This window comes from Dorea sp. OM07-5 (genome assembly GCF_003481355.1).
GTDB classification, from domain to species: Bacteria; Bacillota; Clostridia; order Lachnospirales; family Lachnospiraceae; genus Dorea_D; species Dorea_D hominis.
In genome coordinates this window covers 227,397-285,067 of record NZ_QUKZ01000003.1, presented here as the reverse complement: position 1 = coordinate 285,067, position 57,671 = coordinate 227,397, and the positions used below count along the sequence as shown (strand labels likewise).

Genomic DNA, 57,671 nt, shown 5'->3' with positions numbered 1-57,671 from the left:
AGTGTATTTCTTTTTTCTATTTTTGTCAATTATCACAAATTTACTATTATTTTTTTCATTTTTTATGCACTTTGCACTATCATTGTCCATCTAATTTTGTGATATACTTCCTTTAAGAACGAATTTGAATGAGGTGCGATTATGAGTCCAATGACAACATCTGATGTAAAAAAGAATAACAAGCAGGCACTTCTCCGCCATATTTATGAAAACGAATCCAGTCAGCAACAGGTTTTATGTGAATTGCTGCATCTGAGCCGTCCGACCGTGATCAATCTGATCCGTGAGTGTTCCGAAGAAGGGCTGATCGAGAAGAGCGGCTATTACAAATCCACCGGCGGACGAAAAGCGAATGCGATCATATTTATCCCGGATTCTAAGATCTCCATCGGTGTCGAGTTACTGCAGGACTCTTATGAAATTACGGCAATTGACCTGTACGGGAATACGATCTGCACGGCATGGTATGAAATTGGTTTTGTCAACGAAGATTCTTATTTCCGGAATATCTGTAACAGCATTACACATTTTATTAACGGAAATAAAATTGACCATAAAAAAATCCTTGGAGTCGGCATTGTACTCCAGGGACTGATTTCTGCAGACGGAACGACTGTCACTTACGGTAAGATTTTAAATTGTACAGGACTTCATATTTCTGTATTTACAGATCATCTTCCGTACCCGTGCAAATTTTTCCACGATGCGGAAGCTGCCGCGCAGTTTGAACTGTGGTCTCATCCTTCTTTGAAGGACTTCATTTACCTGAATATCCGCAGTCATCTAAGCGGTGCACTGATTGTAAACCGTAGCTCTCTTAAAGGCACAGATCTGAAGAGCGGTGTCTTTGAACATATGACTCTGATTCCGAATGGCCGCCCATGTTACTGCGGCCGACGTGGCTGCATGGAAACTTACTGTTCTACACAGCCACTTATTGACGTGACCGGGCATCTGCATACATTTTTTGAAGAGTTAAGAAAAGGCAACCGTACTTGTCAGGAATGTTGGAATACCTATCTCCTGAATCTTGCGGCTGCCATTAATAACCTGCGTATGTTTATTGATTATCCGGTACTGATCGGCGGTACGCTCTCTCCGTATCTTACGGAAGAAGATATCGATACTCTGCACCGTTATGCATCTGAAAAATCTGCCTTTCCTACGGAACAGCGTTTTATCCGTCAGGGGCAGAATCAAAAAGCGCTCCGATGCGAGGGCGCCGCGATCAGTTATGTCAAAGAATATCTGCATGAAATTATGAATCTGTAGTCTCCCTCACAAGTTCTTCCAGATAACTGTCCGTAGCTCTGCCGTATCATAATAATAGCCCGGTGTTACATCTACCGGAAGCCATCCCACACCGTCAAAATAAACTTCCGCCCATGCATGCATATCTTCTCCCGACAACAGCTCATGTCCGTCATCGCTCTGCGCAATCTGATTATCCGACAGATAATATCCTTCCACATACCGCGCCGGGATCCCATGTGTCCGGAATGATTCCACTGCTGCGGAAGCATACAGCATTGCATTTACGGAATGTGACTCATTAAGGAACGAATCCAGCGGATTAAAATTTTTCTCCTTAAGCCAATCTCACGGACTTCACTGTTAGTCTGAAAATTCATCTGTATAATTTCATTATAAAATGCCGGAGTCTTTCTCTTCTCATTCTGAAAGAGAAAGACTCCGGCATTTTATTTCCTATTATTCCATTTTATGCTTTTCCTGTTTTCTTATTAGAAACTACATCGAAAATTACAGCAGCAAGAAGTACAACTCCTTTTACTACATACTGCCACTGATCCGGCAGTCCGTAAATTGACATTCCCTGATTGATAACACCCAGCAGAACGGCACCGACCATAACTCCTCCGACAGTTCCTGAGCCACCATATGCAGAAGCTCCTCCGATGAAGCAAGATGCGATGGCATCCATCTCATATGTATTTCCCATGTTTCCATCTACAGAACCGATTCTGGCAGCTACCAGCAGACCAGACAGACCAGCCAATGCACTCATCAGGAAGTAAGCCCAGAAATACACTCTTCTAGGATCAATTCCTGAAAGCTTTGTCGCCTTCTCATTTCCACCAACTGCATAGAAATAACGTCCAAATACAGTAGATGAAGTAACAAAAGCGAAGATAATGACAACTGCAAGAATCCAGAGTAACATAACCGGAATTCCTTTGAACTGTGAAAGTTTCCATCCATATATAACAATTAATGCATCAATAATGATCAATTTGATTAGCATGGAAATAAATGGTTTCGTTTCATAGCCATGTTTTTTCTTTCCATAATAACTAAAGAGCATACAAGCAGCAATAACTACTGCAACAATTACTGCAACGATCAGAGAGGAAGTACATGCTCTTGGTTTTTCACCTGGCATTCTTAAGTATGAAGAGAAAATATCCAGGAATTTTTCATTTGTAATACCACATGTTTTGGAATCCAGTACCGCACGTGCCAGACCTCTGTATAAGAACATACCTGCCAGTGTACAGATAAACGGAGGAACATGGATATATCCAATTAAAATACCCTGAAACAGTCCGATAACCAGTGCAGCAGCCATTGCCATTATGATCGCAACAACCGGTGATTTACCGGACTGCAATGCTGTTGCTGCCAGCGCAGCGGAGAGACATAAGGTTGCTCCTACTGACAGATCTACGTTACCACCTGTTAAAATACATAAAAGCATTCCACATGCCATTACCATTACATATGCGTTCTGCAAAAGCAAGTTGGAGATATTCTGTGCAAGAATCAGTCTACCCCCTGTCAATACTGTAAAAAATATAAATACAATAACCAATGCAATAACCATGGTATATTGTTTTAATGTTGACTTCAGTTTCATGCCGTTACCTCCTTAGTTTTCCTTTTCATCATTTGAGGAAAGAATCTTATCCATGATTCGCTCCTGCGTTGCTTCACTGGCTTCTAACTCTCCCACCAGTCTTCCTTCGTTCATAATATAAATTCGATCACACATTCCAAGAAGTTCCGGCAGTTCTGAAGAAATCATAACAACTGCTTTGCCTTCTTTTACCATTTCATTCATAATGCAGTAAATCTCATATTTTGCTCCTACGTCAATACCTCGTCCCGGCTCATCCAGGAATAAAACATCCGGTTCTGCGAACATCCATTTTGACAGGAGTACTTTCTGCTGATTTCCTCCTGACAGGTTACCGGCTTTCTGGAAAATCCCCGGTGTCTTTGTACGCATCCTTTTTACATACTCTTCGGCAACTTTATTCTCTTTATCTACATCGATCACACCAAAGCGATTAGATATTTTTTCCATTCTTGCCATTGTTGTATTCCGTGCAATTGTGTCACTTAGAATCAATCCGTTTGTTTTCCGGTCTTCCGTTGCATATGCCAGTCCATGTAAAATTGCATCTTTTTCATTTTTCAAATGAACTTCTTCACCTCGGATAAACTCCTGTCCGGAAATATGGCTTCCATAATTTTTTCCAAATAAAGACATTGCAAGTTCTGTTCTTCCGGCGCCCTGAAGCCCGGAGAATCCTACAATCTCTCCTCTGTTTACATGAAAGTTCACATGATCTACCATACATTTTTCTGTATAAACCGGATGATAAACAGTCCAGTCTTTCGCCTCAAAAAGTACTTCATCACTAATGTTATGCTCACGCTGTGGATAACGGTTGGACAATTCTCTTCCGACCATTCCCTTGATGATTCGTTCTTCATCTATGTTGTGATCTTTATTATCCATAGTTTCGATTGTTGATCCATCACGGACTACCGTAATCTTATCAGCAACATAAGCAACTTCGTTCAATTTGTGGGTAATGATGATCGCCGTCATTCCCTCTTCTTTAAATTTTAAAAGCATGTCCAGAAGCATCTTGGAATCTTTTTCGTTTAAAGATGCTGTAGGCTCATCCAGAATCAGAAGTTTTACATCTTTGGAAAGTGCTTTTGCGATCTCAACCAGTTGCTGTTTTCCGGTTCCGATGTCTTTGATCAACATGGAAGACTGTTCTTTTAAGCCTACTTTTTTCATATTTTCATCAGCCTGTTTGTACGCTTCATTCCAGTTAATTTTTCCGAATCTGTTTTTTCGTTCATTTCCAAGAAACATATTCTCCGCAATTGTCATTTCAGGAATCAACGCAAGTTCCTGGTGGATAATTACGATTTTTTTGTCCTCACTGTCATGAATATTATGGAACTGACAAACTTCTCCATTATATACAATATCTCCGGTGTATTCCCCGTAAGGAATCGTTCCGGAAAGAACATTCATAAGCGTTGATTTTCCGGCACCATTTTCACCGACCAGTGCATGAATCTCTCCTCTTTCGACTTTGAGATTTACATTGTCAAGCGCTTTTACTCCCGGATAAAGCTTTGTAATGTTCTTCATTTCCAGAATATAATCAGCCATCTCTTTCTTCCTCCCGTCTCATCAGGTTAATTTGCATTCTTCGGATATCCCTTCTTATCCAGTTTGTAATATCCTGTATCAATCAATTCTTTTTGAAGATTATCTTTTGTGACAACCACCGGAGTCAGCAGGTAAGACGGAACAACCTTTTTACCGTTATCATAAGTCTTTGTATCATACTTACATGAAAAATCCCAGTTGGCTTTTTTTATCAAATCCGCATCTGGTTTTTCTCCATTTAAGATTGCTTTTCCTACATCAATGGCTACTTCTGCTTCATTTGCTGATGTTTTGTAAATAGTCATCGTCTGTTTTCCATCTACAATCTTTGCAAGATTGGCTTCGTCCGCATCCTGCCCGGTAAGCAGTACTTTATTATCTCCGGCATAGTCCGAATCAATTGCCTGAAGTACTCCTAATGCTGTTGCATCATTGGAACATACCACTGCATCCAGTTGTTTTCCTTTGGAATAGTTAGATCCTAAAATATTCTGGAATCTGGTCATCGCAGTTGCCGTATCCCAGGCTTTTGTTGCAACCTGATCAAACTTTGTCTGTTTAGAAGGAACTTTCAGGATTCCTGCATCCAAGTAAGGTTTTAATGTGTCATAAGCACCATTAAAGAAATATGTCGCATTATTGTCTGCCGGATCACCTGCTGTAAATTCAATGTTATAACTCTTTGATTTGTCCTTCAGATCCAGTCCGAATTTGTCAATTACAAATTGTCCCTGCATCTGTCCAACCTTGTAATTATCAAAGGAAACATAATAATCAATTGCATCCGATTCACGGATCAGACGGTCGTATGCAATTACAGGAATTCCCATATCCTTTGCATCTCTTAATACTTGCGTCATAGACTCACCGTCGATCGTTGCTACCAGAAGCAGATTCACATCATCTGCGATCAGACTTTCTATATCCTTTACTTGCTGATCGATCTTGTTATCCGAATAAGTAAGCTCTACATTATACCCGGCATCTTCGAACTTCTTTTTCAGGTATGCACCATCACGGTTCCATCGTTCCAGTGTCTTTGTCGGCATCGCAATTCCAACCGTCTTCTTTCCATCATTCTTCTTTGGTTCCATGATGCCGCTGCATGCGGTAAGCGAGAAGACCATTGCTACTGCCAGCAGTCCTGACAATATTCTTTTCACCTTCATCTCGTTCCTTCCTTTCTTTTTACTACTTTTGTAATTACTTATGAAATTATTTTTGTAAAACAACTTTCATAAGTAGAATATACCTGTATTCTACTTTTTTTTCAATAGCTTTTCGTTTTTTTGTTAAAAACAAACAATATCTTTTTTATTTTTTGTGCACTTTATATAATCAAAAAATATGCTGGAGCCTTTCGTACTCCGACACATTTTTATATATTTTCTATATATTCATTTGTAAAATGCCATGCGACACCCATCATGACAGCCCGTCTTGGGTATTGACCTATCTTAATATATTCTGCATCTTCCCCGAAAATACTCAGATCAGCAACCATCTCTTTTAATTTCCCCATATATGGCTGCAAATAGTATGACAGAAAACCGCCAAGTACAACATCACAGTCGAATGCGAGTCTTAAATTATTAATACCGACTGCCAGATGTTCCAGAACATCCTCCCAGATTTTCTGATATTCCGGATTATCTTCCAGATCTTCAAAGAATTTATCTATCGTGATTCCCAGCTCTGTGCTCAGTCTCAGTGCACTGCAGTAGGCTTCCAGACATCCTCTCTTTCCGCAGTTGCAGATCTTCCCATTAGATTCTACTTTCATGTGTCCAAACTCAGCACTTCTGTGTGAAACTCCGTAAAAAGGTGCTCCATTTAAAAAAATAGCTCCCCCTACTCCTTCTTCCAGAAATAAATACACAAAATCCTTCTTTTTCTCTTCGGCATCCCGCGAAAGCCATTCTGCGACGCCACCACTAATTCCGTCATTTTCAAAATACAGCGGATATGGAATTTTTTTACGGATCTCTTCTATACGAAAATCTTTTAGTTTTATTGTTGGTGAAAGTATTAGATTCTTGGTATTTTCATCAAATACTCCTGGTATTGTAATTCCGACTCCCAACAGGCGTTTCCGGTCTACATGATTTTCTGTGAGAAATACTTCAAGCTGTTCTTCTGTAATCGCAAATACATCTGAATCTGTCTGATACTCCAGATCTATCTCCTTATATGCCAGTACATTCTGCTTCAGATCCGAGAGCAGAAATTTGAGTTGATTTGCTGACAGCGACACACCAAGCGCCATCTTAATATCCCCCTTTGCCACATAAGCTGCCGGTGGTCTTCCTCCCTGGGATTCTCTGATTTCTGCCATTTCTACCAGACCGGCCTCTTCTAACTCCAGAAGATTCTGGAGCACTGTTGGACGGCTGACATTCAGTGCATTTGCAATTTGCTGCTTGCTGACCGGTTCTTTGGAATAAAAAATATAGCGGTAGATATCATTTCTCATCTGCCGTCTTCTTTCTGTTGCCACAGGTTTTAACTTTTCCAAAACTATATCCTCCCTGTTGTATGACTGCAATTTATTATATACTCCGCAAAAAAACGTGTCAACTTGTCCATTGCAGCCTAGGAGAACGTCCTTTACAGGTGTATCGTTGAAATGTCACATATTTTCTGCAACTTTACAAAGCCGCGATTAATTTATCAACCTCTTCTTCTGTGCTGCTCCAGCTTGTACAGAAGCGCACGCAGATACGTTCTTCATCTACTACATGATCAAATTCATAAGTAAACTCTTCTGCAAGTTCGTCTGCCTTTTCATTTGTCAGAATTACAAATAACTGATTTGTAGGGCTGTCCATGTACAGTGGGATCGAAGCATCGGCAAATCCCTGTTTCAGTTTTGCTGCCAGATCATCTGCATGTTTTGTAAGTTCAAAATAAAGTCCATCTTTAAACAATGTATAGAACTGCACACCGAGCAGCCAGCCTTTCGCAAGAATTCCACCGCTCTGTTTCATGTAAGTGCGGAAATGGTCGCGCAAGTTTTTGTTTACAATTACAAGTGCTTCTCCAAATAAAGCGCCGCACTTCGTTCCACCTATGTAAAATACATCCGCGATCCGTGCAAGATCTTCCAGCGTCACATCACATGCACTGCATGAAAGCCAGTAACCAAGTCTTGCACCGTCCACATACAGATACATATTATACTGATCGCATACTTTTCGAATCTCTAAAAGCTCTTTCTTACTGTAGATAGTTCCATATTCGGAAGGCGAAGATAGAAATACAATCTTCGGAGCAGTCAGAAATTCCACCTGTCCGTGATCGTAATAATGTGCGGCTGTCTCTCTGACTGCTTCTGCCGTTAATTTTCCTTCTTTCGCAGGAACTGACAATATCTTATGTCCGGTATGTTCAATAGAACCTGCCTCATGGTGATTGATATGTCCGTTTTCTGCACAGATCACACTCTCATAAGGACGTAAGGCAGCAGTCATTACGGTAATATTCGCCGGTGTTCCCCCAACCATAAAATGAATATCTACATCTGCACCGCCAAGATATTTCCGGATCTCGTCGGCTCCTTTCTGACACCACTCATCTTCTCCATATCCCGCATAAGATTCTGTATTGATCTCACCAATCGCCTGAATAATCGCATTATGCGCGCCATGATTGTAATCATTGTTAAAACGTATCATTTGAAAACCTCCTGTTAAGTTTTGTGCTATTTCACTTTTATAACATATTCCTCAAACAAGTTCAACAGAAACTTGTTTGTATCATATTACTCAAATAAGTTAAGTTCAAACTTATTTATAACATATTAATTAAACAAGTTTCATATAAAAAAGAGTCCGCATAATGCGAACTCTTTTTACACTCAGTGTATGAAAACTCAAAATTATTTAAGGTTAACTTCTGCACCTTCACCCTCAAGTTTAGCTTTGATTTCCTCAGCCTCAGCTTTAGAAGCGCCTTCTTTAACTACCTTCGGAGCTCCGTCTACTAATTCTTTAGCTTCTTTTAATCCAAGTCCTGTGATCTCACGAACAACTTTGATTACTTTAACTTTAGAAGATCCAGCAGATACTAATTCTACGTCGAACTCATCTTTCTCTTCTGCTGCTCCTGCTCCGTCAGCTCCTGCTGCTGCAACTACTACACCTGCTGCTGCAGAAACACCAAATTCTTCTTCACATGCTTTTACTAAATCATTTAACTCTAATACTGATAACTCTTTGATTGCATCAATAAATTCAGCTGTTGTTAATTTTGCCATTTTATTATCCTCCATTTTTTAATATTTGTTATAATTGATTACTCCTCTGTCGGAGCTTCTTCTGCTGCTTCTTCAGCCGGAGCAGCTTCGCCTCCCTGCTCTGCGATCTGATTAAGAACACGAGCAAGATTGGTGATAGGTGACTGTAAGCTTCCAAGTAACTTGGACAGTAACTCTTCTCTTGAAGGAACTTTGGAAAGTTCTGTAAGTCCTGCTACATCGTAAACTGTACCTTCAACAACACCAGCTTTTAATTCAAGTGCTTTTGCATCTTTTGCGAATTTGCAAAGGATTCTTGCAGGAGCTGTAGCGTCATCTTTAGAAATTGCGATAGCGCTTGGACCTTCCAAGTGTTCATCTAAAGCTGCAAAATCAGTTCCTTCAAAAGCTCTTTTCATCATTGTGTTTTTACAAACTTTGTAGACGATACCAGCTTCTCTTAACTGTTTACGAAGAGCAGTGTCCTCTGCAACAGTCAGTCCACGATAGTCAACTAAGACAACGCTTGCTGCATCTTTGATATCTTCTGCAATAGCCTGTACGATTGGTTGTTTTAATTCAACTTTTGCCACGAATGGTGCACCTCCTTATAGATTTTGAGTTTTACACCGCCGATAGATAAAAAATAAAACCTCTACATCCTAAGACATAGAGGTTGTAAAGTCATACATTTTGTATCGATCTTTCCTCGGTAGGCGTCTGAATCTCATCCTTACATTCTTGCGAATACCTACTGTCTTCGGCAGTCCTTGAACAGATTATCACACCTGCATGTATTTGTCAATACTTTTTTGTGTTTATCCGTTATTTTTTATGACCATTTTTATAATCTGTTTTCACGATCTGTTTTACGCAGATTTTCTCTCTATTTTAAAGGACTTTCTCTGGTCATAACCATCCAGAAACTCTCCCATACGTTTCATCGCATCAGAGAGAACTTCTGCCTGTGGAAGCATAACCAGACGGAAGTGATCCGGTCTGTGCCAATCAAATCCGCTTCCCGGTACAAGCAGAATATTTGTCTCATGAAGCAGATCACTTGCAAACTGCTTGTCATCCGTAATGTGGAACTTATCTACATCCATTTTCGGGAAGATATAGAATGCACTGTTGTTCTTTACAAATGAAAGTCCGTCAATCTTCTCAAGCTCACGGATCGTTGCTTCTCTCTGCTCGTAGATTCTTCCACCCGGGCGAACCATGGACATCGGTGTCTCCATATCATCAAGTGCAGCCGGGATAACAATCTGTCCCAGTGTATTTGCGCACAGACGAAGAGATGTAAGCTGTACGATTCCCTGTTTGTAATCTTCTGTCAGTGCTCTCGGTCCGCTGATGATCATCCATCCACATCTGTATCCACACAAGCAGTGGGATTTGGAAAGTCCGTTCAGCGTTACCATCGGCACATCATCCGCAAGTGATGCGATCGATGTATGCTCCAGTCCGTCCATTACAAGGCGGTCGTAGATTTCATCGGCAAATACCATGATTCCGGCTTCTCTTGCGACTTCAACGATCTGTTCCAGAATCTCTCTTGGATATAACATTCCAGTCGGATTATTCGGATTGATCACAACGATTGCTTTTGTTCTGGATGTGATCTTAGAACGGATATCGTCGATATCCGGATACCAGTTTGCCTTCTCATCGCAAACATAGAACACCGGTTTTCCTCCTGCAAGATATACAGAATTTCCCCAAATTGAATAACTCGGTGTCGGTACAAGCACTTCATCGCCATCATTTAAAAGTGGCATTAATGCAAACGAAACAACCTCACTGACTCCATTACCAATAAATACATCATCAGCTGTTACGCCTTTGATTCCTTTTGATCTGTGATATGAGCTAATCGCTTCACGGGACTGCGGCATCCCCCTGAAATCACAATAGCCTACCCCATCAGCTGTGTGATGCTCCAGCGCATCTTCAATGCTCTTCGGCTGTTTAAAACCAAATGTTGCCGGATTACCGGTATTCAATTTCAGCACGTCGATTCCCTTTGCCTGCATGTTCATAGCTTCAACAAATAATGGTCCTCTGATATCTGAGTGTACATGTTCCATTCTCTTTGCTCTTAAGATTTTATTCATTGTATTCCCCACCTTTATATTTTATATCATTATTTGTTTATCTTTCTCTTGTTGCTATTATCATAACGCAGTAGTATACTATATTCAAATATTTATAATTATATAAATGTTATATCACTTTAACTATAAGGAGTATTTTATGTTTACGTGGAAGAAATATATTTATGAAGTTTACAGAGAAAAGAGCTTTTCAAAAGCCGCGCAGAACCTTTATATCAGCCAGCCTTCTTTAAGCGCCCGTGTAAAGAAAGTAGAGAAAGAAATCGGGTTTCCTTTGTTCGACCGCAGCACCAGCCCACTGCAGCTTACAGAAGTCGGGGAAGTTTATATAAAAGCTGCGGAAGAGATTTTCCAGATTGAGCAGCGGGTGGAAAATTACATCAACAATCTGACTACACTGAAAACCGGAAGTCTGTCGCTTGGCGCCAGCACGCTCTTCGCCGGTTATGTTCTGCCACCGATCGTCACAGATTTTAAGAAAAAATTCCCTGACGTTGACATCCAGATCACAGAGGGAAATACAACGCTTCTGGAATCTTTGCTCAGCAATAACTCCGTTGACTTCGTAATCGACAACTATCATTATGACAGTACACTTTACAGCCGTGAACTCTACTGCATGGAAAATATTTTTCTCGCTGTCCCACGTCATTTCCGCGAAAACGAAAAGCTTGAATCATACCAGTTATCTCATGAATCAATCCAAAACAAGGACTATCTGAAAGGTACCTGCCCTGCTGTGCCACTGGAACATTTTTCAAAGCTTCCTTTTATCACTCTTGCACCGGGAAATGACACAAGGATCCGTGCAGACAGGCTGTGCCGCGAAGCAGGCTTTCATCCACATATTATTCTGGAACTGGATCAGCAGTCCACCGCCTACATGGCTGCATCCACACAGCTCGGTGCCACATTTATTAGCGATATGCTTGTAAGACAGCTCCCGGCATTTGAGCATTTCGTTTATTACAAATTAGCCGGTGACAGCGCCCACCGTCAGGTTTATTTCTACTACAAGAACCACAAATATAAAACAAGAGCCATGGAAGAATTTCTCTCCATGACTCATCTTCAGAATCTGCCATCTGCATAATTGCCGACTTCATTGCTGTAGCAGAAAGCTACTATACAAAAACAGGCTTGCAAATACTTCATAATAGACTTTGCAAGCCTGTCAGCTTTAATATTCCGTTCTAATGAATCCATCCCTGCTGGAATGCTTTTTCTTTATTATATGCGTACAATTCAGCATACGTTGCATATACATATGGATATACATAGAAAACACCTGCAATTCCACATGTTATAATAGTTAAAATATACCAACCAATAAAGGACAGTCCCAGCATAAATGCATTTGCTTTCTCTCCGTCCATCATCTGTTTACTCAATGCAAATGCCTCTCTACTGTCCATACCCGGATTTTCCGCAAGAATATACGGAACCATCAGGTATTCAAAACTCTTTACAATCCCCGGAATGATCAGCAGTAATGTCCACAGGAAAGTATATAAGTCTTTCAGAAACATTGTCTTTACAATATTCAGATAATTGCCAGACTTGAATCCGTCAAAAATTGTTCCGACTGTCGGCGCTGAATCTCTGTTCTGGATAAAGAAGCGGTCTCCACCAACTTCCATTACATTACTGACAAATAAGCTAAACAATACTGCAAGGATAGCTACTACTCCCAAGATGCTGACTGCCATTCCTGCAAGCCCTGTTGGAATGCTCATAATGTAGTCTGTAGCAGATGTTGAACCCGAAAATGTATTCGTCGCCAGGCTCGACACATCTGATGCATTACTGGCTACAGATGTGCCACCCCCTGTAAGTAAACTAACCACAAGCGTTGCTCCGACACACGGCCAGTAATTTCTACGGAAAGCATTCTTTCCATTCATTTTCAATTCTGTGTTTAAATACATAACCCTCGTCCTCCTTCTCATCTTCAGTATGCAGAAACGCTGCAAGCTGTTACATTCTGAAAGATAATCCCATCTTACTATCTTTCGACACGAAACACAAGGCTCTTCATAAATTCTTAATCTTTCCTTCAACGCTAAAACAAAAAAGAGCCTTCGCTCCGCGGATGAACACTTCATCCGTTTTGCAAAGACTCCATGATATTATTCTGCCTTTAATTAAGCAAGTTTCATTGGGTTAACCTTAACACCAGGTCCCATTGTAGATGTCAGAACAACACTCTTTAAGTACTGTCCTTTAACAGCTGCTGGTCTTGCTTTGTTAATTGCATCGATAAGCGTCTGGAAGTTGTCCGCAAGTTGTTCTTCAGTAAAGGATGCTTTACCTACTGGCACATGGATAATGTTTGTTTTATCAAGTCTGTACTCAATCTTACCGGCTTTGATTTCCTGAACAGCTTTTGTAACGTCCATAGTTACTGTACCAGCCTTCGGGTTCGGCATAAGTCCTTTTGGTCCAAGTACACGACCAAGACGACCAACAACACCCATCATATCTGGTGTAGCTACTACTACGTCAAATTCGAACCAGTTCTCGTTCTGGATCTTCGGAATAAGTTCTTCTCCTCCAACATAATCAGCTCCAGCTGCTTTAGCTTCTTCAGCTTTAGCATCTTTAGCAAATACTAAGATACGAACTTTTTTACCTGTTCCGTGTGGCAGTACAACTGCTCCACGAATCTGCTGGTCAGCGTGACGTCCGTCACATCCGGTTCTGATATGAGCTTCGATTGTTTCATCGAATTTTGCTACTGCAGTTTTCTTTACTAATGCTACTGCATCAGCAGCATCATACAGAGTTGCTCTGTCGATTGCTTTTGCAGCTTCAACGTATTTCTTTCCTCTTTTCATTCTAAATAAACCTCCTTGTGGTATTATCGGGAAAACCCTCCCACTTATTCTTCAACTGTTACACCCATGCTGCGGCAAGTTCCTGCGATCATGCTCATAGCAGATTCAACAGATGCAGCATTTAAGTCCGGCATCTTAAGCTCAGCGATTTCCTGAACCTGTGCTTTTGTAATAGTAGCAACTTTCTTCTTATTCGGAACGCCTGATCCAGATTTGATGTTGCAGGCTTTCTTAATCAGAACTGCTGCCGGTGGTGTCTTTGTGATGAAGCTGAAGCTTCTGTCATTATAAACAGTAATTACTACAGGGATGATCATATCTCCCTGATCTGCTGTCTTAGCGTTGAACTGTTTTGTAAATTCAACGATGTTTACACCGTGCTGACCAAGAGCTGGTCCAACCGGTGGTGCCGGAGTTGCTTTTCCAGCAGGAATCTGTAATTTAATGTAACCTTGTACTTTTTTTGCCATTTCAATTACCTCCTTGTGGTGATTGCGGGACTTACGTGTACCCTCCCACATCTTCTTCTAACTTTCGTAATGGGTACAGAATAAATCTCTGTGCTCTTACATCTTTTTAACTTCTGCGAAACCAATTTCTACCGGCGTTTCGCGGCCGAACAGTTCAACATTGATCGTCAGGCTCTGCTTCTGCGGGTTAATCGTCTGAATAACACCAACAGTGTCAGCCCATGCTCCGGCAATAACCTGAATGGTATCTCCTTCTTCAAAATCTACCACAATGTTGTCCTGTGCAATTCCAAGTGGAGCCATCTCAGCGTCTGTAAGCGGAACCGGTTTTGATCCAGGTCCGACAAATCCCGTTACTCCTCTTGTATTACGCACAACATACCAAGTGTCGTCATTCATGATCATATGAATGAGCACGTATCCCGGAAACATCTTCTTCTGAGTTGCTTTCTGCACTCCGTTCTTGAGTTCCACTACATCCTGCATCGGAACACGAACCTCCAGGATCTGATCTTCCAGATGTCTGTTTTCAACTGTCTTATCAATGTTGGCTTTTACTTTGTTCTCATACCCTGAATAAGTATGAACTACATACCATCTTGCTTCTGACATAATCTCACCTTTCCTGTTCGTTTCTTAATTAGCCAAGATTGACTAATATATCGATACCATGCTGTACCAGGAAATCAATCAGTGCAATAATCGCGCCCAGAATTGCCGAAGTGATAACAACGGCTGCCGAGTGTTTCACAAGTGTCATCTGATCTGGCCACACGATCTTTTTGAATTCACTGCTAAGACCTTTAAACCAGCTTTTTTTCTGAGTCTTTTCACTCATGACATTCACACTCCTTCTTGGCGATTATTTTGTTTCCTTGTGCAATGTGTGTGACTTACAGAATCTGCAGTATTTCTTTGTTTCCATGCGCTCCGGATGAGATTTCTTATCCTTTGTCATGTTGTAGTTACGCTGCTTGCATTCTGTACATTCCAATGTGATTCTTGTACGCACAACTTCCACCTCGCTTCATATTTCTTAAGTTAACGTGTTGCTGGCAGTTTGCGAGACTGCCTCGTCTTTTTTAGGCATAAAAAAAAGACCTACTTCCATTCGCCATCATAGTGTACCATACACCAGGTGAAAAAGCAAGCCTTTTTCTTCTATTATGAATGTTTTCCTATATGATATTCTCTCTTCATAGCCCGCATGATCGTTCTGGATGCCACATCAACGATAAGGAATCCAAAAGCAATTGCCAGACATGTTTCAAACAATACCATCGTCTCGCTGATTGCCATTGCTTTATCATTGCTGGTGATTCCATACATCATATAGTAGAGATTCGGTCCGGGAATCAGCGGGAACACAGACGCAGTCAGGAAGATCGTTGACGGCGCGCGGTTGACTCTCGACATGATAAATGCAAAAAATCCTACGAATACGGCTCCCAGTAAGGTTGCAATAAAGTTACTCGGTCTGATCGCATATACTCCGGCATAAATCGCCCAGGTAAAGAAAGCACCTACTCCGGAATACCACACCTGTCTCCCACGGATCTTAAACCAGAATGCAAATCCAATACAGGCAATCGTACAGGATATCAGCTGGATTGGTATACTGTGATTTAAAATAAAGCCTTCCGCTGATACACCTTTCAGCATGATCATCGCAAGCGCCGTACCGAATGCAATTCCTGCAGCTCCCAGCATCGAATTCATGATATTGATCGTTCCGGAAATGAAATCTCTCTGCAAAAGCTCCCGGATACCGTTCGTTGTGCCAAGTCCACTGATCAGCAGCATAACGATGCCGATCATAATCCTCTCCGGATGACTTCCAAGCCCCATCCGGACAGACTCTATAATGATCACTTCTGATAAAAAAGACAGGATCAGGTTGTAAATCATCAGATTCTCTTCTCTTCTGCTTAACCATCCGCCTACAATAACGATCATCAGCGATACGATCACTGCAACGATTGCATCCGCAAAATTGCATCCAAAGAACACGGCAAATCCGGTTCCGCCCATCACGGCAGCAAAATACTTCGTATATGGTTTCTGCTGTGGTCTTCTCATAACTTCCAGATATTTTTCCCGAAGTTCCTTGTCGTCCGGTTTATTTTGGCAAACATATCTGCACAGATTATTGAGATAATCCAGTCTGTCAAAATTCGTATCTGTCGATTCGATATGACGGATCTGTGTAAGGATCTCTCCATCCGGCGTCTCCACCGTGATCTGAATGTTGCTTGGTATAACAAATACATCATATTTTACAAAACCATAACTCTTACATATTCTATATAAACTGTCATCTATTCGGAAGTTCTCAGCCCCACTCATCAGCATAGCTTCTCCGATATCAAGGATTCCCTGTAGCAATCTCTGATAATCCATTGCATTTCCTCCCTTTCTCAAATAAATCTCTCTATTTTATAATCCGATTTTACCGTATAAATCTAGCACATTTATAACTATTAGACAATAGTAATCAATGATTAACATTTATTGTTTTTATCTATAAACAATTTTCGCTATATTGTCTCTTTTTTCACAAAAATTTTAGTAAAAACATTGCAATACAATTGCGTCTGATAGCAAAAAATTGTATAATTATTTTATCGAGTAAGAAAGAGAGGGCTCACTATGAAACATAATAATATGTTAGCAATGATTTTAGCTGGTGGCAGAGGATCCCGACTGCATGAGCTGACTAACAAAGTGGCAAAACCAGCCGTATCTTACGGTGGCAAATATCGCATTGTTGATTTCCCGCTCAGCAACTGTGCCAACAGTGGAATAGATGTTGTAGGTGTCTTAACACAGTATGAATCCATTCTTCTAAACAGTTATGTAGCTGCAGGTCGCCGCTGGGGACTTGACGCAAAAGAAAGCGGTGTCTATGTACTGCCTCCTCGCGAGAAAGCAGACACCAATCTGGATGTTTACCGCGGTACTGCCGATGCGATTTCACAGAACATTGATTTCATCGACACATACGATCCGGAATATGTACTTGTTCTTTCCGGCGATCACATTTATAAGATGAATTATGCGAAGATGCTGGAAGAGCACAAGGCACACAATGCCGATGCGACAATTGCAGTTATCCAGGTCCCGATGAAAGAAGCTAGCCGTTTCGGCATCATGAACACAAACGAAGAAGGACAGATTATAGAATTCGAGGAGAAACCGGAAAAACCGAAGAGTAATCTGGCTTCTATGGGAATTTACATATTTAATTGGAAACTTCTCCGTAAGATGCTGATTGCTGATATGAAGGATACGGATTCCAGCCATGATTTTGGTAAAGATATTATCCCTACATTATTAAATGATGGCAAATATCTTTATGCATACAAGTTCAAAGGGTACTGGAAAGATGTCGGAACGATCGATTCTCTCTGGGAAGCTAATATGGATCTTCTGGATGCCAACAACGAACTGGATCTGGGCGATCCGACATGGAAAATCTATACCGAGGATGTTACAGCTCTTCCTCAGTATATCGGACCGGATGCCGACATCACCCGCGCATTTATTACACAGGGCTGTATGGTAGACGGCGAAGTGAAAAATTCTGTCCTTTTCACCGGTGCAAGAGTCAACCCTGGTGCAAAGGTCATCGACAGCGTACTGATGCCGGGCGTAGAGGTTGAAGAAGGCGCTGTTATCACCCGCGCACTTGTCGCAGACGGTGTTAAGATTGGCAAAGACGCCGTTGTAGGAAGCGCAGACAGCGAACATATTGAACTTGTGTCCAAGCGCGTAAAGGGGGTTGAATAATATGGCAAAAGCATTTGGAATTGTAAATTTTGCGGGAAACCATGTCCGCGTTGAAGGATTGCAGAGTTATCGTCCGGTCGCAGCAGTTTCCTTTCTGGGAAGATACCGTGTTGTAGACTTTCCTATTTCAAATATGAGTAATAGCGGCATTGACCACATTCAGGTTTACGTAAGAAGAAAGCCACGTTCTCTGAACGACCATCTTGGAACAGGAAGACATTACAACATTAACTCTAAGCGTGGACGTTTACATACTTTATTTTCTATGACCGGCAACGAACAGGATCTTTATAATAATGATATTGCAGCATTTTACGATAATATGGAATGTATTGAATCAGAAGATTTCCCATATGTTGTAATCGCTCCAAGCTATATGATCTACTGTCAGGATTATACTGATCTGATTGAGACACACATTGAATCCGGTGCTGATATTACAATGTTATATCACACAGTTGACAATGCCAAAAGCGCTTTCATCAACTGTAATGTTCTGAACCTGAACAAGCAGAAAGGCGTACTGGACATGGAGCCGAACCGTGGAACAGCAAAGACACGAAATATCTCCATGGATACTTATATAATGAAGAAAGAGCTTTTCATTGAACTGATTCACAAAGCGAAGAAAACTTCTTCCTCATATACACTTGCAGATATCATTAACATGGAATGTGGCGAACTTGATATCCGTGGTGTTTCCCACAGAGGTTATTTTGCTGCAATCTCTGATTTTGGAAGTTATTATAATGCAAATATCTCTCTGATTGATTTTAAGACAGCAAGAAGCCTCTTTAGTAAAGACTGGCCAATTTATACACGTACAAACGATTCCGCACCGACACATTATTTTGAAAGTGCAGATGTAAAAAATTCTGTTATTTCCAACGGAAGCTCAATTGAGGGAACGGTTGAACATTCTGTTATGGGACGTGGTTGCCAGATTGAAGAGGGCGCTGTCGTGAAGAATTGTGTTGTTCTTTCCGGCGTCAAGATCGGCAAAGGTGTTCATGTTGAGAATATGGTCATCGACCGCAATGCCAAACTGATCCATACACCAGAGATTATTGCGGATCCGGGTCATCCAGGATATATCAAACGCGGTGATACTTTATAACATAATACCAGTGTCAAAAAACTGAAACTACGATGTACTTTTCTAAAACTGAGACATTCACCTCCTGCCGGAGAAATTCTGGCAGGAGATTTTTTATTCCTGTATATTTTCCCCAATTTTACAAATCCTATATTATACTACAAAGAAAGGATGACAACCTATGAATAAAATGTTTTGTTTTCAATGCCAGCAGACCGCTCACAATACCGGCTGTGAAGGAAATGCCGGCGTCTGTGGCAAAAAATGTGGCACTGCAAATGCGCAGGATGCACTCACAAACGCTCTGATTGGTCTTGCCCGCGCAGTAAATAAAAAGACACCTTCTGAACAATCTGACCGACTCGTGCTGAAAGGACTTTTTACAACGATCACAAATGTGAATTTCCATGAAGACAATGTGCGCAAACTGACACAGGAAATACAGGCGGAAAGAAATGCGATCGATGCTTCCGCAGAAGAATATGACATCCGAAATATCTGGGAAAATCATGAGGATATCCGCTCTTTGAAATCTCTGATCCTCTTCGGACTGCGCGGCATGGCTGCCTATGCTTATCATGCACTGGCGCTTGGCTACACTGACCGGGATGTTCTGAATTATTTCTACGAAGCGCTTGCTGTTCTCGGTGAACCGTCAGATACTAGTAAAGAAAACTTCGAAAGACTTCTCTCCTACGTCCTGAAAACCGGAGAGGTCAATTACCGATGCATGGAGCTTCTGGACAAAGCCAATACGGAAAGCTATGGAACTCCCGTTCCAACTGAAGTTCCACTTACGATTGAAAAAGGACCTTTTATTGTTGTAAGTGGACACGATCTTCACGATTTGAAATTGCTTCTGGAACAGACAAACGATACGGGCATCAACATTTATACACACAGTGAAATGCTGCCTGCCCACGGCTACCCGGAGCTTAAGAAATATCCACATCTGAAAGGAAATTTCGGAACTGCATGGCAGAACCAGCAATTTGAATTTCACAACATTCCGGCACCAATCCTGTTCACAACAAACTGCCTCATGCCGGTAAGACAGAGCTACTGCGACCGTGTATTTACCACCTCCATCGTCTCTTACCCAGAACTTATCCACATCGGAGAAGAGAAAGATTTTACACCGGTTATTGAAAAAGCACTGGAATGTGGCGGTTACGGTAAAGACCATCCGATGTACGGCGTCAATGGCGGCAATACTGTTATGACCGGATTTGCGCACGGCACTGTCTTAAAAGAAGCCGGCAGGATCATTAATCTTGTAAAAAACGGGAAAATCCGTCATTTCTTCCTGATCGGTGGCTGCGACGGTGCGGCTCCGGGGCGGAACTACTACACCGAATTTGCCAAAAAGACACCTTCCGATACATTGATTCTCACGCTTGCCTGCGGCAAGTACCGGATCAATGATCTGCATCTGGGCGAAATAGACGGACTTCCCCGTATTATGGATATGGGACAGTGCAATGATGCTTACAGTGCGATTCAAGTAGCGCTGGCTCTCGCCGATGCCTTTCACTGCAGCGTCAATGAACTGCCCCTGACTCTTGTATTGTCATGGTATGAGCAGAAAGCGGTCTGCATCCTGCTCACACTGTTATATCTTGGTATCCGGAATATCCTTCTCGGGCCTACACTCCCTGCATTTGTCTCACCAAATGTTTTGGAAGTATTAAAAGAAACGTATCAGCTGACACCAATTTCCACACCAGAGGCAGATCTGAAACGCATCCTCGGATAGTATTGCTTCTTCGGAATTCGCCTAAGCAAAAACCTCCTGCCAGAGTTCATGATTCTGGCAGGAGGTTTGCTTTTATTTATGATAATTCCAATTTTCCGGTATAGAGCTGGTAGTACGTGCCCTTGTTCTTAATGAGATCTTCGTGATCACCCCTCTCGATGATCTTACCGTGCTCCAGAACAATAATCGCGTTACTGTTACGGATCGTAGAGAGCCGATGTGCGATCACAAATACGGTACGTCCTTTCATCAGGTTATCCATTCCCTTCTGTACGATACTCTCTGTACGTGTATCAATGCTAGAAGTCGCTTCATCCAGGATCAGTACCGGCGGATTGGCAACAGCAGCTCTTGCAATCGACAGAAGCTGTCTCTGTCCCTGTGAGAGTTCCTCACCGTCTCCGCTTAACAATGTCTGGTAGCCGTGCGGCAGCATTTTAATAAACTGATCTGCATGCGCCAGTTTCGCCGCCTCGTATACCTGCTCGTCAGTCGCATTCAGATTACCATAACGGATATTGTCCATGATCGTTCCGGTAAATAAATGCGTATCTTGCAGTACAATTCCAAGAGACCGTCTCAGATCATCCTTCTTGATCTTGTCAATATTGATTCCGTCATAGCGGATCTTGCCTTCCTGAATATCGTAGAAACGGTTGATCAGGTTTGTGATCGTTGTCTTACCGGCTCCGGTCGATCCGACAAATGCCAGTTTCTGTCCCGGTTTTGCAAATAGACTGATGTCATGCAGAATTACTTTATCATCTTTGTATCCAAACGTTACATCTTCAAAGCGGACATCTCCGGTCAGCTCTGTATATGTCACACTTCCATCTGCGCTGTGCGGATGTTTCCATGCCCACATACCGGTTCTCTCTTTGCACTCAGTAATATTTCCATCTGCATTTTTCTTCGCATTGACCAGTGTGACATAACCCTCGTCCTTCTCCGGTTCTTCATCGATCAATGCAAAGATACGTTCTGCACCGGCAAGCGCCATAACAATCGAGTTAAACTGCTGCGCCACCTGCATGAACGGCTGTGTAAAGCTCTTCGTAAACTGAAGATATGATGCCATAACGCCAAGCGTAATTCCTCCGACCCCTGCTACAGAGAGGAAACCGCCAAGAACTGCCGTCAGTACAAACTGTAAGTTACCGATATTTCCGATAACTGGTCCCATCATATTTGCAAATTTATTTGCCTGGGAAGCACTCTTGAACAACGCTTCATTCAGCTCATCAAATTCCTGTTCAGAAATTCGTTCATGGTTGAACACTTTGACAACGCGCTGTCCGTTCATCCGTTCTTCTACAAATCCTGTTACATCCGCAAGTGAATTCTGCTGTTTCACAAAATATTTTCCACTGTTTCCACCGATTTTTCCTGTCACCTTCATCATAATTCCAATCACAACAAATGCAAGAACTGTCAGGATCGGACTTAACACAAGCATGGAAATGAAAGTCACGATGATCGTAAACAGAGACATCAACGCCTGCGGGATTGCCTGGCTGATCATCTGCCTTAACGCATCTGTATCATTTGTGTAAAGACTCATGATGGAACCATTGGTACGCTCGTCAAAATAGCGGATCGGCAGTGTCTGCATATGTTCAAACATATCGTCACGGACACGTTTTAACACGCCCTGACCGATATAAACCATCAATCTTGTGTATGTGAATGTCGCCAGCACTCCGGCGATGAAAATGCATGCCAGCACACCAAGCGCCTGATACAGTTCTGTGTAATTCGGATTCTGCTGCCCGATCAACGGAATAATATAATCATCCAGCATAAATTTCAACGACAGTGAAACGGAAATACTTGCTACCGCACTGATCAGAATACAGATAAATACAAGAACGAATCGGAATTTATAAGTTTCTGTCACATATTTCAGAAGCCGCTTTGCTGTCTTGATATCATTTTTAGAAATTCTCTTTTTCTTATTCATCTTCGCCGCCTCCTTTCACCTGTGACTCATAAACTTCCCGATAAATATCATTTGTCTTCAGCAACTCTTCCGATGTTCCGACACCCAGCACCTTACCGTCATCCAGCACGATGATCTGATCTGCATCTTCTATAGAAGAAATACGCTGTGCGATAATGATTTTCGTCGTATCCGGAATCTCTTCCCGGAATGCTTTACGGATCAGCGCATCCGTCTTTGTATCTACTGCGCTCGTTGAATCGTCCAGAATAAGGATTTTCGGCTTCTTCAGCAATGCTCTTGCAATACAGAGACGCTGTTTCTGTCCACCGGATACATTGTTACCGCCCTGCACGATCTGCGTATTATATCCGTCCGGAAATTCCTGTACAAATCCGTCTGCCTGTGCAAGACGGCATACTCTTTTTACTTCCTCTTCGCTTGCATCTTTATCACCCCAGCGGATGTTGTCGTATATCGTCCCGGTAAATAATACATTTTTCTGAAGTACCATGGACACCTGGTCACGCAACACTTTCAGATCATAATCTCTGACATCCACGCCACCGACTTTTACCTGTCCGCCTGTGACATCATAAAGTCTTGGAATGAGCTGAACAAGTGTAGACTTCGCACTTCCGGTTCCTCCGATGATACCGATCGTCTGACCGGATTTAATATGAAGATTTATATCTTTCAGCGACAGATTTCCGCCTTCTCCGGCATAGCTGAAATTCACATGATTGAAAACAATCTCGCCATTGTCTACCGTCTTTACTGCATTTTCCTTATCCTGCATCTCCGGTACTTCTTCCAGCACCTCTGTAATACGGTCTGTGGATGCCTGCGCAATCATGATCATAACAAATACAAATGTAACCATCATCAGTGCACCAATGATCTGCAATGCGTATACAATAATACTGGTCAGTTCTCCTGTCTCCATCTGACCACCGATAATACTCTTTCCACCGATCAGAACAAGCAGGATAACAACTGTATACATGACGAACTGCATTACCGGTGAGTTCCACGCAACAATCTTCTCTGCCTTTGTGAACAGATTATACACATACTGGGAAATGCCGTGAAATTTCTTCACTTCATAGTCTTCTCTTACAAATGCCTTTACCACACGGGATGCATTTACATTTTCCTGCACGGAATTATTTAACACATCGTACTCATCAAATACTTTGATAAAATGCGGATGTGCTTTTTTTGCAATAAATATCAGTGTTCCGCCAAGCACCGGCACTACGATCAGAAACAGTAACGCTGCTTTCTTATTCAGAAGAAGTGTCATCACCCACGATAAGATCACCATGATCGGCGCTCTTGCTAACAGACGAATGCTCATCATATACGCCATCTGCACGTTCGTAATATCTGTTGTCATACGTGTAACCAGTCCGGATGTGGAGAAATGATCGATATTATGGAACGAAAATTCCTGTATCTTATAGAAAATATCATGACGCAGATTCTTCGCATATCCGGCTCCGGCAACGGCTGCCATATTTCCTGCCTGCACACCGAAAAACAATGCCAGCATTGCCATGACCACCAGGATAACTCCTCTCTGTATGATGTAATTCATATCTCCCTGTGCAATTCCCACATCAATGATCTTTGCCATCTCAAGTGGGATCAAAACTTCCATAAAAACTTCCAGAACTACAAGAAGCGGTGCCATGACAGACTGCTTTTTGTATTCTCTGACAGATTTCAACAATGTTTTGTTCATCGTTATCTCCTCCTTTTCATTTTTCTATCTCATAACTTTTTATTGTTTAGCTGTTTTCTTATTTATCTGCTTTCTTTTTTGCTGTTTCTTCTTTTGCCGCCTTTTCTCCTTCGGCAAGGTTCCGATACATGAGATACATAACCTTCTTGCATGTCAGTACATCTTCTTCAGAAATACCTGCGACCAGCATTGCTTCGGTCTGGTGAATGTGCTCCATAATAAATTTGTGCACTTTTTCAGCCTTCCCTGTCGGAACTATCCGTTTCAGCCGGGCATCAGACTCTACCGCTTCACGCGTGATAAATCCATGCTCTTCCATTAATTTCAGTATTCCGGTCGCTGTAGACTTGCGGATACAGAATTCTTCTTCCACATCTTTCTGGTAAATATCCTTGTGCTCAGATTCCAGCAAAATAAATTTGAGCACGTGTCTCTGCATTGCTGTGAGTTCTTCCGTATCGTCAAATGGCGTCCCACAATTGTGCCGTTTCATCTGATGAGAAAGTATATGGATCAGCCTTCCCATATGCATCTCTTTGATTTTCTGATCTGGATCCTGCATATTTGATTCCTCCTTGTAATCTATGTACAAACCTGGTTATATGCTCTGATATCTCTTCCTGGTCACACATTTTAATTCCTGCGTAACAGTTAGTCTCCAAATAGTTCGTATGCTAACTGTTCGTATGCTAACTTATTATATGCGTCTCATTTTCAAATGTCAATATATTTTTTTAGACGGCTTCCTCGCTGCTATAATACTTCATACACCAGCTCGCTTAACAGCCAGGTGATGTACATTCGCCAAGTACAGATTCTTGTGCAAGCACAAATCTGTACTTGGCTCATCGTATACACAAAGAGAGACAAAAAGAAGGGTTCTTCTTTTTGTCTCTCACGGGGCATGTATCTATAAATTTGTTATTGTCTTATAAATTTTACTTCTATTCTTCCAGATCTGATTACTAATTTTCAAATACTGTCTGGTCTGTAACTGGTGTCTGAAGTGCTTGCAAAGCCTTCTCAACCAAAGCATCCCTGATTTTATAAGATTCTGCTTCGCCTTCTGTCGGATCACCGAGCGGATACGGGATTCCAATCGCCGGAACGATTCGGTTCGCACCGATCGTGCGTGAAATCGGAACTACTGTACACACATGCACCACCGGGATACCATATGCTTCAATGCCTTTTACCATCGTTGCACCGCAACGTGTACAGGTACCTCAGGTACTTACAAGAATAACTGCATCTACATGATCTTCTACCAGCTTCTTACCAATATCCGTGCCGAATTTTGCTGCTGAATTGGTAGCCGTTCCAGTTCCGGTCGTACTTGCAAAATACGGATACAATTTACCAATCTCTCCGTCCTTTTCCTTCTTCCGGAGAACATCCAGTGGAATAACGAGATTTGGATCTTCCATTACAAACTGTCTGTCATATCCACCATGGATTGTTGTATAATCATCCTTTGACATCTTTTCCATTCCCTCGATCGGATACCAGCCAAATTTGGTTGCATTGGATGATTCGATATGATCCGGATTGTCAAGTGGCACGATACCACCGGAAGTTACAATGGCGATCGTTGCCTTGCTCATATCCTTGATAGCTTCTGCCGGAGGAACACGGTCGAACTTCGGCATCGGAAGGTCTGTGGAAAATTCTTCTCCGGCAATCTTCTTAAGAAGCATCTGGATTCCTCTCTCAGAACCTCTCTCATCCGCAAAATAATTAACACGGATTCCTCTCTCCAGATATCCTTCCTCTGCTGGTCCAAGGATCTCTTCGCCTGTCGCAAGCTTACGGATCAGATTCACAAATTTCGGTACTGCTTTACGCATTGTTGCTGCAGAATTACCTGTCTCTACGAGAATCACATCCTGACGGAACATATCCGTTCCCGGATTTTCCTTATACATACCGGACACAACCGGAATGCCAAGTCTTTCTTCCACTGCCTTGCATATTGTTCCGCATGCTACTCCATAACGTCCCGCATTAAATGCCGGTCCTGCAACAAATACGTCCGGGTGATAACGTTTCACCATCTCTACAATTGTATCTGTCGCTTCATCCAGATTCTCTCCAAAATAGTTATCACCACAGATCACAGTCGCAACGATCTCATAATCGTCTCCGAGTCCCTGTGCCAGTGCCAGTCCCGGTCCAATGACCTTCTCTTGTACTTCCGGTTCATAATCTGCTTTATCTTCTCCGCCGATACCGCCGAAGAACTGATTCAGATAATGTACAATTCGATATGCTGCCATGTTTCACCCCTCCTTTAGTATCCTTTTGCTGCCAGTTTGTTGTAGCCGTTCGCAATTGTAGATGCGATAATAATCTGCAGTTCTGCTTCAAATGAACCGTCTTCGTTCATACAGCCTGCCCAGCCGCCGATCTGGCTCTCGATATATTCTGTTGTTCCGATTACCTTATCCATTGCCGGGAAATGAAGTGTTGCATTACCCTGTCCACAGGATGCAAGTGCTGTTGCTTCATCACAGGTATCTGCCAGAGAAGCAGATTTTCCATCCTTACCTGGGAACTCATCTGTAATCAGGCAAACTTTCGTTCCGGCTCTTTCTACTTTCTTGCAGTTCATCATCAGATCTGTATCCGGATTGCCATATCCTTCTTCTGTGATCAGCACTCCGTCCAGTCCCATCCACTGACACAGCTTCGCAACCATATCAGAATGACGTTCCTTATCCGCAAGAAATACATTTTCATTCGTCAGAATCACGCCCATGAAATTGAGATCTTTTCCATGATGTCTGTATAAATCTTCAATAACCGGATTGTGCAGATGATGATAGCTGGTTACTTTATCACACGGTGCCACACAGTTACCGGATACGATTGCGCCATCCATGATCTCTGTCGGATACATAAATGTCGGCACGATCTGTTTTGCATCCACTCCATAATAATAAGTATCATGCAGCAATCCCTGTGACTGAAGCATATGTACATATCCGATCTTCGGAAGATCCGGGTATTGCTGTGCTTGTTCCAGAATTGGCTTTGTCTCATACACTTCCAGTGTGTCCGGTTCGATATTTCTTGCAAGTTCGCCGAGATATGTTGCAACTTTGAGGCCTGCCATACGTCCCGCACGCTCATAAACATGTGTTTCCAGACCTTCTTTTGGTTCAATCACCACGCACACATTGAGTGTCTTTGAAAACGGACAATAATCTGCTGCCGGTCCGCTCATATCAATGACACCTTCCTGGAATCCTACGATTCGTCCCACTGTAACAACACAGCAGCCGGATAATGCATGTGTTCTTCCACTTCCAACCTGTGGAGACACTTTTCCGATCACACCTGGGAAAATCTCACCGCCACTGACTTTTACACGTGGTTCGATTACGTCTTTTACCGGCGTGATTCTTGTCTTCTCACCCGGTTTTGCAAGTTCCAGATGGCAGCCAATCAATTTGTCATCTTCCAACACAAGGCGTTCTACTTCTTCCTTATTGATAGAAAGCACATGATCTTCCACGCAGGACTTGTCACCAAACCGGATATCCCTGATCTCAATTTTACCTAACTCCAGTTTCATACTTCCTTCCCTCCTCATTCTGCCTTACTTTAAAGCTATTTTTATCTCTGTTATAAATACCTTGCTATCGTCTCTGCACTGTCTGCTGCGCTAAACGATCCTTGGCATAACATTCTGAACTATGGATAAATCAATGATCTTGAAATCATCCTCTACTTTTTTGGGGTAGGAAGCCGGGGACGGTGCTATCTCCTGCCAGCGTCTGTATACTTCCAGACATTTTTCAATCAGCAGGATTGCCTTCATCGCATCTTCCCCGCTTCCCGGGTATACAATTACAGACCGATATGGCGTCTGGTTCGGTTTCAGGCTCGATGCCTGCGGATGTGTCAGCAGAATATGGCGGTCATAAACCATATCCCGCGTTGCGATCAGAACTTCTTCATACGTCTGTTTTAAAATAACTTGCATCTCATCTTTGTATGCTTCAAACACGCGGTCATTATTCGTAATTATGATTGCTTTCTCTCGTTCGTACATACGCTTTTCCTCTGTAGATATCTATATTACAAGGTATCATTTTTATAAAGATTATTAGAACAAAGTGCCCTCTGTTCCGCCTTCATATTGTTTTATTCTGTGTGTTTGCATTATAATGTTTTTCTATAAATATAATCTTTCATTCGTTTTTTCTATCAAGTTCAATGTAGCATAATCTTTATGTAGTTTCAATGGATTTTCTTAGCATTTTGTTATTTTTTTATCTATTTTTACCATGAAATCATTCAAACAAAAGTGCCGCAGGCAGGAAATCATCTTTTGTTTCTGACTTCCGCAGGATTCTCATTACCTCCACCAGTGTATAACGGTCTGCATATAATTCCCGGCACAACGGGCTCGCCTGTTTTGGTCCTCTGGTAGAAATAAATAAAAAAAGTCCTTGACAGAAACTAAAATAATTTCTGTCAAGGACGAGTTCTGCATTGGAAAAATATATATCTCCGGCTTATACCACCCGCGGTGCCACCTTGATTCACAGCATGACCCGTGCGCGCATGAATGCTTTGATCTCCGCTTCATTGGTTTAGTATGTTAAATTATTTTTTATAATTTAGCACAACATTATTCTGTTGTCAAACTATTTTTATTAAATGCGTCGCACGCTGATAACTAGTCAATCAGGTCATTCTGATATCTGGATAAATGCTCGTACGGCAGAATCTGACGTCCCCTGTACAGACCACAGCCGTCGTTAATCAGACTGTTGTTCACTGCTGCGAACATATTGACATCCAGGTCTTTTAACTCCAGATTAACAAGCCGTTTTCCACGCTCATATGCTTCATCAAAATACAGGTTCTCGCCCTCCGGAATAACTTTCCTTCTTGTACGCTCCTGCTCCTGCTTCTTCTCGTAAGCCTTATGATTTGCCGCACCAATCTCTGCAATATCGTCCATTGTCTTCGTCCGAAGCTGCACTTCCATATAGCTTCGTGAACTGTTATCATAAAATGTAATATGAAGAGACTGGTATCCACTCTCAATATGATTAGAAATATAATCTCTGTAATACGGGCGGACATTATCATGAAGCTGCTTTGACTTACTCTCCAGCACGCCTCTTGCCGACTCTGCCGAAAATCCCTGCGCTTCCAGAAATCCCGGCAACACATTGGCAATCTGATACAGATACTCGATCTCTTCCTTCTCCCATTCTGCTTCATTTTTCACGTTGCATTTCGGAAGAGAAACTACGATCCGATATGCAATAAAATCACGGAAACAGTTTAATTTTTCTTTTAATTCGGAAATGGTCGGATAGCGCCCGTATTTCTCGTAACATTCATAGACACATTCCACGATATAACCATTGAATTTCTCTTCCGCACGGAGCAGTGATTTGATCCTGCCTTTGAATGTAAATGCAAGAAACGGATATTCCTTTGCCATATATTTGTAAAATTCACGGATTTTCTGTGACTGTGCTGTCAGGAAGTCGTTGTGTTCCAGCATTTCCTGAATCTGGATCAGAAAATTACTGTGGATCAGATCGATCTCATTGCCGGTACGTTTTGCTTCTTTTCTAAGATCTACGATATATTTGTGTAAAATCTTAAAGACTGTATTTCCGGAATATAAATAATCGTTTAATGTTATCATTCGCATCACCTCTTAAACTTATTTCATTATAACAGATGAGCATATGTGTTGCAGTACAATCTTTCTGTAATTTAAGCGTTCAAAAAGAAAGGGCACCACACGAATTTCGTGTAATACCCTTTGAAACGGATTAACTACTATAAAATGTCACTGCAGCATATATTTCTTCAATTGCCGCCGATTGGCAATTCCCAGCTTTTTGTAAACCGCTTTTAGCGTCCGGTTAAGCTGATTCTGTTCAATTCCCATATGTTCGGCAATCTCCACATTCATCCAGCCTCTGTTTGCCAGCATAGCTACTACAAATTCTTCTTTCGTAAGTGCACTGAGTTTCCCGCCGACTGCTTTTGCTCCTTCTCCTTTGCTTCTAAGGCCATGCCATTTCTGCCATCCGTAACTGAAACGTTCCATGATCCGGAATATCCGGTCGAATTCTTCCGGTGACTCTTCTTTTATATATTGTTCCACCAGCCCCTGTAAAAGTCCATGATGTTCACCGATTCCTTCCAGTAGTCCATCCGGCTCTGCCAGTTCCCATGCTGCCCGAAAATGCTCTTCGGCTTCTTTCGTTTTCTTCATACTGACAGCGTCCATCGCTGCCACAAGGTGAAGATATATAGACGAAACCGGATATAACTGCGGGCTGAATGCAAGCCCTGTCTCTACGATTCCGCGGGAGCGCTCATACTCTCCCTTCTGATAAGCATCATATGCGATAAAGTAACATCCCCATAACCGCAATCCTTTTGGAAGATCTGTTAGATATTCAAAGATCAGAGGTGCTTCCCAGTCTTCGATATGAAGCAGCACTTTTGCCACACTTCCGGCAAATGCCGCATATGCTCTCTCTTTGCGATCTTCTGAATGAAGCAGCACATCAGCCGTCACTTTCATAACATGTGCACCTGCTTTTACTGCCTCTACTCCTCCTACCGAAAAATCAGAAAAAATATAGATCAGACATGCCGACATTCTGAATACAAGATCTTCATCCTGCAGATACTTCTCGGAAATTTCTGCCGCCTTCTCACTTTCTCCCCGAAAATAATAAAATTCCGCACGTGCCATTTCCCTGTGTGCAGAATCTTCCAGATTGTCAATGAGAGTTCTTGCTTCACCCGGAACATAGGATGTTCCCATAAACCATAACTTATGTTCCATAATACTTCATCTTCTTTCTGTCTTAATGTTTCACCTTATTTTAAATTTACTCTCTTTTAAATATAATTTTAATTTTCCTCTTTTATGCTTATTTCGGGGCAGATCCCTTTACTGACACTTTATATAATACCAGCAGATTGCTACCTGTTTTGGTTTCCTTGGTATAATAATATTGCATTTTTACATCCCTTGCAATAAAATATAAAAAACGACTTGTTTTCTTTAAAATTTCACTTGCCTTTTATGAACTGGAATCTGCATTTTGGGAAGGGAATTCTATGAATATTGAAAAATATACCATTTGCAGTGCTGCAATTTTATTAGAATATTATGACAACAAAATCCAGTCATTCCTTGAAAACTGCCACGATGATATTCTGTGGCTTGGACCAGCGCATGATCAGATGATCCGCGGAAAAGATAATCTGATAGATGCATTTCAGAAAGAAAAACATGAACTGCGTTTTACTGTTTCAAATCTCGTTGTCTATCCGCTCGACACAGGCAGTCCTTCTACTCTGGACGTGCTTCTTACTTTTCAGTTGGATACTTTCTGGCCGGATGGCAGTTCAAATCGCGTCCATCAAAGAATTTCTATGCTATGGGCTATGCAAAATAATATCCCACGCATCCGGCTTTGCCACATTTCCAATGCGATTGCCTATGATCCGCGGGATACTATCTATCCTGTTCATTATGCTGAAACCTATAAATCCATGGTTCTATCTGGGCAGATAAAGCTCAGAAGAGTTACTTTTCATGGAAAAGACCGCTCCATGATTTATCTGAAACCAGATCTGATTCTGTATGTAGAATCCTGTGGTTCTCATACTCTGCTGCACACTTCGACGCAGACATTTGAATGTGTTGAGCGTCTGTCCGCTCTATGCAAACGCTGTGAACCGGAACTGATCCGCTGTCACGAAAGTTATCTGGTGAACCTGACTTACGTCGCCAGTATCCAGCGGTTCTCCTTTACACTTACCAATGGGGTCTCTATTCCAATACCTGAGAAACGATACACGCATATAAAAAAGCTGCTGGCTAATTTTTCTTCTTCCCCGGAAGTGAAAGAATAATAACTGCACCGATGATTCCTGCAAATCCTAAAAGATCCATGAATTCAAAGGAAACGCCCATAAATAATACGGATGCAAGTGTTGCTGTCAGTGGTTCTACCGATGCAAATAGACTCGCCCTTGTTCCGCCGATCAGACGCAGCCCTTCCATGTAGCATCCGAAAGAAAGCACGGTTCCCATGATGATTACGACCATTACACACAAAAATGTCTGCCAGTCCCATATAATCTGCGCCGTGGTTGTCCACGGTCTTACAATTGGAATCAGTCCGATTCCGCTGATTAACATACCCCAGCCAACGATCGCAAATGTTCCGTATTCGCTCATCAGATTACCCGGAAGCAGATTATAAAATACGGTCGCAAGCGCAGATGCAAGTCCAAGAAACAGAGTTGTTTTGGACACTGTAAGCTGTGTCAGATCTCCGTGCGTTGCGATCAGTATGACTCCGCCAAATGCAAGAACCAGTGCAATACGCTCTGATACTTCCGGCAATTTCCGGTTGACAAGCGATGTGTACAGCATGATGATAACCGGTGCCACATACTGCAATACTGTTGCGATACCTGCATTTGAATCATCTACTGCCATATAATATGTCATCTGGCAGGCCGCAATACCGATCATGCCATACAACATCATCCGAATCACATGTCTTGGATTCTTCCATATGCGGAAAGTATCTTTTTTCTGTTTTGCAACTACTGTGGACAGAAGGATCAATCCCGCAATGATCAGGCGCACATTTACCAGCCACTGTGGTGTCATCCCTCTGTGTTCAAATGAATATTTTCCAAAAACTCCTGCAAGCCCCCAAAAGACACCGCCTAATATTGTCAAAGCGGTGCCTCTCATCTTCTCACGGCGTTCAAATTGTTCCGTAAGTTCTGTATATCCCATTTTTTCATCCTCATTCTCTCATTGTACTCTTATCTGTTCAGATATTTATCCTATTCGTCAGCATAGCATATTTTTTAAAAGATTCCTATAGACCATCTGATCTTTCCCTTGATGTTTTTTATCTTCACAGTGCCAATCTCTCTGGAATCCCTGGAAACCTCTCGGTTATCACCGAGCACAAAAACCTGCTTATCTTCTACCGTCAGTGGATAGGTGATCTTATCAGACTTTGCTTCCGTCTTACCGACTGCCTGCGGTGTCGTAACTTCTTCTCCGTTAACATAGATCTTTTCACGGTCAATATTAACGGTATCCCCTGCTACAGCAATCACTCTCTTCACATATACATCCCCGTTCGGCATATCGAGCGCCACGATGTCTCCGGCTTTGTATTCGCTGTTATGTCTCTCATAAATAACTATATTCTTGTCATGCAGTGTCGGATACATCGATTCTCCGTCAACTGTCGATATCCCCATAAAAAAATGGAAAAGACCTATGATAACAACAAAAACGAGCAGGAACTGCATTATCACGATCAGTCGTTGTTTCCGGCGTTCTTTTGCTTTTTTCTTCTTCATGACCGGATCTACATCTTCCAGCACTTTTTGCTTAATACTCTCTATCTCCATCTTGTAAAACCTTCTTCCTGTTTCTTTTACCTTCCTTATTATAACGATTTTATCCTTATATCTCAACACCCAATCCATGTGAAAATCTGTGACTGTCGAAATATGGTATTCCCTTATTATTTGTGATATAATATACAAATGATATCAGAGAAATACATTCATATATCATTACAGAAACTTAGTTCTGCAGATATATGAGCGTAAAACTCGGACAAGAAGTAACACACGGGGATTTTCAGCCTGAAACTATAGACATAAGCAACACCCGTCAATGGACCTGAATTGAACGGAGGATTCACAATTATGAAAAAGTACACGTCATTCAAGGTTCTCCAGCTTGCAATACTGGCGATCCTTACCATCTTAAGTCTGTTTCTCCTTCTGAAACCAGAAGTGAAACAGTTCGTATTTTCATCCCGCCCTGCCACGATTTTGTTTTTTGTCGTATGGGTACTGTTATTGGTCAGCTTTATTTTCCTGCTGATCGATTTTAACCTTATCTCAACAATTAAACTGAACTATCATAACTTATACGGTGTCGCTTATTCCGATCCGATATCCGGTATGCCAAACCGTTTCAGCTGTGATACAGTCATTGAGAAATATTACGACGAGAAACTTCCGGAGAACATCGGCTGTATTATGATCGATCTTTCCAATCTTTCAGAGATTAATAACCTTTACACACATGCTACCGGCAACCGTCTGTTGAAAGATTTTTCTAATATTCTTTCCACTGCGGCAACGTCTTTATGTTTTGTCGGTCGCAACGGTGGTAATAAGTTTCTTGCGATCTTTGAAGACTGTACCGAGGAAAATATAGATCTTTTTATCCAGCGCATTGAAAACCGGGTTGCCCAGCACAATCAGGCACCGGATTCTATTGCCATTGAATATCACACCGGTATCGCACTGAATCGTAATGAACATCTGGATCAGATTACCCGGCTGATCGCACTTGCAAACAAACGTATATCCAGATCAACGAATGTACAAAGGAGTTAGACGCATGGAACTTGATTATGATTACATTGCAAAACTGGTACGCAAAACGCAGGAAGGCGACAGCGATGCATTTGCAGAATTATATACTGCTACTTATCAGTCGCAGTACCGTTTTGCCTATCAATATGTAAAAGATCCCTATCTTGCAAAGGACATCCTGCAGGAAGTTTACATTTTAGTATTAAAGAATCTGGACACACTGAAGAATCCGCGTCTCTTTGTATCCTGGTTGCACCAGATCACATTCCGGATCTGTTTTGACACTTGGCAGAAAAGGAAACGTCAGGAACAGGAACTGGATTATATATCCTCCGGTCAGACATCTGATTTTTCAGAATCTTTCTCGGATATCATGACGAATCCGGAGAAGCATATTCTGAACAAAGATGCAAAAGCACGGCTGATGCAGGCGATCCAGTCACTGCCTCCACAATATTCGCAGGCGATCATCATGCGCTATTACAATAATATGAGCATCGAAGATATTGCCGTTGCGATGGATTACAGCCGGAGTACTGCCAAACGGCGTTTGCGCAAAGGGCGCAAACTTCTGGAAAACATGCTCCACGAAGAAAAAGGAGGGATTTGTTTTGAATAAAGATTATACTTCTGAGTTAGACCTTCACGCATCTTCTTTTGACAATACAGACATTCCTGCTTTGGATTCGAAGACTGCGAACCAGCTTCTGAACAACGTTTTTAACGCATGCGACATGGAACCGAGCACAATTCCGGTCGAAGTTCTGGAAGACTGGGGCAATTACAAGAAAACGACCTTTGGTTTCGGACGGACGCTGGCCTATCTGTGTACACTGCTTCTGATCTTAATGCCGCTTTTATTCATTAAGCCAACGATTATTGCAGAACGTACCAAAGTAGACTCTGCACAGTCCGCTGTTTACAATATCCGGGTAAAGACACTGCTCCCGATCCGGGAAGTTACCGCTGACCTGGATGGACATCCGATCGCTTTAACGAAGAAAGACACGCATACTTATACTGCGGAAGTTACTTCTAACGGAACACTGACAATCCATGCAGAAGGCATGAACGCACAGACTTCCTTACGTAGTTACAAAGTTTCCAGTCTGGATACCGAGAAACCGAAACTTCTGGACTCCTACTCCCGTCACGGAGTTGTATATCTGGACGTATCCGACACATATTCCGGTATCAACTACGATGCGATTTCCGGTCTTGTCCCGAAGAGTATCAACAAGAAAACCGGTACCATTTCTTTTATGATACCGAAGCAACCGACAACTATTAAGATTCCGGATAATGCCGGTAATGAACTGGAATTGTTGCTCTCTCCGGTTAAGAAATAACGTACATTTTAAAAAGGAGAATCCCGATATGACTATGAAAAAGACATCACATGCTTTGCCTGTTATATTACTTATCGGGATTCTTCTTTTTGTATTATCCGGCTGTTCGTCTTCCCATTCAAATGAAGCCGATCATTCCGGGCCAAAGCGAGATTCCACGCCAAAAGTATTATCTCCGTCTGCTCCCGGCAAAAAAGTTTACAAAAATAACAGTGCATCCATCGATGCGTCACATATTTCCGAAGGATATATCATGGTAAAATATACCGGTGGCAAATCCAAAGTAAAATTACAGATTGCCGGACCGGATCAGGCAAATTATACTTATCTTCTGAGTAAAGACGCCGGTTATATGGCATTTCCACTCAATGCCGGAAATGGCAGTTATTCACTCAGTATTCTGGAAAATGTAAGCGGAGATTCTTATGCAGTCGCTCTGGAGCAGACCATTTCCGCAAAGATCGAGGATAGGTTTCTTCCTTTCCTCTATCCGAACCAGTATGTCTGGTTCACTGCGAAATCAAATGCAGTAAAAAAAGGGCAGAAACTTGCGGAAAATACATGGACGGATCTGGAAGTCGTACAGAATGTTTATAACTATGTGGTGAAACATGTCGCTTACGATAACGCCAAAGCTGAAAACGTTTCTTATGGATATATTCCAAATGTAGATGAAACTTTGAAAACCGGCAAAGGCATCTGTTTCGATTATGCAGCTCTTATGACTTCCATGCTGCGTTCCCAGCGGATTCCGACCAAACTGGAAGTCGGTTATGCCGGTGAAACTTACCACGCCTGGATCAGCACTTATGTAGATGACAAAGGCTGGGTGGATGATATCATCAAATTTGACGGAAAAGACTGGCAACTTATGGATCCAACACTTGCCGCCAGCAACGACAAAGAGTCCGTCAAGAAATATGTAAATGACAAAAATCATTACGTTGTGAAATTCAACTATTAAATACAATGATCGGGTTATGATATACCAGGCATACAAAACTACTGTAACCCGGAAAGGAGTAATTATGACCGAGACACACACGCCTCTCTCCAATGCCGAGACCGCAGCATTCTGTTCGCAGATTGCTATGATCCTGCGATCCGGTATTTCTTCTATAGAGGGAATTTCTATCATGCTGGAAGATACAACCGAACCAGAAGAGAAGAGATTACTGGAAAGCATCAACACCATGCTTCTGAATAACGGTTCCCTGCACCTTGCACTAGAAGATACACACGCATTTCCGGACTATATGATCCAGATGGTACAGATTGGAGAACAGGCAGGAAAACTGGATGAAGTTATGACTTCCCTTGCGGACTATTATGAGAAAGAAGCTGCGCTAAACCAGACGATCCACAATGCAGTTACCTATCCTTTACTTATGATCTTTATGATGATCCTCGTCATCCTTGTACTGGTGACAAGAGTTATGCCGATCTTCAATCAGGTATTTGCCCAGCTCGGCAGAGAAATGAGCGGATTGTCACTGGGTATCCTGCGATTTGGTCAGTTCTTAAACGCACACATCGTCGTCTGCGGCATTGTCCTTGTACTGCTTGCTGCCGGCGCTGTTTACCTGTTCTGGACAAAACGTGGACACCAGATGCTCCTTGGATTTATGGGAAAACTTCACGGCGGCCGTTCTCTTCAGGATCAAATCGGCGCATGTCGTTTTGCAAGTGGTATGGCACTGACTTTAAGCAGCGGACTGACACCTGCGGAATGTCTGAAACTCTCCATTCCACTTATCAAGAAAGGAGCTTTCCGCACCCGTCTGGAAGCCTGCTCCGAGGCAGTTACAAATGGCGAAGATCTGTGCGAAACACTTCTTTCCAATCACATTTTCTCAGGAATTTATGCCAAAATGGCATCCATCGGTTCTAAGACCGGTGTGTTGGAAGAAGTGATGAGCAAGATTGCCGGACAGTACGAAGAAGAAATCGATAACCAGCTCTCCAGAATGATCACTGCGATCGAACCGACACTTGTCATCATTCTGTCCGTGATCGTCGGCATCATTCTTCTGTCTGTCATGCTACCACTCATCAGCATCATGGCAACATTATAATACCTGGTTTCTTAACATGAATAAGAAATCTGTTCCCCGGTAATTGATACATCAAGATAGAAAGGAACGACTAAAGATGTCCCGTCGTTTTATTAAAAACCGGCAAACTTCATATTTGCGGAATGTTCTGATTTCCATCACTTTATTTCTTACTGTCTTTGGATTTTTCTCATACGGAATCGTATCCGTCCAGAAAGACATGGAGAAAAACGAGATGGAAACGCTACAGTCTGCCGTTACCCGCGATATCACCCGCTGCTATGCGCAGGAAGGCACTTATCCGGAGAGTCTGACATATTTGAAAAAACATTATGGCCTGACTTATGACTCTTCCAAATATTTTGTGGATTACCAGCCATTGGGCGCCAATATTATGCCTGACGTTACGATCATCCGGAAAGGAGGCGGAAACTAATGCGTTTTGAACGTTCGAGAAAACATATGATAGACTTTATATTTCCGCTGACACTTTTACTTGTATTTGCGGTTTCCGCACTGATCGTATTGCTTCTGTCTGCACGTATTTACGCCGCACAGACGGAACAGGCAGATAAAAATTACCAGACTACCACACCACTTTCCTATATTACGGAAAAATTTCGCGCAAATGACACATACGGCGTTGTATCTGTCGAGAAACGTGAAGGCAGGGAATGTCTTGCTTTCCACATGCCGGCTGATACTTCTGCTGATAATAACGGAAATACAGATACTACCGGTTATACAACATATCTCTATACAGATGGCGGGTGGCTGAAAGAACTGGTCGCGCGGGATGACGCTGACGCTTCTCTTAAAGCTGGAAAGAAAGTGATCGAAGCCCGTGATCTGACCGTCACACGAAAAAAAAACGGACTGTACCGCATTATGATAACCGAAAAAAATGGCACACAAGTCAGCCGCCTGCTTGCAGAAAGGAGCCATTCATGAAACAACAGAATCACAAGCGCTCCGGCATCTTTCTGCTGGAAATTATGATCGCCATACTGTTTTTTGCACTAACCGGTGCTGTATGCCTGCGCACTTTCGTCAAAGCACATACACTGAGTACACAGGCTACCGAGACGGAACAGGCGCTTTCCCGTCTGGAAGATGTTGCCGGGCTTTTAAATACAATAGACGCGGCAGAGTTAAAAGATGAAAAGACATTTTCAGAGACTCTTGAAAGTGAGTTTCCGGCCTGTGAAATGGATGGCAGAAACGCTGTTATTTATTATGATACAGACTGGAAAGCCTGCCTGCCGGAAAAAGCATTCTACCAGATTCAGTTACAGACAACAGATAAAGAAGATTCCATGTGCCATTTTCAGATCAAAGCTCTGCGCCTCGCAGAAGGCACTGCCAATATATCTTCCAGTAAATCTTCTGAGAAACAGTCAGGCAGGGCAGCTTCTGAAATTACACATTTAACACTAAAGCGCTACGCAAAGGATTGATGATTATGAATACATCAGGTTCAAAACAGAAAAATTTTCCAATTACAAATATCGGATCGGTCACTCTGCTGATGATCTTCATTGTATTATGTATGATCACCTTTGCAGCGCTGTCACTTTCCAGTGCCGCTTCGGATTATCAGACCGCCCGGAAATCCGCCACTCATGCGCAGGAGTATTACAAAGCATCAGGTCGTGCGGAAAAGACTCTTGCAAAAATCGACCAGGTACTTAAAAACTGTTACCTTCAGACTTCCGATATTGCCGGATATTACAAAAATATCGAACAGCATTATAAAAACAATTCGAATATTACTTTAAAGAGAACTTCGGATTCCCTTACATTGACTTATCAGACGAAGATCAATGATAAACAGGCATTGCAGACACGCCTGCTGATTCTGCATCCGTCTGAGCAGACAGACAAACGCAGCCTCTCCTCTGCAAAAACTGCAACTCCTGATCTGTACCGCATCACTGGCTGGCAGACACTTTCAACTGCAGACTGGAACGGAGAGAATTCTTTGAACTTACTTAAAAAATAAAAAGGAGACTTTTATTTATGATAACACTCGCTTCACAATTACTTGAAAAAACGGTAAGCTCCAACGCTTCCGATGTTTTTATTGTTGCCGGGCTTCCGGTTTCCATGCGGTTAAATGGCATCATTGTACATGAGGATGAAGAACGCCTGAAACCGAAGGATACTGCCGAGATTATTAAACAGATTTACCAGATGGCAAATGAACGCGACATGCAGACACTTCTTGCTACCGGAGATGATGATTTTTCATTTTCCATTCCGGGACTTTCCCGTTTCCGTGTCAGTGCCTTCAAACAGAGAGGTTCTCTATCCGCCGTCATCCGAGTGATCTCGTTCTCTCTGCCGGATGCAAAGGAGCAGGGAATCCCTCAGCAGATCATTGATTTTGCCGACTTTTCCAAAGGTCTGGTACTCGTCACCGGTCCTGCCGGAAGCGGTAAATCTACAACACTTGCCTGCGTGATCGACCACATCAACCAGACACGCCATGAACACATTATCACACTGGAAGATCCACTGGAATTTCTTCACCGCCACAATAAGAGTATTGTCAGCCAGCGCGAGATTTCTGTCGATACCGTCAGCTATGTAACGGCGTTGCGTGCGTCTCTGCGCCAGAGCCCGGATGTCATTCTCCTTGGCGAAATGCGTGATTTCGAGACGATACAGGTTGCCATGACGGCTGCCGAGACCGGACACCTGATTTTCTCAACTTTACATACGATCGGTGCCGCCAATACGATCGACCGTATCATCGATGTATTCCCGCCGAACCAGCAACGACAGATTGCAGTCCAGTTATCCATGGTTCTGCAGGCTGTTATATCACAGCAGCTTGTCCCTACTATTGACGGACACCAAGTTCCGGCATTTGAAATTATGACGGTAACACCTGCCATCCGCAATATGATCCGTGATAATAAAATCCCGCAGATTGATGGTATGATCTATTCTTCCGCCACACCGGAACTGGTTTCCATGGATGCGAGCCTCTTGAAACTTTATAAGGATGGTACGATCTCCAAGGATACTGCGCTGACTTATGCGACGAATCCGGAGATGTTGAAGCGGAGGTTATAATAATAACAAGGCAGGTCAAATTGACCTGCCTTATCTATTCTCTCTGTTCACTTTTTTTAGTATTTTGTAAATCCGATTTTCTTCATGGAATAGCCGTATTTTCCTAAAAGTTTATCGTAGTATTTGAATGCTGTTTTTGTATAGCTGACTGCTTTTGTCCAGTCTTTTTCACGAGGCTTTCCGCTGTACTCCAGTTCATCATCACTTTCGCTCATAAGATCGCCTTCCAGACATTTTGTCAAATTCATTCCCTTACGGTTTCCATCGTAAGATTTGTCAAGCTTTCCTAAAATAGAAATAACATAATCTTCCTTTAATTTCATATCAATTATTTGTAATTCCCCTGCTTTATCTTTTACGATATCCATCATGATTGCTGTACCTGTTATCTTGTTCGCTTTTTCGTTCATGTCTATATAACTGAATCCCATCTGCCATTTTTGGGGATATGCAATAATATTAATATCTTTTTCATTATTTTTTCCTTGTTTGGAAGTCATGGAAAGCATGTACATTCCATCGCCCTGATTTTTTCCTTTTTCTCTTACCAGATCATACAGCTTTCTCGCACGGTAATTTTCCTTTGTGACAACTGCCACTTTACATTTTAATTTCTTACCTTTTACTTTTGCAGTAATTGTGCATTTGCCAAGTTTTACTGCTTTTACTGTTCCTTTGGAACTGACCTTTGCAATTTTCTTATTGCTGCTGGACCATTTGATTTTGGCACTTGTATTCTTCACTTTCAGTTTCGTACTCTGTCCCGGATACATTGCAGCACTTGTCTTGCTGAGTTTTGGTTTAACGGCTGCTTTTGCTTCCCCACTCCAGCCACCAAATGCAAGCGTCACCGCCATTGCAATCACCAGTAACCCTGCCGACAGACGTTTCCATACGTTTCTTCTGTTTTCTTTCATGCCTTCTTCCTCCCAATTTGTTTTTTATCTCTACATTAAGAAAAGCCTTCTAATCACACAACTTTTCTTAGAAAGAGCATTTTAGTATCTCTGCTTTGTGACAACCTGCACACGACACTTTAATGTCTTACCCTTGACTTTCGCGGAAATCAGACATCTGCCGGTTCTGACCGCACGCACCATTCCTCTTGGGCTGACCTGCGCAACTTTCGTGTTGCTACTGGACCATTTGGCTCTTGCCCTCGTATTATTCACGGCAAGTTTCTCATTCTGTCCTGCATACATATAGAGGCTGGTCGTATTCAGATTCGGTCTTGAAACACCCCTTGCCTTAACACCGATCCATCCACTCAGTGAAAATGTGACAACCAGCGCAATTATCAGAATACCGGTTGCAAGCTGCTCCCACCAGGTCTTATTTCCTTTCCGCATATTATTCCTCCATTTCTTACTACCCCATATAAAAATTATACTTTACTAAAGAAGCTTTCGTCAATTATTTTCAGATCATTCTTTTCTTTTATTGTATTTTTTCAGTCTTTTTTAATGCAGGCATGCGAAAAATCTGTATCAGCAGCGGAATTACCATAATAAACCAGACCAGCGGCTCCGCGAGAATCACTCCTGTATAGCCAAGCCACGGCACCAGTGTAAAAGCAATGATAATTTTCCCGATCATTTCCAGAGAACTGGACACAAGCGGTGTTACATGATCGCCAAGTCCCTGCATCGCATTTCGCAAAATACAGATGATCGTTGTCACGAAATAAAAAATGGTATTGAATTTCAAATAGTTAGTCGCATTCAGAAGCACAATTTTATTGTGCGTTCCTGTTACGAGATAGACAAGGAAATCACCGATCGTATAACTTGCGACTGCAGACATAGCCGACCAGATAAATGTATACAGAAGTGCCACTTTGATTCCCTGCTTTACACGGTCCATCTTGCCTGCGCCCATATTCTGACCGCAGTAGGTTGCCATCGTCTGCCCAAATACGCTGAACATGATCATAAACATTTCCGACAATTTTCTTGCCGCCGTGTGTGCAATAATAATTTCTTTTCCAAGCTGATTGATTGCCGTCTGCAAGGTCAGCGATCCAATATTGATAAGGGAACTCATAAATCCCATCGACAGACCGGCGCTTAACATTTCCTTTCGCATGGTCGGATTGACATGACAGAAGTCTTCCTTTGACAGGCGGAGAATTTCGTATTTGTGCATCATGTAAAACCAGCAGATGACAAATGCCAGCCCTTGTGCAAGAACGGTTGCGATTGCCGCACCTCTCACACCACTGTGCAATACAACTACGAAAAATAAATCTCCGGCGATATTTAACGCGACCGATACTGCGAGAATGATGAGCGGTGTCACAGTGTCCCCGATGGCACGCAACGCTGCCGCACAGGCATCATATAAAAAGGTTGCAAGCAACCCGGCTATGATAATAATAATGTAAGATCTTGCCATTGGCAGCAATTTTTCCGGTATATTTAAGAATTGCAGAATTTGTCGCAGAAATGCAAGTCCAAGCACAGTAAAGAATACCGAAATTCCTGTTCCAAGAACTAACGACTGGGCAAATGATTTCCGCATCTGTTCGATATCTCCGGCGCCGAATTTCTGTGCCGTGATAATGGCAAATCCATTTGACAATCCAAGCAGGAAACCGATAATCAGTCCACTTAACGTGCTTGTTGCTCCAACTGCTGCAAGTGCATTTCCTCCAAGAAAGGAGCCGACGATTCGTGTGTCGGCAAGACTGTATGTCAATTGTAGTAAATTTCCTAAAAAAATCGGTACTGCAAATGTAAATACAAGTACCGATGGTTTTCCTTTTGTTAAATCTTTCATCTTACGCTTCTTACTCTCTTTCGCTCTTTGCTTTCACTTTAATTTAAGGTTCTGTTCTTCGGATATTTTCCGGTCTATTTTAGCACACCCTTTCTGCTCTGTAAAATACTTTTGACCCTAATGTCATGCTTTTGTGGTATGATAATTCCATGAAATACGAATTGCAACACAGATTGATAAGGAAATTAATTAACATGAAAGCACAAACATTATTAAAAGCGAAAAAATATACTGGGATTCTTCCCTTTCTCTCCGGCATCTGCTGGGGCGCTACAGGAATTTTTGTCCGAACTCTGGAAAATGCCGGAGTTGATAATTTCACGATCATCAGCTGCCGTATGCTTCTCGCAGCTCTCATTACAGGCATCTGTATGCTCATCTACAACCGCTCTCTGTTCCATGTAAACCTTAAGGATCTCTGGCTTTTTATTGCGAGCGGCATGATCGGAATGACGGCACTCAGCATTTTTTATAATATTTCGGTTTCCAGCAGTTCTCTGGCACTTGCGGCAGTTCTTCTTGCCATGTGTCCGGTTTTTGTATTGTTTCTGGCGGCAATATTTTTCCATGAAAAAATCACAGGACGCAAAACCGGCTGCGTCATTCTGGCGCTCACCGGCTGCGTCCTGGTCAGTGGTGTATTTGAAAAAGGCGGACTTGCATGGTCTGTCCGCGGCATCGTCTGCGGTCTTCTCGCCTGCTTTTTCTATGCCTCATATAGCCTTGTCAGCAAACGCATGACACAGAAAAACTATCATTTCCTGACGATTACTTTTTATGGTACTTTATTTTCCGGACTGTCCATGCTTCCATTTTCAAATATGCATACTATCCGTGCTTTATGCACACCGGCTTATTTCTCCTATACCGGTATCATGTTTGTACATGCGCTGATCTCCTCTGTCCTTCCGTATGCGCTTTTCTCGCTTTCCATGCGCTATATGGAAACCGGCAAAGCTTCCATCCTCGCATCCAGTGAGCCTGCTGCCGCTATGATTTTCGGCGCAGTGCTCTACTCCGAGACGCCAAGTCTGCTCTCCGTATTGGGGCTTTGCTTTACGATCGCAGCGGTCGTGCTATTGAATGTACCGGAAAAGGATGTGAAGTAATCAATATCTATTTCTTTATATTTTTGTATTCTATAAACCTACGATTTTATCATCAACCCGAAAGATTTACACAAAATAATTTATAAAATGACCGGAGAGTCCATAGGCTCTCCGGTCGTTTTATAAATTCTCATCTAAATTACTTCATGTTATATTTTCGCAGGATTATAGTCCGGAAATCGACAAGACTCTGACCATCTACTGTTTTCAACCTGCTAGCGGATATTGTGCATGTGTATTGATTCCGTCTTAGCTTTCTTCTATTTGGCGCATGCGATTACAAAACATCAACAGAAAACTGCCTGATATTCAACTCATTATATATGATATTCTCCATTATATGAATCATTTCCTGCTGACGGGAACCTATTCTTGCATTTCTAAGTCCAATATCTTCGCAGTAATGTTTATTTGGCGAGTCAAAATAGGATTTCCCTTTTACATCATATCGCTTACCATAATTATCTTCTCACACCTGTCATATCCAAGCTGTGAACTGTTCAGGCACAACGTATAATTACTGGCTTTTCCCCATTTCTGCTCGGTGTAAAAGTTATAATTTGTCATACGTCTTTTATCTGTGTCTGTCATCATTTTGACAGCTTCCTTCTTTTCAACATTTTCCCTGTCCAAGTGTTCTTGCAAGAAGTGCATTTGTTCCCACACCTGTTCCGATTCCAACTGCTACCATGAGCATCTGAACCGGAAATACCAGTGTAAGTGCATTAAGTGCCGCCTCACTTCCTGATCTCATGTTTCCAACAAAGGCACTGTCTACAATGTTGTAAACCGCCTGCAATGCCATAGATAAGATCATCGGTATTCCCATCTGAACCATGAGCTTATTTACCGGCATCTCCTTCATCTTGTTACTTTCTGCCATTTTATAATCCTCCTTGTTTTGCGAAGCAAAATCCGAACCCCTTGGTGAGGAGAGGATTCAGCCTCCCTTTTCTGCATAAAAAAAGTGTGCACTTACCTCATAAGCTGGACTTACGCTGATAAGCTACACACTTTAAAATGCATTATATATTTTCATAATGTGCAACAGCATGCGCACAAAAAAACGAGCAGCAAAACTGGATTTACGCTAGTTTGCCACTCGTTTATAAGTTATTATATTTTTCTTTTTAAAAAATGTCAAACAAAAATTTTCTTGCATTTTTTCTCTTTTATGCATTATAATAGGCACGAAATAAAGAAACCAAGCCGGCTTTTAAAGCGTGAAATCACGAGGAACAGCTTATCCTCACCGATTTCGCGCTTATTTTTTTACCAAACAGGAGGTCACATGAACACCAAAAACAAACTGGCAGATATCTTCTGTACTTTACCAAAACAATTATTACAGCTATTCTCCGCAAGCCCGGAAATGCTGGTGCTTGGCATTCCGGCACTCAGGATTATTTCCATTTCCTTTGTATTTGCCGCTGTCACAATTTTATGCGGATACTTTGTTTCTGGATTAGGAAATGGTATGGTTGATATGAGTGCTTCTGTAGAAAATCTCTTACTGGAAGCAGACGCCCTCGGACTAGGTGCTGTCTGGCTTGGAATTGCTCCTCTGAAAGAACGAATGGAGGCTGTCCGTACAGTATTGAACGTGCCTGAAAATCTGGACGCTTTCGCTATTATTCCATGCGGCTATCCGGAAGCGGTTCATACTCAGCAGGATCGTTTTGACAAGAAGCGGATACACTATGTTTTGTAATGACAAAGGCATGAACTCCTGATAACACCTCCGTATCTTTCAATATTTTCATTGAAAATTACAGCCCCATAAAGGCTTTTTGTTCAACGAACTTTAATTTTGCAATTTGTGCAGACCGTCTGCACAAATTCTATTCTGTTTCCTTTTCTTCATTATCCTGCTGCTGAAGATAAAACATTGCCTTTTGAGTTTCAATCTCCGCTTTCAGTTCTTCTTTTGTCGGCAGGTATAATTTATACTTGGAAGCAAATAATTGTTCATTGCCGTGCATAACAGAATAACGAGCAATATCATCATCTGTATCGGAGCAAAGAACAATACCGATTGTTGGGTTATCGCCCTCACTGCGTTTCAATTCATCATACATACGGATATACATATCCATCTGTCCTACATCTTGATGTGTTATCTTCTCTGTTTTCAAATCAATAAGGACAAAGCATTTCAGTATGTAATTGTAGAATACAAGGTCGATATAGTAGTCCTGCTTCTCCGTATGAATATGCTGCTGTCTTGCCACAAAAGCATACCCCTTTCCAAGCTCCATCAAGAATTTCTGCAAATTGGAAAGGATACTTTTCTCAAGGTCACTCTCTGTAAAATCTGTATTCTGCGAAAATCCTAAGAACTCCGCAACTACCGGATTTTTGATGAACTCCAGCTTATCATTCTGATACGGTGCAGTCAGTTCCTTCATTTCACTTTCTACAAGCTCTTTTTTCTGAGTCCCCAGCATACGGTAATAATACTGAGAAGAAATGTTCCTCTGCAAAGTACGAACACTCCAAGTCTGTTCTGCGGCTTCTTTCTCATACCAGTCTCGAGCTTCAGGGTCTTTGACCTGTAATAATGTTCTATAATGCGACCACGAAAGCAGAACGCCGGATTGTCTACACGCCGTGTCGACAATTTCAGGAAAGGTTTTATAAAACTTCAGACAATGATATAAATTACTTCTATCATATCCTTTTCCATATCGCTGAGTCAGTTCTTTAGAAATTTTCTTTATTACCTCTAGCCCATACTCCGAGCGTTCATCTCCACCTAATTCTTCTTCTGCTATTCTGTAACCAATTAACCAATTTCTCTGCACGAGCAATGTATTGACAGCCTGGTATGCAGCTTTTTGTGAGGACTCAATAATCCCACACATATCATTTAAGATGTCATCAGTTTTAACAAAATTATCCATAAAACTATTTTGACCGATTTTTTCTAATTTATTCTCCATAGCCATCGCTCCTTGGAATTTCTAATTACTTCTTGAATTTATATTTTCCTTTTCCGTAACCGGATACTGGTTCAATAATATCTGCCTTTACCAAATTGGAAAGAAGTTTTGAAGCACCTGAACTTTTCAGCTCAAGAAGTTCCATAACCGCACTTCTTCCAAACACCTCATCAAAGCCAAACTTCTCAAAAAGTCTATGGATATGAATCGTCGTTTTTACCGAGAAATCACTACTTTTTTCGGAAAGTGCACTTTCAATATCCACTTTTTTATCTTGAATGTCCACTTTTTCATTCTCAATATCCACTTTTGTATCCCCAATGTCCACTTTTTCTTCGTTCAAAAGTCCACTTATATGAAGTTTTCGATTATGAAGCTCGTTTTTCTCGTTCAAAAGTAGATTTCTGAGAAACGCTTCCAGATACTCTGTTGTTTCGTGAATGCCTTTTTGCAGATTCGTATAATTTGCACGGACAAGTGCATTTCTGAAATACCACGCATTTCCCGCAAAAATATCATTGATTGCAGAGAACCCAAGCGTCTTTAAATATTTGATGAAGAACACTGCCGTTGTTCTCGTATTGCCTTCTCCGAAAATATGGATTTGCCATAACCTTGAAACAAATACCGCAAGATGATGGATAATCTCGTCCATTGAAAGTTCCTTATAGCTAAAATCTTTCTCCTGCGAAAAATCGTATTCCAGTGTAGCTCTCAGTTCGGACGCACTGCCGTACATAACGGTTGCTCCATCAAGCACCCATTCTTTCTTTGTGATGTTGTAATCTCGAATGTTTCCGGCGTGTTTATAAATCCCCTGAAAAAGTTTACGGTGGATAGAGATATACTCGTTTGGCGAAAATGAGAACGCTGTTTCAGAAAGAATTTCTGCGATACGGGACGAAACCTTATCCGCTTCTTCGGTACGTTCATCATCGGACAAATGCACTGGTCTTTCTTCATAATAACTGTCAATAAGACTCTGTGCTTCTTTCATCGTGATTTTGCCTTCAATATTCTGAATGGCGGTATCAATCAGATATTTAGATGGTTTGAGTCCGTCTACCGCCTGAAGTCCGATTGCCGTACTCCAAGCATAACCCTTATGAGCTTTATCCGGTTCAGACTCCCTCAAATATTCCTTAAACGGGTCTTTTTCCATATCCACTACCTCGCTTCATAGTCTTATAAGTCAAATCTACATTATTCGCTTTCCTGTATACCCTCATCGGCTTTTGCAATCATCTGTCTGTACTGTTCTTTCACACTTTCCGGTGCAAGTATCTGTACCTTCCTGTAAAATGCTCACTTTTTTCTTTACTATTCCATATTATCATAAAACAGCCTATCTTCCAATGACAGAAGTGCTTCTACAACAGTAAAAATCGTTTGTCAAAAAGTACACTTTCATGTAAAATACCCACCTTACAATAATCTAGCTTTTTCGAAATTTCTGCTCGATATCGAAAAGTTGATAACGGCATATTACATTCTTTTGCTGCCGTTTTTTGCTCATGGCTGAAAGAATTATTCTGCATCTGCGCTGCTGCCACCAATGCCGCACAAACACTGGTTCCTACAGCTCCTGCAAACTGTATAAGCGTATTGAAATAAGCGTAATAATCAAAACAGGAACTAAAAGTACAAAAATGTATCTCCATCCTAAAGTCTGGTTTACAATACCTCCATATGTAAGACCTAATGCTGGAGCGGTTGCTGACACCAGTGCCCCATATCCCATATAGATCCTACTTTTTCAATGGTATCTGTTCCAGAATAATACAGAATGCAACGGATATTGAATTGGCAGTGTTAAATGAAGCTGCTGACGTTACAGGACTTTCTCGTTCTGAATATATGAGAAAACTTCTGCTTCTTTCTCTTTATATTTTCATTCCTACTGTTCTTCGATATGTTCAGTCCTTGGGCAATCACAGAACGCACATGTTCATCAGCAATCGTATAAAATATAGTTTTCCCTTCGCCAATTCCTGAAATGTATGCAAACCCATAGAATATAATTGTGCCCCTTCCTCATAACGGACAAATTTCTTTCTTCCGACCTGCACCAGTTTTTCCAATTCTGGAATTTCTTTTCTGACTTTAGGCATGAAAAAACCTCCTTCCTTCGTACATAAAAAAATATCTTTCATATATACAAAAGAAGGAGGGTAAAAATACAGCCTCTGATATGCAATTTTTTTTCGGCTTTAGAGAAAAATTATGTATTATCGTTTAAATTGTAGCACGAAACGGTAATTCTTCGTTTTCCATAATCAAATCACACGCTGTCCCACCGATGATGACATATTGATTTTCAAAACCCTGAAATCTTTCCTTAAATTTTGTAAATCCGCTGACCATTACTCCTGCAACCTTCTTTCCTGCAATTCATCTACTGCTTCTTCAATTCTTTCATCGTTTGTATCTGCAAAAGACAAAACAATGGAAATATCATCAGCACTGTTATCCTCTGAAAATTGTTTCGGGCTGTATGCCCATAATTCAAGTCTTACCTGCTTATTCGGGTCTATCAATTCATCGGTTAGCAAGGTTTTATCATAATCTTTCTCACTAATTGCATAGGTAACAACTCGGCTTGGATTTAACATTGTTTTTTCAGAAAGTGCCGTTTCCCCTGCAAAGACCATATTTTCCGTAACTTGCGTCTTCTCTATATATCCTGCTTTGCGGACAGGAGTCGTCAAATATACTTTTGTTTTTTCAAATAATTCATCTCGCTTATATTTTGACTCAATAAACTTGTTGACACCGTCTTTTGCTACCAAAAACAAATCCGTCGCTTCCAACTGCTTTACTGCTCTGGTCAAGGTCATTGCTGTAAATGGAAGCACTTTTCCGGCTTCTGAAATATACAATCGTTTTTTCTTACTGTACAGATAAAATAAAAACAACTGCTGCGTGGAGTAAACAAACTTGCCCGTCAGCTTTTGGGGTTCTTTTTCATCAGAAAGCATTGTCCCAATGAAAGGAAGAAAGACCTGCTTATCAGTAATAAACGGTATATTATTTTCTATAAGGCTTTTTCTTCGATAATTTGATACCGTTGTAAGTTCAAATACGACTGGCACATTATCAACCTGCTGTATTTTTACAATTTGTTTTTTCAATGCCGGAAGTGTGGCAAGTTCTTCTGTTGGAGCAAGCATTATACAGCGTCTGTTTCCAATATATGCTGTATGAAAATCATAACTCCCTGCAATATAAACAGGCATAGAATCCTGATGATTCCATGCTTCATATTTTATAGAAATCCCGAATACGCTTGTAAACATATTTCTCGTTCTCCTTTTAACTCATTTTCTTTCATTTTAACTTTGGCAATGTTAAAAGTTAAGTTTTTGAGTTATTTTAATTTTTCTAAAATTCTTTTCTCTCACACCCTGTATTTTCCCCCTCCATCTTTTGTATATGTAAGAGGGTTTGTAGATTAGAGCAAGATCCATCCAGGTATTACCGTATCGCCATTTTATGGCTACGGCATACCTCCGGGCAAGTCTCTTGATGGGGATTCCGATTCCCCATACCCCCGTACAGACATCAAAGATATCTGTTGGCTCTCTATCAATTTGTATTTCTAAGACTAAATTCTAAAAATACCCATTTTCGGCACGCCGTCTTTCTAGGTCAGAATCATATACATATCTTTGTGACATTTTGAAAAACACATCAGCAGTCTTCGGGTACTTAATGCTTAAAAAATCTGCATTATCTTTGTAACCTTCTGCAATGTCTTTCTCTGCCCTACCTGCTGAAGGACTAAATATTCCTCTTTTATTGAACAACTCACATCTATATTCACTCAGTAAAGATTCATCCCCATATTCCTCTATAATCTGGCACACTGCTTCACATGGATAATGACCATCAGCTGTTTTAGGTGCATATGCAAACAACCTTCCTAACACATATCCAAACATTTCTTTTTGGTGATTCGAATCAAGTATCCGTATCAGTTTATCTACCCACACCTTAATCTCATCATAACTAACAGTGCCATTTTCTTCACATGGACAAAACTTTGCCATATCAAACAACCTATGTATTACCTGCGCATAATTACGAAACTCTTCTGTCTTTCTTTCTTCGGGATCATCACCATCATGTCTAAATATAACTGAGACCATTTCTGCATACATTTCAGAATCGTGCTTTATTTCCTTTTGAAAGCACTTCATATCTTCCCAGTCCAATAGATAAAAGAATGCAATCTCAATATGCGCTATCTTTGCACATTTATCTCGATCTTCAATGCATTGCTCCTGTAATGGCTTTAGTAATTCTTTTAAATAATAATCCGTCATCGAATTAATACTTCCTCGTTCCATCACATCAATCCGTTGCATTTTTTCAAGCAATTGCTCTAGTGTAAGATTTCGATTTTCATGGAATCTATACAATAAGTCCAAATACGAATTAACTGTTCCATACTGCTGGCACTCTGCCACTGCCCAATCCATATTATTAGATGAAAACCATCGAAAATCTTTCCAAAATGCATGTTTTATTTCTACTGAAGCATTATCGACTAATGGTTTCTTATCTGTATATAAAGCTTCGATTCTGAATAGTATAATTCTAAAATCATCATCTAACTCTACGCACTCACTTAATTCGTTTACATTAGTATATACATCAACTCCTCTGCGAGCTAATCCTTCAATGTATTCTATTGCCATCTCATGTTTACTCTGGCACTTATATAGTGATGCAAATACATTTTTATCAAAATTATCATCATCCCAATAATCCGACAATACTCGACCTAGATAGGAAGACTTCTCCTTCGCACAGAGCTTTGATAATAATTCCAGGCTATAATTATTTTCTTTAAACTCGTTTATTTTTTTGACAAGGAGATCTTTTGTTTTGCTTTCGTTTATATCTCTTTTGTCATCCACATCATAAGGAACTGGATCCAGAATAATACCATCATATGAGGGTCTAAATAGATATTCAAAATCATATTCTTGTTGAGTGAAGTTTATTGAATCTAGTATATCAAGCATCTCACCAATCAAATCTTCGCCCATAGCCCATTCAGCTGACGCAAAATATCGATGCTTATAAACCACTCTTCTGATGTTATTCTTGATTATCAGCCTTTCATCATCGTCCATCTGTGCAATTTCAAATAATAATTTTTCCTTAATCTTCTTTCGAATATCTGGGTCAACTTCATCATATATACTTAACAGATCATTCCACCTTTGGGGTTTAAAATCAGTTGCTTTTAAAAGAAGGTCTATATATCCCAAATTGGTGTCATACATCTCTTTTCTGGTTATTGTGTCTTCTTCCACATGATTTCTATATTTAGGTGCATGTAAGTCGCCAAAAATACTTGCATGTCCTGTTGGTAGTGCTCCAAAAATATGGTCCCATGCATTTTTATCTTTTGCTAATGCCTTAGCTGCAATTTCTATTTTGTCATTACTTTTGCTAAATGCTGAAAAATTATGCCACGTACATAGTAATTTCCCAAAGATATCCTTTGGTGAATTTGATTTGTATTCAAAAGATAAATTATCAAGATATAGAAGCCATGCATATGCACGAGATGCGTATTCTCTCTGTACAAGAAACTCCTCAACTCCCCACAAAATCTCAATATAATCATTCCTGCCGAATAAGAAATCAGATGATTGATTTTCAAACAGTTCCATTAGCCCCGTAGGATTAATTTGTTCTTCTTCTAACTTATTAAGCACACTATTCGGTGATACTTCACATAAATCAACAAAAAAGTTTGAAATATAATGCCACTGTTCTGAAGTTTGGATATATTCCAAAATTTTGCTTACTAAAGAATCTAACTGAACTTGGCAATTATTATCTTTTTTATAGTAAGCCTTCATAATAAGACTACGTAACATCCCTTTTCTTATTACTGCAGACCAAAAGAATTTTTCTCCTTTAAACTGTGCAACAAGCTTTTCTTGAGATGAATATGTGAATAGTTTTTCTGCCTCATTTATAACTTCAAAGAGAACATCCTTAAATTTATTCCAGATTTCACTATCGTTATCAACATCAATATAATCCCATGCATTTTCAGCACTTGCCAGATAATATTCCTTTGTTGAATTGATATCTACGATATGAATAAATGGATCTTCATCCTTAGCATATTCCTTTATCTCTGAAATAAAATCTTGATACTTAATGCCACTTAAGGATTCTATAACTGCCTTGTCACCATCACAGTCTGTCCATTGGCCTATCAATAATGCTGTTTCCTTAATGTTGCGATGTAATCCATTTAACCATCTAGGCTCTTTTAAATATGCTCCATTAAACAATTTCTTCTTTAACGGTATAAATAGGCCATGAGTCTCTGATACTAATTTATTGGCTTCATTTATTCCCATCCCCGCTCTCTGTAAAGATGCTGATATTGTAGAGTATGTACGTGGGCGTAAAGTTATCTCCCCTTTAATAAATGACGGAACACGTTCAGTAAATACAAATATATTAGTATTATTAGGAATGGCGACAATTTGATTTGAATAAAACCATGGTATATAAATATTTCCAGCATCCTTTATCTGAAGTAAGCTCTTCCAGTCTTCTTCATTCTTCACTATGAATATTGGACGATTTTCTCCTTGCATCCATAATTCATTTATTGTGCAATAGATAGCTTCTTCTTTGCATCGCGCTTTTATCGCTATAACTTCATCATTTTTCTTACTTTCAAGTGCTTCCCTAAATGTATCGTCATCCACATTAAAGAAGTCAAAACCTATCTTAGGATCAGTAGTTTGACGCCTGATATCTAAATCAATCGCATCAGCTGATAATATCTCTAACTGTCGACTTTGATATATCTGAAGTTCATTTCTTAATCTCTCAAATTTCTCTGCTAACTCCTTAAAGCTTTCTTCCTGCTCTGCTTTCCATTCAGCTTGATATGCACGATCATATTTGTCTGGTGCAACCACCGGAAGTTGCTCCATAATTGCAAATAGAATTGCGTTCGCATATGACAGAGCCATGCCGTGCGGGATTTCATATTCTTTCATGATTCCCATTAATGAATTGAGTAGCCTATCCTTTAATTTATATCCTGGTTCATCCTTCAATTCATTGGCCAGCTTTGTCATATTCTTCTTTGAAAGCACGTTGGCCATATCATCAAATAATTGATCTGCATCATTTTCATAATCAACAAAAAATTTACCCGTATTAATGAATAATTGTTTTATATCTTTTGCTGTTTTAACCTTCTTCAGTAGGCTTTCACTCGATGATAGAAATAGTTCCGTTCCCCCTGCTTTTGCTAGTTCTACTAATGCTGTCTCGATTATCATACTTTAGTCACTCTCCCCCTATTTAGTCAAGTGATTTTCCTTAGAAAATCAATGTTTCTTTGTTACATATCTCAGTAGAATTGAGCCATAGGTGTGGACATTCCTCTGCATCTTGTTCGGAAATAGTGGTTTTAGGGTACACTTGAATAAACGTCTCTGTTTTCCGCTATTCATGGCCTTGTGTATACCCATCCCTCTATGGCAACGCACCTCCCGTGTCTACCAGGATCATCTCTGTTTCCAGAGATCCTCACTTCCTTCGTTCCGCCTGTCCATAACCAAGGTGTCAGACTAGCTCCCTTACAGGGTCATTGCCCTCTGGAAAATATTCCTTCCGACTACTGGCTCAGGGGCCGTGCCCTCTTCATTCCAGCTGCTCTTAGTTTGGCATCTCGCCAGATTTTATTAACACCATCTGCTCCAAGTATTACGATATCTGCCGGTAATGGACATACTTTAAGCACCATCACTCCACTAATTGCATCGCAACTCCGGTAAACATCTTTGTACTCCGGAAAATAGATACTAAGCCAACGTGCAATTCGGTTTTTCACTCGTATAAGTGCTTCCTGTGTCATTACTTGAAGCCCGTATAAACTTCTAATCTCTGCATATACACCTGTAGGAATATATGGGTAATTGAATCTTCCTTCATTTACCAACGCTGCGATTGTCTTAGGATCTTTACGATCATCTTTACTTGGATTGTTATCATCCAATTCCTTTGACTTGTGTACATGGTGAGGATTCACGTGTACTGGCTTCATTCCGTTGTCCTGCAGGAATGCTCCAAGATTGAACCAATAATGTCCTGTTGGTTCCATACCAGGAAGCACAATCGTTTTGCCGAATTTTTCCTTGATGTCCTCCAACCATGCCTTAAAAGAAGCAAAACCAGCTTCATCATTGCTAAATGCGAATGGTTTCTTGGAAAATTCAATGTTTCTCCAATCGAATGCTCTTGCATAGTGGGTTTCACTACCTACATCAATTCCTACAATCAAAGTTTTTTCAGTAATAGATTTAATCTTAGCGTTCTGTGTGTTACAATTCATATGAAATACCTCTCTGTTTAATAAGATTTTTTACTAACCGTCCAAAGTCAGTAATCTTATTTTACACTGAGGTATTTTTTCTCAACCTTCTTTCTTAGGATTTCTTACATTTTAAATTATACAGGAAGCTCCCTAATCCATTTATATATCAAGGAAGGTGTGTATCCGATTTCTTCTGCCACTAATTTTACAGGCTCGCCCTCAATAAGGCAATGTTTAATTACGTCATGTTTCAATTCAGTTGGAGCTTGTCTCCAATGTTTTTGATTTGGAACATCGTAATACTCAGGATACTTTTTACGCCAATGATAAAGCATTGGTGCAGATGGATACCCTAAGGTTTGGACAACTTTGTCTGGGGATCCTGTCGCTTTCAGTAATACAAGTGCTGTCGATATTTGTTCTTGTGTGTACCTCATAACATGTCAGGCATTACACAGTCCAACTTTTCATCCGCATGCCCTTCTGCAAAGTAGAATTTACCTTTGCAAGGTGGATTTTACTTTTTCAATTCACCAAATCAGACTTTCATTTGCATATTTGTAAGATCTCCGCCGATAATCTCTCGGCACATTACACATTTCCAGATCTATGATCAGATTGTACATGTTGACTCCTTCTTTCTTAAGTATCAGTCATCGTAGTGGTTCCAGCCACCTAATATTCCAGGATTGCTGTGACCAGTTTTATGCCCTTTGTCATCATAATGATTTGCTCCACCCAATATACCAGGTCTGGTTGATCCAGTTTTGTGTCCGTGGCTGTCATAATGATTCATTCCTCCAAAGATGCCAGGTCTACTCTCACCGGTTTTATGACCATTTGTATCGTAATTGCTATATCCTCCCAAGATATTGGGTCTACTTTCTCCGACCTTTCTTCCATTCGCATCATAATGCTTGATTTCTCCAAATAATCCTTTTCTGCTGTATCCTTCTTTTTTGCTCATTTGTTCTTCCTCCTGAAATAAATTCATATCCTGTTTATTGCAGATTAAAATACGTTATTCTCTGAATAGCTCAGTAACCAAATGTGTATATTCTGGAAGCTGATCCATATATGGCTTTAATTCTTCTTTAATCTTTTTCCGTTCGTCTGAGGAACAGTCTTCT

At 41.2% G+C, this 57,671-nt stretch carries 55 protein-coding genes, 4 pseudogenes and 1 other annotated feature; of the genes and pseudogenes, 18 read left to right on the top strand and 41 right to left on the bottom strand.

Translation table 11 applies throughout. The features are described from left to right. Positions 1-141 precede the first annotated feature (141 nt). Positions 142-1,272, top strand: a complete 1,131-nt coding sequence (locus tag DXC04_RS04740) for an ROK family transcriptional regulator (RefSeq protein WP_118660169.1) — start codon at positions 142-144, stop codon at positions 1,270-1,272. Between the two features lie 6 nt (positions 1,273-1,278). Here the strand turns inward: DXC04_RS04740 and DXC04_RS04735 are convergent, their stop codons facing one another. The 9 genes from DXC04_RS04735 to DXC04_RS04695 all read right to left on the bottom strand — a co-directional run bounded on the left by DXC04_RS04735 (position 1,279) and on the right by DXC04_RS04695 (position 10,789). Next, positions 1,279-1,569, bottom strand: coding sequence for a transglutaminase-like domain-containing protein (locus DXC04_RS04735; protein WP_278336571.1), 291 nt, complete (start codon positions 1,567-1,569; stop codon positions 1,279-1,281). Positions 1,570-1,720: 151 nt separating this feature from the next. After that, positions 1,721-2,875: a sugar ABC transporter permease gene (locus DXC04_RS04730; protein ID WP_021861525.1), complete on the bottom strand. Its 1,155-nt coding sequence runs from the start codon at positions 2,873-2,875 to the stop codon at positions 1,721-1,723. 12 nt (positions 2,876-2,887) lie between these two features. Further along, entirely contained in the window at positions 2,888-4,438 is a 1,551-nt protein-coding gene (locus DXC04_RS04725) for a sugar ABC transporter ATP-binding protein (protein ID WP_021861524.1), read from the bottom strand. A gap of 26 nt (positions 4,439-4,464) precedes the next feature. Beyond that, entirely contained in the window at positions 4,465-5,607 is a 1,143-nt protein-coding gene (locus DXC04_RS04720) for a substrate-binding domain-containing protein (RefSeq protein ID WP_117537727.1), read from the bottom strand. Positions 5,608-5,816: 209 nt separating this feature from the next. Next, positions 5,817-6,953, bottom strand: a complete 1,137-nt coding sequence (locus DXC04_RS04715; RefSeq protein WP_021861522.1) for an ROK family transcriptional regulator — start codon at positions 6,951-6,953, stop codon at positions 5,817-5,819. A 133-nt stretch (positions 6,954-7,086) separates the two neighbouring features. After that, complete coding sequence (locus DXC04_RS04710; RefSeq protein WP_021861521.1) at positions 7,087-8,112, bottom strand: threonine aldolase family protein; 1,026 nt, start codon at positions 8,110-8,112, stop codon at positions 7,087-7,089. 203 nt (positions 8,113-8,315) lie between these two features. Then, entirely contained in the window at positions 8,316-8,693 is a 378-nt protein-coding gene (gene rplL / locus DXC04_RS04705) for a 50S ribosomal protein L7/L12 (RefSeq protein ID WP_021861520.1), read from the bottom strand. A gap of 38 nt (positions 8,694-8,731) precedes the next feature. Next, entirely contained in the window at positions 8,732-9,265 is a 534-nt protein-coding gene (rplJ, locus tag DXC04_RS04700; protein WP_021861519.1) for a 50S ribosomal protein L10, read from the bottom strand. A 44-nt stretch (positions 9,266-9,309) separates the two neighbouring features. Further along, positions 9,310-9,454: a sequence feature (ribosomal protein L10 leader region), on the bottom strand. Positions 9,455-9,541: 87 nt separating this feature from the next. Continuing rightward, positions 9,542-10,789 (bottom strand): aminotransferase class I/II-fold pyridoxal phosphate-dependent enzyme, encoded by a 1,248-nt coding sequence (locus DXC04_RS04695; RefSeq protein WP_118660167.1) that lies wholly within the window; start codon positions 10,787-10,789, stop codon positions 9,542-9,544. 139 nt (positions 10,790-10,928) lie between these two features. On the opposite strand from DXC04_RS04695, the gene DXC04_RS04690 reads away from it, so the two are divergent. After that, positions 10,929-11,882, top strand: a complete 954-nt coding sequence (locus DXC04_RS04690; protein ID WP_021861517.1) for a LysR family transcriptional regulator — start codon at positions 10,929-10,931, stop codon at positions 11,880-11,882. A gap of 100 nt (positions 11,883-11,982) precedes the next feature. Here DXC04_RS04690 and DXC04_RS04685 read toward each other — a convergent pair whose 3' ends face one another. From DXC04_RS04685 to DXC04_RS04655, 7 genes are all read right to left on the bottom strand, one after another. Continuing rightward, positions 11,983-12,717: a DUF975 family protein gene (locus DXC04_RS04685; protein ID WP_021861516.1), complete on the bottom strand. Its 735-nt coding sequence runs from the start codon at positions 12,715-12,717 to the stop codon at positions 11,983-11,985. 216 nt (positions 12,718-12,933) lie between these two features. Continuing rightward, positions 12,934-13,626 carry a 50S ribosomal protein L1 gene (gene rplA, locus DXC04_RS04680; protein ID WP_021861515.1) on the bottom strand — a complete coding sequence of 231 codons (693 nt, stop codon included), beginning with the start codon at positions 13,624-13,626 and terminating at the stop codon, positions 12,934-12,936. Between the two features lie 44 nt (positions 13,627-13,670). Beyond that, positions 13,671-14,096 carry a 50S ribosomal protein L11 gene (gene rplK / locus DXC04_RS04675; RefSeq protein WP_021861514.1) on the bottom strand — a complete coding sequence of 142 codons (426 nt, stop codon included), beginning with the start codon at positions 14,094-14,096 and terminating at the stop codon, positions 13,671-13,673. A 96-nt stretch (positions 14,097-14,192) separates the two neighbouring features. Continuing rightward, on the bottom strand, positions 14,193-14,708 hold the full coding sequence (gene nusG / locus DXC04_RS04670) for a transcription termination/antitermination protein NusG (RefSeq protein ID WP_021861513.1): 516 nt from the start codon (positions 14,706-14,708) through the stop codon (positions 14,193-14,195). 28 nt (positions 14,709-14,736) lie between these two features. Then, positions 14,737-14,934 carry a preprotein translocase subunit SecE gene (gene secE, locus DXC04_RS04665; RefSeq protein ID WP_021861512.1) on the bottom strand — a complete coding sequence of 66 codons (198 nt, stop codon included), beginning with the start codon at positions 14,932-14,934 and terminating at the stop codon, positions 14,737-14,739. Between the two features lie 24 nt (positions 14,935-14,958). After that, positions 14,959-15,108, bottom strand: a complete 150-nt coding sequence (gene rpmG, locus DXC04_RS04660; RefSeq protein WP_117537725.1) for a 50S ribosomal protein L33 — start codon at positions 15,106-15,108, stop codon at positions 14,959-14,961. A gap of 152 nt (positions 15,109-15,260) precedes the next feature. Further along, positions 15,261-16,496 (bottom strand): threonine/serine ThrE exporter family protein, encoded by a 1,236-nt coding sequence (locus DXC04_RS04655; RefSeq protein ID WP_021861511.1) that lies wholly within the window; start codon positions 16,494-16,496, stop codon positions 15,261-15,263. Between the two features lie 249 nt (positions 16,497-16,745). On the opposite strand from DXC04_RS04655, the gene DXC04_RS04650 reads away from it, so the two are divergent. From DXC04_RS04650 to hcp, 3 genes are all read left to right on the top strand, one after another. Further along, complete coding sequence (locus DXC04_RS04650) at positions 16,746-17,885, top strand: glucose-1-phosphate adenylyltransferase (RefSeq protein ID WP_021861510.1); 1,140 nt, start codon at positions 16,746-16,748, stop codon at positions 17,883-17,885. A 1-nt stretch (position 17,886) separates the two neighbouring features. Further along, on the top strand, positions 17,887-19,002 hold the full coding sequence (glgD, locus tag DXC04_RS04645) for a glucose-1-phosphate adenylyltransferase subunit GlgD (protein ID WP_118660165.1): 1,116 nt from the start codon (positions 17,887-17,889) through the stop codon (positions 19,000-19,002). 169 nt (positions 19,003-19,171) lie between these two features. After that, positions 19,172-20,737 carry a hydroxylamine reductase gene (gene hcp, locus DXC04_RS04640; protein ID WP_334294652.1) on the top strand — a complete coding sequence of 522 codons (1,566 nt, stop codon included), beginning with the start codon at positions 19,172-19,174 and terminating at the stop codon, positions 20,735-20,737. Positions 20,738-20,813: 76 nt separating this feature from the next. On the opposite strand, the gene DXC04_RS04635 is transcribed toward hcp, so the two are convergent. The 8 genes from DXC04_RS04635 to DXC04_RS04600 form a co-directional block, all read right to left on the bottom strand. Next, the gene (locus DXC04_RS04635; RefSeq protein ID WP_118660163.1) at positions 20,814-22,697 is read right to left on the bottom strand and encodes an ABC transporter ATP-binding protein; all 1,884 of its coding nucleotides are present in this window, start codon (positions 22,695-22,697) and stop codon (positions 20,814-20,816) included. After that, on the bottom strand, positions 22,690-24,423 hold the full coding sequence (locus tag DXC04_RS04630; protein WP_118288068.1) for an ABC transporter ATP-binding protein: 1,734 nt from the start codon (positions 24,421-24,423) through the stop codon (positions 22,690-22,692). The genes DXC04_RS04635 and DXC04_RS04630 overlap by 8 nt, the downstream gene beginning before the upstream one ends. 58 nt (positions 24,424-24,481) lie before the next feature. Then, positions 24,482-24,985: a MarR family winged helix-turn-helix transcriptional regulator gene (locus DXC04_RS04625; protein WP_118288069.1), complete on the bottom strand. Its 504-nt coding sequence runs from the start codon at positions 24,983-24,985 to the stop codon at positions 24,482-24,484. A 403-nt stretch (positions 24,986-25,388) separates the two neighbouring features. After that, positions 25,389-26,699 carry a sarcosine reductase complex component B subunit beta gene (gene grdF / locus DXC04_RS04620; protein WP_118660161.1) on the bottom strand — a complete coding sequence of 437 codons (1,311 nt, stop codon included), beginning with the start codon at positions 26,697-26,699 and terminating at the stop codon, positions 25,389-25,391. Positions 26,700-26,713: 14 nt separating this feature from the next. Further along, positions 26,714-28,000, bottom strand: coding sequence for a sarcosine reductase complex component B subunit alpha (gene grdG / locus DXC04_RS04615; protein ID WP_118660159.1), 1,287 nt, complete (start codon positions 27,998-28,000; stop codon positions 26,714-26,716). Between the two features lie 90 nt (positions 28,001-28,090). Beyond that, on the bottom strand, positions 28,091-28,480 hold the full coding sequence (locus tag DXC04_RS04610; RefSeq protein WP_118660157.1) for a GrdX family protein: 390 nt from the start codon (positions 28,478-28,480) through the stop codon (positions 28,091-28,093). 630 nt (positions 28,481-29,110) lie between these two features. After that, the gene (locus tag DXC04_RS04605) at positions 29,111-30,100 is read right to left on the bottom strand and encodes a guanosine polyphosphate pyrophosphohydrolase (protein WP_118660155.1); all 990 of its coding nucleotides are present in this window, start codon (positions 30,098-30,100) and stop codon (positions 29,111-29,113) included. A gap of 147 nt (positions 30,101-30,247) precedes the next feature. Continuing rightward, a complete protein-coding gene (locus DXC04_RS04600; RefSeq protein ID WP_118660153.1) occupies positions 30,248-31,261 on the bottom strand; it encodes a hypothetical protein in 1,014 nt (337 codons plus the stop codon). 278 nt (positions 31,262-31,539) lie between these two features. Here DXC04_RS04600 and DXC04_RS04595 point away from each other — a divergent pair, with 278 nt between their 5' ends. Further along, the gene (locus tag DXC04_RS04595; protein WP_118660151.1) at positions 31,540-32,340 is read left to right on the top strand and encodes a LytTR family DNA-binding domain-containing protein; all 801 of its coding nucleotides are present in this window, start codon (positions 31,540-31,542) and stop codon (positions 32,338-32,340) included. On the opposite strand, the gene DXC04_RS04590 is transcribed toward DXC04_RS04595, so the two are convergent. Beyond that, positions 32,306-33,241, bottom strand: a complete 936-nt coding sequence (locus DXC04_RS04590) for a DMT family transporter (protein WP_118660149.1) — start codon at positions 33,239-33,241, stop codon at positions 32,306-32,308. The genes DXC04_RS04595 and DXC04_RS04590 overlap by 35 nt on opposite strands. A 74-nt stretch (positions 33,242-33,315) precedes the next feature. Next, on the bottom strand, positions 33,316-33,873 hold the full coding sequence (gene lepB, locus DXC04_RS04585; RefSeq protein WP_118660147.1) for a signal peptidase I: 558 nt from the start codon (positions 33,871-33,873) through the stop codon (positions 33,316-33,318). A 303-nt stretch (positions 33,874-34,176) separates the two neighbouring features. Between lepB and DXC04_RS04580 the strand changes: the two genes are divergently transcribed. The 10 genes from DXC04_RS04580 (at position 34,177) to DXC04_RS04535 (ending at position 41,341) form a co-directional block, all read left to right on the top strand. Further along, positions 34,177-34,878 (top strand): GGDEF domain-containing protein, encoded by a 702-nt coding sequence (locus DXC04_RS04580; protein ID WP_117537714.1) that lies wholly within the window; start codon positions 34,177-34,179, stop codon positions 34,876-34,878. Positions 34,879-34,882: 4 nt separating this feature from the next. Then, on the top strand, positions 34,883-35,476 hold the full coding sequence (locus tag DXC04_RS04575; protein ID WP_243112103.1) for an RNA polymerase sigma factor: 594 nt from the start codon (positions 34,883-34,885) through the stop codon (positions 35,474-35,476). Beyond that, positions 35,469-36,206, top strand: coding sequence for a hypothetical protein (locus DXC04_RS04570; protein WP_118660143.1), 738 nt, complete (start codon positions 35,469-35,471; stop codon positions 36,204-36,206). The genes DXC04_RS04575 and DXC04_RS04570 overlap by 8 nt, the downstream gene beginning before the upstream one ends. 28 nt (positions 36,207-36,234) lie before the next feature. Next, complete coding sequence (locus tag DXC04_RS04565; RefSeq protein WP_243112102.1) at positions 36,235-37,170, top strand: transglutaminase domain-containing protein; 936 nt, start codon at positions 36,235-36,237, stop codon at positions 37,168-37,170. A 64-nt stretch (positions 37,171-37,234) separates the two neighbouring features. Next, positions 37,235-38,281 (top strand): type II secretion system F family protein, encoded by a 1,047-nt coding sequence (locus DXC04_RS04560; RefSeq protein WP_118660141.1) that lies wholly within the window; start codon positions 37,235-37,237, stop codon positions 38,279-38,281. A 199-nt stretch (positions 38,282-38,480) separates the two neighbouring features. After that, positions 38,481-38,696 carry a hypothetical protein gene (locus tag DXC04_RS15855; RefSeq protein WP_243112101.1) on the top strand — a complete coding sequence of 72 codons (216 nt, stop codon included), beginning with the start codon at positions 38,481-38,483 and terminating at the stop codon, positions 38,694-38,696. Next, positions 38,696-39,211: a DUF4860 domain-containing protein gene (locus tag DXC04_RS04550; protein WP_118660137.1), complete on the top strand. Its 516-nt coding sequence runs from the start codon at positions 38,696-38,698 to the stop codon at positions 39,209-39,211. Before DXC04_RS15855 ends, DXC04_RS04550 begins: the two co-directional genes overlap by 1 nt. Next, complete coding sequence (locus DXC04_RS04545; RefSeq protein WP_118660135.1) at positions 39,208-39,717, top strand: PulJ/GspJ family protein; 510 nt, start codon at positions 39,208-39,210, stop codon at positions 39,715-39,717. The genes DXC04_RS04550 and DXC04_RS04545 overlap by 4 nt, the downstream gene beginning before the upstream one ends. 5 nt (positions 39,718-39,722) lie before the next feature. Further along, a complete protein-coding gene (locus DXC04_RS04540) occupies positions 39,723-40,262 on the top strand; it encodes a hypothetical protein (RefSeq protein WP_118660133.1) in 540 nt (179 codons plus the stop codon). 17 nt (positions 40,263-40,279) lie between these two features. Beyond that, positions 40,280-41,341, top strand: a complete 1,062-nt coding sequence (locus DXC04_RS04535; protein ID WP_118660131.1) for a type IV pilus twitching motility protein PilT — start codon at positions 40,280-40,282, stop codon at positions 41,339-41,341. Between the two features lie 56 nt (positions 41,342-41,397). Here DXC04_RS04535 and DXC04_RS04530 read toward each other — a convergent pair whose 3' ends face one another. From DXC04_RS04530 to DXC04_RS04520, 3 genes are all read right to left on the bottom strand, one after another. Continuing rightward, on the bottom strand, positions 41,398-42,258 hold the full coding sequence (locus DXC04_RS04530; protein WP_118660129.1) for an Ig-like domain-containing protein: 861 nt from the start codon (positions 42,256-42,258) through the stop codon (positions 41,398-41,400). 81 nt (positions 42,259-42,339) lie between these two features. Next, a complete protein-coding gene (locus DXC04_RS04525) occupies positions 42,340-42,690 on the bottom strand; it encodes an Ig-like domain-containing protein (protein ID WP_118660127.1) in 351 nt (116 codons plus the stop codon). A gap of 88 nt (positions 42,691-42,778) precedes the next feature. Continuing rightward, on the bottom strand, positions 42,779-44,119 hold the full coding sequence (locus DXC04_RS04520) for an MATE family efflux transporter (protein ID WP_118660125.1): 1,341 nt from the start codon (positions 44,117-44,119) through the stop codon (positions 42,779-42,781). 194 nt (positions 44,120-44,313) lie between these two features. Here DXC04_RS04520 and DXC04_RS04515 point away from each other — a divergent pair, with 194 nt between their 5' ends. After that, positions 44,314-45,228 carry a DMT family transporter gene (locus tag DXC04_RS04515; RefSeq protein WP_158580445.1) on the top strand — a complete coding sequence of 305 codons (915 nt, stop codon included), beginning with the start codon at positions 44,314-44,316 and terminating at the stop codon, positions 45,226-45,228. A 283-nt stretch (positions 45,229-45,511) separates the two neighbouring features. On the opposite strand, the pseudogene DXC04_RS16175 reads toward DXC04_RS04515, so the two are convergent. The 3 pseudogenes from DXC04_RS16175 to DXC04_RS04500 form a co-directional block, all read right to left on the bottom strand. Further along, positions 45,512-45,682: pseudogene (locus tag DXC04_RS16175) on the bottom strand (ATP-binding protein); the annotation flags it as partial. Continuing rightward, positions 45,667-45,849, bottom strand: a pseudogene (locus tag DXC04_RS04505) (cytidylate kinase family protein); the annotation flags it as partial. The pseudogenes DXC04_RS16175 and DXC04_RS04505, both read right to left, overlap by 16 nt. 1 nt (position 45,850) lies before the next feature. Next, positions 45,851-46,111: pseudogene (locus DXC04_RS04500) on the bottom strand (MATE family efflux transporter); the annotation flags it as partial. Between the two features lie 408 nt (positions 46,112-46,519). Here DXC04_RS04500 and DXC04_RS04495 point away from each other — a divergent pair. Then, a complete protein-coding gene (locus DXC04_RS04495; RefSeq protein ID WP_243112100.1) occupies positions 46,520-46,939 on the top strand; it encodes a nitroreductase family protein in 420 nt (139 codons plus the stop codon). A gap of 130 nt (positions 46,940-47,069) precedes the next feature. Here DXC04_RS04495 and DXC04_RS04490 read toward each other — a convergent pair whose 3' ends face one another. The 9 genes and pseudogenes from DXC04_RS04490 to DXC04_RS04445 form a co-directional block, all read right to left on the bottom strand. After that, positions 47,070-48,170, bottom strand: a complete 1,101-nt coding sequence (locus DXC04_RS04490; RefSeq protein ID WP_330426423.1) for a PDDEXK nuclease domain-containing protein — start codon at positions 48,168-48,170, stop codon at positions 47,070-47,072. 25 nt (positions 48,171-48,195) lie between these two features. Next, a complete protein-coding gene (locus DXC04_RS04485; protein WP_118660121.1) occupies positions 48,196-49,332 on the bottom strand; it encodes a Fic family protein in 1,137 nt (378 codons plus the stop codon). 208 nt (positions 49,333-49,540) lie between these two features. Continuing rightward, positions 49,541-49,831 carry a hypothetical protein gene (locus DXC04_RS15695; RefSeq protein ID WP_117537686.1) on the bottom strand — a complete coding sequence of 97 codons (291 nt, stop codon included), beginning with the start codon at positions 49,829-49,831 and terminating at the stop codon, positions 49,541-49,543. 270 nt (positions 49,832-50,101) lie between these two features. Beyond that, entirely contained in the window at positions 50,102-50,281 is a 180-nt protein-coding gene (locus DXC04_RS04470; protein WP_118660119.1) for a DUF6462 family protein, read from the bottom strand. A 252-nt stretch (positions 50,282-50,533) separates the two neighbouring features. Further along, the gene (locus DXC04_RS04465; RefSeq protein WP_118660117.1) at positions 50,534-51,466 is read right to left on the bottom strand and encodes a MarR family transcriptional regulator; all 933 of its coding nucleotides are present in this window, start codon (positions 51,464-51,466) and stop codon (positions 50,534-50,536) included. 315 nt (positions 51,467-51,781) lie between these two features. Then, positions 51,782-55,504 (bottom strand): hypothetical protein, encoded by a 3,723-nt coding sequence (locus tag DXC04_RS04460; RefSeq protein ID WP_118660115.1) that lies wholly within the window; start codon positions 55,502-55,504, stop codon positions 51,782-51,784. Between the two features lie 347 nt (positions 55,505-55,851). Then, positions 55,852-56,559, bottom strand: a pseudogene (locus DXC04_RS04455) (IS110 family transposase); the annotation flags it as partial. 116 nt (positions 56,560-56,675) lie between these two features. Then, complete coding sequence (locus DXC04_RS15500) at positions 56,676-56,978, bottom strand: helix-turn-helix domain-containing protein (RefSeq protein ID WP_117537676.1); 303 nt, start codon at positions 56,976-56,978, stop codon at positions 56,676-56,678. Between the two features lie 212 nt (positions 56,979-57,190). Continuing rightward, entirely contained in the window at positions 57,191-57,508 is a 318-nt protein-coding gene (locus DXC04_RS04445) for a hypothetical protein (protein WP_173793386.1), read from the bottom strand. Between the last annotated feature and the right edge of the window lie 163 nt (positions 57,509-57,671).

What these genes read in the sequence shown, in the direction of transcription:
- DXC04_RS04650 (WP_021861510.1), top strand. Translation starts at nt 16,746, where the DNA reads ATGAAACATAATAATATGTTAGCAATGATTTTAGCTGGTGGCAGAGGA.
- DXC04_RS04545 (WP_118660135.1), top strand. Translation starts at nt 39,208, where the DNA reads ATGAAACAACAGAATCACAAGCGCTCCGGCATCTTTCTGCTGGAAATT.
- DXC04_RS04655 (WP_021861511.1), bottom strand. Translation starts at nt 16,496, where the DNA reads ATGGATTATCAGAGATTGCTACAGGGAATCCTTGATATCGGAGAAGCT.
- DXC04_RS04445 (WP_173793386.1), bottom strand. Translation starts at nt 57,508, where the DNA reads ATGAGCAAAAAAGAAGGATACAGCAGAAAAGGATTATTTGGAGAAATC.
- DXC04_RS15855 (WP_243112101.1), top strand. Translation starts at nt 38,481, where the DNA reads ATGGAGAAAAACGAGATGGAAACGCTACAGTCTGCCGTTACCCGCGAT.
- DXC04_RS04695 (WP_118660167.1), bottom strand. Translation starts at nt 10,789, where the DNA reads ATGAATAAAATCTTAAGAGCAAAGAGAATGGAACATGTACACTCAGAT.
- DXC04_RS04720 (WP_117537727.1), bottom strand. Translation starts at nt 5,607, where the DNA reads ATGAAGGTGAAAAGAATATTGTCAGGACTGCTGGCAGTAGCAATGGTC.
- DXC04_RS04465 (WP_118660117.1), bottom strand. Translation starts at nt 51,466, where the DNA reads ATGTTTACAAGCGTATTCGGGATTTCTATAAAATATGAAGCATGGAAT.
- secE (WP_021861512.1), bottom strand. Translation starts at nt 14,934, where the DNA reads ATGAGTGAAAAGACTCAGAAAAAAAGCTGGTTTAAAGGTCTTAGCAGT.
- DXC04_RS04595 (WP_118660151.1), top strand. Translation starts at nt 31,540, where the DNA reads ATGAATATTGAAAAATATACCATTTGCAGTGCTGCAATTTTATTAGAA.
- DXC04_RS04685 (WP_021861516.1), bottom strand. Translation starts at nt 12,717, where the DNA reads ATGTATTTAAACACAGAATTGAAAATGAATGGAAAGAATGCTTTCCGT.
- DXC04_RS04485 (WP_118660121.1), bottom strand. Translation starts at nt 49,332, where the DNA reads ATGGAAAAAGACCCGTTTAAGGAATATTTGAGGGAGTCTGAACCGGAT.
- DXC04_RS15500 (WP_117537676.1), bottom strand. Translation starts at nt 56,978, where the DNA reads ATGAGGTACACACAAGAACAAATATCGACAGCACTTGTATTACTGAAA.
- DXC04_RS04625 (WP_118288069.1), bottom strand. Translation starts at nt 24,985, where the DNA reads ATGCAGGATCCAGATCAGAAAATCAAAGAGATGCATATGGGAAGGCTG.
- DXC04_RS04550 (WP_118660137.1), top strand. Translation starts at nt 38,696, where the DNA reads ATGCGTTTTGAACGTTCGAGAAAACATATGATAGACTTTATATTTCCG.
- DXC04_RS04520 (WP_118660125.1), bottom strand. Translation starts at nt 44,119, where the DNA reads ATGAAAGATTTAACAAAAGGAAAACCATCGGTACTTGTATTTACATTT.
- grdG (WP_118660159.1), bottom strand. Translation starts at nt 28,000, where the DNA reads ATGAAACTGGAGTTAGGTAAAATTGAGATCAGGGATATCCGGTTTGGT.
- DXC04_RS04635 (WP_118660163.1), bottom strand. Translation starts at nt 22,697, where the DNA reads ATGAATAAGAAAAAGAGAATTTCTAAAAATGATATCAAGACAGCAAAG.
- DXC04_RS04575 (WP_243112103.1), top strand. Translation starts at nt 34,883, where the DNA reads ATGGAACTTGATTATGATTACATTGCAAAACTGGTACGCAAAACGCAG.
- hcp (WP_334294652.1), top strand. Translation starts at nt 19,172, where the DNA reads ATGTTTTGTTTTCAATGCCAGCAGACCGCTCACAATACCGGCTGTGAA.
- DXC04_RS04710 (WP_021861521.1), bottom strand. Translation starts at nt 8,112, where the DNA reads ATGATACGTTTTAACAATGATTACAATCATGGCGCGCATAATGCGATT.
- DXC04_RS04610 (WP_118660157.1), bottom strand. Translation starts at nt 28,480, where the DNA reads ATGTACGAACGAGAGAAAGCAATCATAATTACGAATAATGACCGCGTG.
- DXC04_RS04600 (WP_118660153.1), bottom strand. Translation starts at nt 31,261, where the DNA reads ATGGAACATAAGTTATGGTTTATGGGAACATCCTATGTTCCGGGTGAA.
- DXC04_RS04630 (WP_118288068.1), bottom strand. Translation starts at nt 24,423, where the DNA reads ATGAACAAAACATTGTTGAAATCTGTCAGAGAATACAAAAAGCAGTCT.
- DXC04_RS04590 (WP_118660149.1), bottom strand. Translation starts at nt 33,241, where the DNA reads ATGGGATATACAGAACTTACGGAACAATTTGAACGCCGTGAGAAGATG.
- DXC04_RS04540 (WP_118660133.1), top strand. Translation starts at nt 39,723, where the DNA reads ATGAATACATCAGGTTCAAAACAGAAAAATTTTCCAATTACAAATATC.
- glgD (WP_118660165.1), top strand. Translation starts at nt 17,887, where the DNA reads ATGGCAAAAGCATTTGGAATTGTAAATTTTGCGGGAAACCATGTCCGC.
- DXC04_RS04530 (WP_118660129.1), bottom strand. Translation starts at nt 42,258, where the DNA reads ATGAAAGAAAACAGAAGAAACGTATGGAAACGTCTGTCGGCAGGGTTA.
- DXC04_RS04605 (WP_118660155.1), bottom strand. Translation starts at nt 30,100, where the DNA reads ATGATAACATTAAACGATTATTTATATTCCGGAAATACAGTCTTTAAG.
- DXC04_RS15695 (WP_117537686.1), bottom strand. Translation starts at nt 49,831, where the DNA reads ATGGAGATACATTTTTGTACTTTTAGTTCCTGTTTTGATTATTACGCT.
- rplK (WP_021861514.1), bottom strand. Translation starts at nt 14,096, where the DNA reads ATGGCAAAAAAAGTACAAGGTTACATTAAATTACAGATTCCTGCTGGA.
- DXC04_RS04525 (WP_118660127.1), bottom strand. Translation starts at nt 42,690, where the DNA reads ATGCGGAAAGGAAATAAGACCTGGTGGGAGCAGCTTGCAACCGGTATT.
- rplL (WP_021861520.1), bottom strand. Translation starts at nt 8,693, where the DNA reads ATGGCAAAATTAACAACAGCTGAATTTATTGATGCAATCAAAGAGTTA.
- DXC04_RS04740 (WP_118660169.1), top strand. Translation starts at nt 142, where the DNA reads ATGAGTCCAATGACAACATCTGATGTAAAAAAGAATAACAAGCAGGCA.
- DXC04_RS04565 (WP_243112102.1), top strand. Translation starts at nt 36,235, where the DNA reads ATGACTATGAAAAAGACATCACATGCTTTGCCTGTTATATTACTTATC.
- rplA (WP_021861515.1), bottom strand. Translation starts at nt 13,626, where the DNA reads ATGAAAAGAGGAAAGAAATACGTTGAAGCTGCAAAAGCAATCGACAGA.
- DXC04_RS04725 (WP_021861524.1), bottom strand. Translation starts at nt 4,438, where the DNA reads ATGGCTGATTATATTCTGGAAATGAAGAACATTACAAAGCTTTATCCG.
- DXC04_RS04470 (WP_118660119.1), bottom strand. Translation starts at nt 50,281, where the DNA reads ATGCCTAAAGTCAGAAAAGAAATTCCAGAATTGGAAAAACTGGTGCAG.
- lepB (WP_118660147.1), bottom strand. Translation starts at nt 33,873, where the DNA reads ATGGAGATAGAGAGTATTAAGCAAAAAGTGCTGGAAGATGTAGATCCG.
- DXC04_RS04460 (WP_118660115.1), bottom strand. Translation starts at nt 55,504, where the DNA reads ATGATAATCGAGACAGCATTAGTAGAACTAGCAAAAGCAGGGGGAACG.
- nusG (WP_021861513.1), bottom strand. Translation starts at nt 14,708, where the DNA reads ATGTCAGAAGCAAGATGGTATGTAGTTCATACTTATTCAGGGTATGAG.
- DXC04_RS04730 (WP_021861525.1), bottom strand. Translation starts at nt 2,875, where the DNA reads ATGAAACTGAAGTCAACATTAAAACAATATACCATGGTTATTGCATTG.
- DXC04_RS04690 (WP_021861517.1), top strand. Translation starts at nt 10,929, where the DNA reads ATGTTTACGTGGAAGAAATATATTTATGAAGTTTACAGAGAAAAGAGC.
- DXC04_RS04560 (WP_118660141.1), top strand. Translation starts at nt 37,235, where the DNA reads ATGACCGAGACACACACGCCTCTCTCCAATGCCGAGACCGCAGCATTC.
- DXC04_RS04490 (WP_330426423.1), bottom strand. Translation starts at nt 48,170, where the DNA reads ATGGAGAATAAATTAGAAAAAATCGGTCAAAATAGTTTTATGGATAAT.
- DXC04_RS04495 (WP_243112100.1), top strand. Translation starts at nt 46,520, where the DNA reads ATGAACACCAAAAACAAACTGGCAGATATCTTCTGTACTTTACCAAAA.
- DXC04_RS04535 (WP_118660131.1), top strand. Translation starts at nt 40,280, where the DNA reads ATGATAACACTCGCTTCACAATTACTTGAAAAAACGGTAAGCTCCAAC.
- DXC04_RS04580 (WP_117537714.1), top strand. Translation starts at nt 34,177, where the DNA reads ATGAAAAAGTACACGTCATTCAAGGTTCTCCAGCTTGCAATACTGGCG.
- DXC04_RS04515 (WP_158580445.1), top strand. Translation starts at nt 44,314, where the DNA reads ATGAAAGCACAAACATTATTAAAAGCGAAAAAATATACTGGGATTCTT.